General features: G+C 65.3%; 56 protein-coding genes, 2 tRNA genes and 2 pseudogenes (1 of these 60 cut by a window edge). 31 read left to right on the top strand and 29 right to left on the bottom strand.

What is annotated here, in order from left to right; all coding sequences use genetic code 11:
* Positions 1-435, bottom strand: partial view of a TetR family transcriptional regulator gene (locus G3N64_RS12335; protein WP_085041995.1) — the 5' portion only. It extends 198 nt beyond the left edge of the window; only the first 435 of its 633 coding nucleotides appear in the window; the start codon lies at positions 433-435; its stop codon lies off the left edge, out of view.
* A gap of 156 nt (positions 436-591) precedes the next feature.
* On the opposite strand from G3N64_RS12335, the gene rsxB reads away from it, so the two are divergent.
* Positions 592-1596, top strand: coding sequence for an electron transport complex subunit RsxB (gene rsxB / locus G3N64_RS12330; protein WP_205784202.1), 1005 nt, complete (start codon positions 592-594; stop codon positions 1594-1596).
* Positions 1593-2237: an endonuclease III gene (nth, locus tag G3N64_RS12325; RefSeq protein WP_085041993.1), complete on the top strand. Its 645-nt coding sequence runs from the start codon at positions 1593-1595 to the stop codon at positions 2235-2237. The genes rsxB and nth overlap by 4 nt, the downstream gene beginning before the upstream one ends.
* Before the next feature lie 139 nt (positions 2238-2376).
* Here the strand turns inward: nth and G3N64_RS12320 are convergent, their stop codons facing one another.
* Positions 2377-3306 carry a DMT family transporter gene (locus tag G3N64_RS12320; protein ID WP_205784201.1) on the bottom strand — a complete coding sequence of 310 codons (930 nt, stop codon included), beginning with the start codon at positions 3304-3306 and terminating at the stop codon, positions 2377-2379.
* Positions 3307-3602: 296 nt separating this feature from the next.
* Between G3N64_RS12320 and G3N64_RS12315 the strand changes: the two genes are divergently transcribed.
* Positions 3603-4037, top strand: a complete 435-nt coding sequence (locus G3N64_RS12315; RefSeq protein WP_205784200.1) for a DUF1841 family protein — start codon at positions 3603-3605, stop codon at positions 4035-4037.
* 99 nt (positions 4038-4136) lie between these two features.
* Here the strand turns inward: G3N64_RS12315 and G3N64_RS12310 are convergent, their stop codons facing one another.
* Positions 4137-4496: a cytochrome c gene (locus tag G3N64_RS12310; RefSeq protein ID WP_027786804.1), complete on the bottom strand. Its 360-nt coding sequence runs from the start codon at positions 4494-4496 to the stop codon at positions 4137-4139.
* A 40-nt stretch (positions 4497-4536) separates the two neighbouring features.
* Positions 4537-4896 (bottom strand): c-type cytochrome, encoded by a 360-nt coding sequence (locus G3N64_RS12305; RefSeq protein ID WP_011352793.1) that lies wholly within the window; start codon positions 4894-4896, stop codon positions 4537-4539.
* Between the two features lie 245 nt (positions 4897-5141).
* Between G3N64_RS12305 and G3N64_RS12300 the strand changes: the two genes are divergently transcribed.
* The 5 genes from G3N64_RS12300 (at position 5142) to G3N64_RS12280 (ending at position 10272) form a co-directional block, all read left to right on the top strand.
* A complete protein-coding gene (locus G3N64_RS12300; RefSeq protein ID WP_205784199.1) occupies positions 5142-5984 on the top strand; it encodes a MoxR family ATPase in 843 nt (280 codons plus the stop codon).
* Positions 5985-6009: 25 nt separating this feature from the next.
* On the top strand, positions 6010-7185 hold the full coding sequence (locus G3N64_RS12295) for a VWA domain-containing protein (protein ID WP_205784198.1): 1176 nt from the start codon (positions 6010-6012) through the stop codon (positions 7183-7185).
* 54 nt (positions 7186-7239) lie between these two features.
* On the top strand, positions 7240-8451 hold the full coding sequence (locus G3N64_RS12290) for a benzoate/H(+) symporter BenE family transporter (RefSeq protein ID WP_205784197.1): 1212 nt from the start codon (positions 7240-7242) through the stop codon (positions 8449-8451).
* 169 nt (positions 8452-8620) lie between these two features.
* Complete coding sequence (gene tal, locus G3N64_RS12285) at positions 8621-9574, top strand: transaldolase (RefSeq protein WP_205784196.1); 954 nt, start codon at positions 8621-8623, stop codon at positions 9572-9574.
* Positions 9575-9816: 242 nt separating this feature from the next.
* A complete protein-coding gene (locus tag G3N64_RS12280; RefSeq protein ID WP_205784195.1) occupies positions 9817-10272 on the top strand; it encodes a VOC family protein in 456 nt (151 codons plus the stop codon).
* 67 nt (positions 10273-10339) lie between these two features.
* On the opposite strand, the gene G3N64_RS12275 is transcribed toward G3N64_RS12280, so the two are convergent.
* The 4 genes and pseudogenes from G3N64_RS12275 to G3N64_RS39705 form a co-directional block, all read right to left on the bottom strand.
* Positions 10340-11890 (bottom strand): sodium:solute symporter family protein, encoded by a 1551-nt coding sequence (locus tag G3N64_RS12275; RefSeq protein WP_205784194.1) that lies wholly within the window; start codon positions 11888-11890, stop codon positions 10340-10342.
* On the bottom strand, positions 11887-12129 hold the full coding sequence (locus tag G3N64_RS12270) for a DUF3311 domain-containing protein (protein ID WP_128842774.1): 243 nt from the start codon (positions 12127-12129) through the stop codon (positions 11887-11889). Before G3N64_RS12270 ends, G3N64_RS12275 begins: the two co-directional genes overlap by 4 nt.
* Before the next feature lie 198 nt (positions 12130-12327).
* Positions 12328-13245: a spermidine synthase gene (locus G3N64_RS12265; RefSeq protein WP_205784193.1), complete on the bottom strand. Its 918-nt coding sequence runs from the start codon at positions 13243-13245 to the stop codon at positions 12328-12330.
* Between the two features lie 244 nt (positions 13246-13489).
* Positions 13490-13823: pseudogene (locus G3N64_RS39705) on the bottom strand (DNA-deoxyinosine glycosylase); the annotation flags it as partial.
* 155 nt (positions 13824-13978) lie between these two features.
* Between G3N64_RS39705 and G3N64_RS12255 the strand changes: the two are divergent.
* Positions 13979-14674, top strand: a complete 696-nt coding sequence (locus G3N64_RS12255; RefSeq protein ID WP_205784191.1) for a mobilization protein — start codon at positions 13979-13981, stop codon at positions 14672-14674.
* An 86-nt stretch (positions 14675-14760) separates the two neighbouring features.
* Here G3N64_RS12255 and G3N64_RS12250 read toward each other — a convergent pair whose 3' ends face one another.
* The 4 genes from G3N64_RS12250 to G3N64_RS12235 form a co-directional block, all read right to left on the bottom strand.
* Entirely contained in the window at positions 14761-15237 is a 477-nt protein-coding gene (locus G3N64_RS12250) for a DNA-deoxyinosine glycosylase (RefSeq protein ID WP_205784190.1), read from the bottom strand.
* The gene (locus G3N64_RS12245; protein WP_205784189.1) at positions 15237-15833 is read right to left on the bottom strand and encodes a chorismate lyase; all 597 of its coding nucleotides are present in this window, start codon (positions 15831-15833) and stop codon (positions 15237-15239) included. Before G3N64_RS12245 ends, G3N64_RS12250 begins: the two co-directional genes overlap by 1 nt.
* An 8-nt stretch (positions 15834-15841) precedes the next feature.
* Positions 15842-17740: a molecular chaperone HtpG gene (gene htpG / locus G3N64_RS12240; protein ID WP_205784188.1), complete on the bottom strand. Its 1899-nt coding sequence runs from the start codon at positions 17738-17740 to the stop codon at positions 15842-15844.
* Between the two features lie 158 nt (positions 17741-17898).
* Positions 17899-19359 (bottom strand): PLP-dependent aminotransferase family protein, encoded by a 1461-nt coding sequence (locus G3N64_RS12235; protein ID WP_205784187.1) that lies wholly within the window; start codon positions 19357-19359, stop codon positions 17899-17901.
* 229 nt (positions 19360-19588) lie between these two features.
* Here G3N64_RS12235 and G3N64_RS12230 point away from each other — a divergent pair, with 229 nt between their 5' ends.
* The 7 genes from G3N64_RS12230 (at position 19589) to G3N64_RS12200 (ending at position 27936) form a co-directional block, all read left to right on the top strand.
* Entirely contained in the window at positions 19589-20281 is a 693-nt protein-coding gene (locus G3N64_RS12230) for a VOC family protein (protein WP_205784186.1), read from the top strand.
* 47 nt (positions 20282-20328) lie between these two features.
* Entirely contained in the window at positions 20329-21237 is a 909-nt protein-coding gene (locus tag G3N64_RS12225; protein ID WP_205784185.1) for a DMT family transporter, read from the top strand.
* A 151-nt stretch (positions 21238-21388) separates the two neighbouring features.
* Positions 21389-22570 carry a PLP-dependent aminotransferase family protein gene (locus G3N64_RS12220; RefSeq protein ID WP_205784184.1) on the top strand — a complete coding sequence of 394 codons (1182 nt, stop codon included), beginning with the start codon at positions 21389-21391 and terminating at the stop codon, positions 22568-22570.
* 45 nt (positions 22571-22615) lie between these two features.
* A complete protein-coding gene (locus tag G3N64_RS12215) occupies positions 22616-23074 on the top strand; it encodes a RidA family protein (RefSeq protein ID WP_034190720.1) in 459 nt (152 codons plus the stop codon).
* 13 nt (positions 23075-23087) lie between these two features.
* Positions 23088-23969: a PhzF family phenazine biosynthesis protein gene (locus tag G3N64_RS12210; protein WP_205784183.1), complete on the top strand. Its 882-nt coding sequence runs from the start codon at positions 23088-23090 to the stop codon at positions 23967-23969.
* Positions 23970-24191: 222 nt separating this feature from the next.
* Complete coding sequence (locus G3N64_RS12205; protein WP_205784182.1) at positions 24192-26531, top strand: EAL domain-containing protein; 2340 nt, start codon at positions 24192-24194, stop codon at positions 26529-26531.
* Positions 26532-26727: 196 nt separating this feature from the next.
* Positions 26728-27936 (top strand): chromate transporter, encoded by a 1209-nt coding sequence (locus tag G3N64_RS12200; protein WP_205784181.1) that lies wholly within the window; start codon positions 26728-26730, stop codon positions 27934-27936.
* Positions 27937-27993: 57 nt separating this feature from the next.
* Here the strand turns inward: G3N64_RS12200 and G3N64_RS12195 are convergent, their stop codons facing one another.
* Positions 27994-28440 (bottom strand): multidrug/biocide efflux PACE transporter, encoded by a 447-nt coding sequence (locus G3N64_RS12195; RefSeq protein ID WP_205784180.1) that lies wholly within the window; start codon positions 28438-28440, stop codon positions 27994-27996.
* A gap of 113 nt (positions 28441-28553) precedes the next feature.
* Here G3N64_RS12195 and G3N64_RS12190 point away from each other — a divergent pair, with 113 nt between their 5' ends.
* Positions 28554-29438 (top strand): LysR family transcriptional regulator, encoded by an 885-nt coding sequence (locus G3N64_RS12190; protein ID WP_205784179.1) that lies wholly within the window; start codon positions 28554-28556, stop codon positions 29436-29438.
* Between the two features lie 56 nt (positions 29439-29494).
* Here the strand turns inward: G3N64_RS12190 and G3N64_RS12185 are convergent, their stop codons facing one another.
* The 5 genes from G3N64_RS12185 to G3N64_RS12165 all read right to left on the bottom strand — a co-directional run bounded on the left by G3N64_RS12185 (position 29495) and on the right by G3N64_RS12165 (position 37498).
* The gene (locus tag G3N64_RS12185; RefSeq protein WP_085041971.1) at positions 29495-29953 is read right to left on the bottom strand and encodes a CopD family protein; all 459 of its coding nucleotides are present in this window, start codon (positions 29951-29953) and stop codon (positions 29495-29497) included.
* 250 nt (positions 29954-30203) lie between these two features.
* Entirely contained in the window at positions 30204-32525 is a 2322-nt protein-coding gene (gene parC, locus G3N64_RS12180; RefSeq protein WP_205784178.1) for a DNA topoisomerase IV subunit A, read from the bottom strand.
* Between the two features lie 69 nt (positions 32526-32594).
* The gene (parE, locus tag G3N64_RS12175; RefSeq protein WP_205784177.1) at positions 32595-34577 is read right to left on the bottom strand and encodes a DNA topoisomerase IV subunit B; all 1983 of its coding nucleotides are present in this window, start codon (positions 34575-34577) and stop codon (positions 32595-32597) included.
* 242 nt (positions 34578-34819) lie between these two features.
* Positions 34820-36805 carry an ATP-binding cassette domain-containing protein gene (locus G3N64_RS12170; RefSeq protein WP_205784176.1) on the bottom strand — a complete coding sequence of 662 codons (1986 nt, stop codon included), beginning with the start codon at positions 36803-36805 and terminating at the stop codon, positions 34820-34822.
* Positions 36806-37093: 288 nt separating this feature from the next.
* Entirely contained in the window at positions 37094-37498 is a 405-nt protein-coding gene (locus G3N64_RS12165; protein ID WP_205784175.1) for a DUF4399 domain-containing protein, read from the bottom strand.
* 200 nt (positions 37499-37698) lie between these two features.
* Here G3N64_RS12165 and G3N64_RS12160 point away from each other — a divergent pair, with 200 nt between their 5' ends.
* The 3 genes and pseudogenes from G3N64_RS12160 to G3N64_RS39700 form a co-directional block, all read left to right on the top strand.
* A complete protein-coding gene (locus tag G3N64_RS12160; protein ID WP_006398668.1) occupies positions 37699-37881 on the top strand; it encodes a rubredoxin in 183 nt (60 codons plus the stop codon).
* A gap of 158 nt (positions 37882-38039) precedes the next feature.
* A tRNA-Arg gene (locus G3N64_RS12155) sits at positions 38040-38114 on the top strand.
* 156 nt (positions 38115-38270) lie between these two features.
* Positions 38271-38405, top strand: a pseudogene (locus tag G3N64_RS39700) (Arm DNA-binding domain-containing protein); the annotation flags it as partial.
* Positions 38406-38538: 133 nt separating this feature from the next.
* Here the strand turns inward: G3N64_RS39700 and G3N64_RS12150 are convergent.
* Entirely contained in the window at positions 38539-39717 is a 1179-nt protein-coding gene (locus tag G3N64_RS12150) for a hypothetical protein (protein ID WP_205784174.1), read from the bottom strand.
* A gap of 343 nt (positions 39718-40060) precedes the next feature.
* Here G3N64_RS12150 and G3N64_RS12145 point away from each other — a divergent pair, with 343 nt between their 5' ends.
* Positions 40061-40636, top strand: coding sequence for a recombinase family protein (locus G3N64_RS12145; protein WP_205784173.1), 576 nt, complete (start codon positions 40061-40063; stop codon positions 40634-40636).
* Between the two features lie 81 nt (positions 40637-40717).
* Here G3N64_RS12145 and G3N64_RS12140 read toward each other — a convergent pair whose 3' ends face one another.
* Positions 40718-42514 (bottom strand): AAA family ATPase, encoded by a 1797-nt coding sequence (locus G3N64_RS12140; RefSeq protein ID WP_205784172.1) that lies wholly within the window; start codon positions 42512-42514, stop codon positions 40718-40720.
* 1008 nt (positions 42515-43522) lie between these two features.
* Between G3N64_RS12140 and G3N64_RS12135 the strand changes: the two genes are divergently transcribed.
* A complete protein-coding gene (locus tag G3N64_RS12135; RefSeq protein WP_205784171.1) occupies positions 43523-43921 on the top strand; it encodes a hypothetical protein in 399 nt (132 codons plus the stop codon).
* Between the two features lie 9 nt (positions 43922-43930).
* Complete coding sequence (locus G3N64_RS12130; RefSeq protein ID WP_069248565.1) at positions 43931-44167, top strand: hypothetical protein; 237 nt, start codon at positions 43931-43933, stop codon at positions 44165-44167.
* Between the two features lie 77 nt (positions 44168-44244).
* On the opposite strand, the gene G3N64_RS12125 is transcribed toward G3N64_RS12130, so the two are convergent.
* Together G3N64_RS12125 and G3N64_RS12120 are read right to left on the bottom strand one after the other, a co-directional pair.
* Positions 44245-44415, bottom strand: a complete 171-nt coding sequence (locus G3N64_RS12125; RefSeq protein WP_205784208.1) for a hypothetical protein — start codon at positions 44413-44415, stop codon at positions 44245-44247.
* 125 nt (positions 44416-44540) lie between these two features.
* Positions 44541-44876 carry a hypothetical protein gene (locus G3N64_RS12120; protein ID WP_241020910.1) on the bottom strand — a complete coding sequence of 112 codons (336 nt, stop codon included), beginning with the start codon at positions 44874-44876 and terminating at the stop codon, positions 44541-44543.
* A gap of 229 nt (positions 44877-45105) precedes the next feature.
* Between G3N64_RS12120 and G3N64_RS12115 the strand changes: the two genes are divergently transcribed.
* Both G3N64_RS12115 and G3N64_RS12110 read left to right on the top strand, forming a co-directional pair.
* Positions 45106-45182: transfer RNA gene (locus tag G3N64_RS12115), tRNA-Met, on the top strand.
* A 212-nt stretch (positions 45183-45394) separates the two neighbouring features.
* Positions 45395-45727, top strand: a complete 333-nt coding sequence (locus G3N64_RS12110; protein WP_205784170.1) for a hypothetical protein — start codon at positions 45395-45397, stop codon at positions 45725-45727.
* A 54-nt stretch (positions 45728-45781) separates the two neighbouring features.
* Here G3N64_RS12110 and G3N64_RS12105 read toward each other — a convergent pair whose 3' ends face one another.
* A complete protein-coding gene (locus tag G3N64_RS12105) occupies positions 45782-46522 on the bottom strand; it encodes an SDR family NAD(P)-dependent oxidoreductase (RefSeq protein WP_205784169.1) in 741 nt (246 codons plus the stop codon).
* 115 nt (positions 46523-46637) lie between these two features.
* On the opposite strand from G3N64_RS12105, the gene G3N64_RS12100 reads away from it, so the two are divergent.
* On the top strand, positions 46638-47261 hold the full coding sequence (locus G3N64_RS12100) for a TetR/AcrR family transcriptional regulator (RefSeq protein WP_205784168.1): 624 nt from the start codon (positions 46638-46640) through the stop codon (positions 47259-47261).
* Between the two features lie 29 nt (positions 47262-47290).
* Here G3N64_RS12100 and eco read toward each other — a convergent pair whose 3' ends face one another.
* Positions 47291-47791, bottom strand: a complete 501-nt coding sequence (eco, locus tag G3N64_RS12095; RefSeq protein WP_205784167.1) for a serine protease inhibitor ecotin — start codon at positions 47789-47791, stop codon at positions 47291-47293.
* A 143-nt stretch (positions 47792-47934) separates the two neighbouring features.
* On the opposite strand from eco, the gene G3N64_RS12090 reads away from it, so the two are divergent.
* Positions 47935-48252 (top strand): hypothetical protein, encoded by a 318-nt coding sequence (locus G3N64_RS12090; protein ID WP_085041200.1) that lies wholly within the window; start codon positions 47935-47937, stop codon positions 48250-48252.
* 166 nt (positions 48253-48418) lie between these two features.
* Here G3N64_RS12090 and G3N64_RS12085 read toward each other — a convergent pair whose 3' ends face one another.
* Entirely contained in the window at positions 48419-48820 is a 402-nt protein-coding gene (locus tag G3N64_RS12085) for a hypothetical protein (RefSeq protein ID WP_205784166.1), read from the bottom strand.
* Between the two features lie 117 nt (positions 48821-48937).
* Here G3N64_RS12085 and G3N64_RS12080 point away from each other — a divergent pair, with 117 nt between their 5' ends.
* On the top strand, positions 48938-49318 hold the full coding sequence (locus G3N64_RS12080) for a DUF5594 family protein (RefSeq protein WP_205784165.1): 381 nt from the start codon (positions 48938-48940) through the stop codon (positions 49316-49318).
* 159 nt (positions 49319-49477) lie between these two features.
* Complete coding sequence (locus tag G3N64_RS12075; protein WP_205784164.1) at positions 49478-50845, top strand: MFS transporter; 1368 nt, start codon at positions 49478-49480, stop codon at positions 50843-50845.
* 31 nt (positions 50846-50876) lie between these two features.
* On the opposite strand, the gene G3N64_RS12070 is transcribed toward G3N64_RS12075, so the two are convergent.
* The 3 genes from G3N64_RS12070 to G3N64_RS12060 all read right to left on the bottom strand — a co-directional run bounded on the left by G3N64_RS12070 (position 50877) and on the right by G3N64_RS12060 (position 53208).
* Entirely contained in the window at positions 50877-51455 is a 579-nt protein-coding gene (locus G3N64_RS12070) for an AAA family ATPase (protein WP_205784163.1), read from the bottom strand.
* The gene (gene otsA / locus G3N64_RS12065; RefSeq protein ID WP_205784162.1) at positions 51448-52869 is read right to left on the bottom strand and encodes an alpha,alpha-trehalose-phosphate synthase (UDP-forming); all 1422 of its coding nucleotides are present in this window, start codon (positions 52867-52869) and stop codon (positions 51448-51450) included. Before otsA ends, G3N64_RS12070 begins: the two co-directional genes overlap by 8 nt.
* Positions 52870-53010: 141 nt before the next feature.
* Complete coding sequence (locus G3N64_RS12060; protein ID WP_205784161.1) at positions 53011-53208, bottom strand: hypothetical protein; 198 nt, start codon at positions 53206-53208, stop codon at positions 53011-53013.
* 288 nt (positions 53209-53496) lie between these two features.
* Here G3N64_RS12060 and G3N64_RS12055 point away from each other — a divergent pair, with 288 nt between their 5' ends.
* Positions 53497-54048: a hypothetical protein gene (locus G3N64_RS12055; protein ID WP_205784160.1), complete on the top strand. Its 552-nt coding sequence runs from the start codon at positions 53497-53499 to the stop codon at positions 54046-54048.
* Positions 54045-54539 carry a hypothetical protein gene (locus G3N64_RS12050; protein WP_205784159.1) on the top strand — a complete coding sequence of 165 codons (495 nt, stop codon included), beginning with the start codon at positions 54045-54047 and terminating at the stop codon, positions 54537-54539. Before G3N64_RS12055 ends, G3N64_RS12050 begins: the two co-directional genes overlap by 4 nt.
* A 65-nt stretch (positions 54540-54604) precedes the next feature.
* Here G3N64_RS12050 and G3N64_RS12045 read toward each other — a convergent pair.
* Positions 54605-54841 (bottom strand): AAA-associated domain-containing protein (locus G3N64_RS12045; protein ID WP_082409335.1); only part of this gene is annotated, 237 nt, incomplete at its 5' end.

Raw genomic sequence — 54841 nt, 5'->3', positions numbered from 1 at the left:
GCCGCGCGACAGCACGTTGCCGAGCTTCGCGACGATCGGCGACATCATCTCGCGGATCCGCGTCGACTTGTGCAGGTAGCGCGCTTCGTGCAGGTTCTCGTTGTTGATGAGCCTGAGCAGCTCCGGATGGTCGCGGTAGTAGTCCCAAACGAAATGCGCGAGCCGCGTGACGGCTTCGACCGGCGCGACGCCGTCGAGATCGAGCACGCGCTCGGCCTCGGTCAGCGCGGAGAACGCGTGTTCGAGCACGGCCGTAAACAGCTGCTCCTTGCTGCCGAAGTAGTAATAGAGCATGCGCTCGTTGGTTTCGGCCCGGCGCGCGATCTGGTCGACGCGTGCGCCGAACAGCCCTCCACTCGCAAACTCTTCGGCTGCCGCCATCAGGATGCGGCGGCGCGTACCTTCAGGATCTCTTTTGATTTTTGGCTGATTCATGGTGGCGTTTTGCTATGTGAGCCGCTTGATCCGGACCGGCACCCCCACCGCCTCGGCGCCGGCCGCCCTGGAACGGGCGCGCCGCGGGCGGCCGCCCTCCTGCTGAGCCCCTGCAAAAAAGCGGTTCGATTATGCGCACAGACGGCGTCCAGCGCAATGCGGGAAATCGGCGATAATCAAGCTTTGGCAAACCTTTCCGGCCGCGCCCGACGCGGCCGAGAGCCATTCGGCGCCGCTGCGCCCGTTGTCACCGTGACCGACTCCAAAACACTCGCAGATCGCATCGAAGATCTGCTTCCCCAGACGCAATGCACGAAGTGCGGCTATAACGGCTGCCGCCCGTACGCCGAGGCAATCGCCGCCGGCGACGCGAACTACAACCAGTGCCCGCCCGGCGGCGCCGAAGGCATCGCGCGCCTCTCGAGCCTGCTCGGCAAGCCGGTGATTCCGCTGAACCCCGTCAACGGCAGCGAGCATCCGCGCGCGGTCGCCTTCATCGACGAAAGCCTCTGCATCGGCTGCACGCTGTGCATGCAGGCGTGCCCGGTCGACGCGATCGTCGGCGCGCCGAAGCAGATGCACACGATCATCGAGTCGCTGTGCACCGGCTGCGACCTGTGCGTGCCGCCCTGCCCGGTCGACTGCATCGCAATGCTGCCGGTGACCGGCGATCGCACCGGCTGGGACGCGTGGTCGCAGGCACAGGCCGATGCCGCGCGTGAACGCCACGACCTGCGGCTCGCGCGCCAGCGCCGCGAACGCGAGGCCGCCGAAGCGCGCGCGGCAGCACGCCGCGCGGCCAGTGCCGCGAAGCCGGCTGCGGCACAAGCGGAAGCGCAATCCACCGCGCCGGCTGCCGCACCGGCCGCCGACGACGCCGAAGCGAAGAAGCGCGCGATCATCGCCGCCGCGCTCGAACGTGCGCGCAAGAAGAAGGAAGAACTGTCCGGGCAAGGCGCCGGGCCGAAGAACACCGAAGGCGTGAGCGCAGCCGTCCAGGCGCAGATCGATGCGGCCGAGGCGCGCCGCAAACGGCTCGCCGAACAGCAGGCCCAACGCGACGCCGAAGCGGCGGCTGCGAGCGGCAACGATGAAGAGAACGACGCAGGCAACGACGGCCCGGGCGGGCCGTCCGCACCGCCCGACCAGAACGCTCCATGAACGCCAGCAAACGACACGCGATCTACGAAACGCTGCAGAGCCTCAATCCGCATCCGACCACCGAGCTCGAATACTCGACGCCGTTCGAGCTGCTGATCGCCGTGATGCTGTCCGCGCAGGCGACCGACGTATCGGTCAACAAGGCGATGCGGAAGATGTTTCCGGTCGCAAACACTCCGCGACAAATCGTCGCACTTGGCGAAGAAGGCGTCACCGAGTACATCAAGACGATCGGCCTGTACCGGACCAAGGCGAAGAACGTGGTCGCGACGTGCCGGATCCTGCTCGAGCGCTACGACGGCGAGGTGCCGGCCGATCGCGAAGCGCTCGAAGGCCTGCCGGGCGTCGGCCGCAAGACTGCGAACGTCGTGCTGAACACCGCGTTCGGCCAGCCGACGATCGCGGTCGACACGCATATCTTCCGCGTCGCGAACCGCACGGGGCTCGCGCCGGGCAAGGACGTGCGGGCCGTCGAGGCCGCGCTCGAGAAGTTCACGCCGAAGGAATTCCTGCAGGACGCGCATCACTGGCTGATCCTGCACGGGCGCTACGTGTGCAAGGCCCGCAAGCCCGAATGCTGGCACTGCGCGATCGAGCCGCTGTGCGAATTCAGGCCGAAAACGCCGCCGCCGAACGAGTGACGCGCAACCGCGGCCGACGTGCCGCAGACCGCCCGGCGCCATGCGGCAGGGCGCTCGATGCACGCGCCATCGGCCGATGTGCCGCCGGCACACCACGGCCGCGACAGCACGGCAGCCGCCCCCGCTTTCCCTTTCCCGACTACGCGTTGGACGTCGCCGTCGCGTCGTCAGCCGCCGCACCGCCCGCGCGCACCAGCGCCAGCACCGCAGCCAGGATCGCCACGCCGCCCGCCCACTGCAGCGGCGACAACCCTTCGCCGAACAGCAGCGCCGCAAGCGCGACCGTCACGACCGGTTCGAGCGTCGACAGCATCGACGTGCGCGCAGCCCCGAGCCGCTCGAGCCCGGCAAAGAACGCAAGCATCGCCGCGACCGTCGACACGAGTGCGATCGCGAGCATCGACGCCCAGCCGCCAGCCGTCGCGGGCCAGCGCGGCGGCGCGCCGAACGCCGCGGTCCGCACGACGGCGATCGCCACGAGCGTCGCGGTTGCCGACAGGCAGATGATCGCGGTGGTCGCGAGCGGATCGACGCCGCGCGTCGCCTTCGTGCCGCCGACGATGTACAGCGAATAAATCACCGCGGCGGCCAGCGCGAGTGCGATCCCGAGCGGCTCGCCATGCCCGCCGCCGACCATCAGCGCCGAACCCGCGACGCACAGCACGAGCGCGACGGCCTTCGCGCGCGTGAGGCGCTCGCCGAGCCACCATGCGGCCAGCAGCGTGACGAAGGCCGGATACAGGTACAGCAGCAGCGCGACGAGGCTCGCCTGCGCGTGTTGCAGCGCGCTGAAATAGCAGAACGACTGCCCGACGTAGCCGAGCGCCCCCATCGCCACGAGGGGGCCGAGCGCGCGCCCGCGCGGCCACACGACACGGCGATGCCGTGCAATCGCCGCGAGCACCGCGCCGCCGATCGCGAAGCGCACGATCAGCAGCCCGAGCACGTCGACGCCGGCCGCATACGCGTAGCGGCCGAAAATCGCCATCGCACCGAACGCGGCGGCGGACAGCGCGACGTAGAGCGTGCCCTGCAGGGCGGCGGACGATGGGCGGGCGGTGGCGGTCATGATCGAACGGGCGCGAATGGCGTGGCGACGGAAATCGTCGGAGTGTAACGGCGCGGCGGCGGCGAGCCTAGCCCACGCTTACCCGTTCCGCCGACCCGGCAGGGAGGCTGGGCGACCGGCCGGCGCCTGCACTGCGGACAATGCCGGTGCCACGGGCGCTACCAGCGCCACCTGCCGCGCCTGCCGGCCACCGCCGCGGCGCAACCCGCTCCCGCCCGCCGCCAGCGCCGTCCGCCGACCCGGCGTACAATGCGCGACGCGGCATCACGCCGTCCGAATCACGACGTTTCCCCACCATGTTCAATCCAAGCCGCGACGAAGTGCGTCGCTTTTTCACCGAGACCTGGCGCAAGCAGCGCGCCGGCGAGATCCTGACACCGCTGGAAGCGATGGCAGCCGACTGGATCGTCGAGCATCCCGAATATCACGACGAACTTGCCGACGCCGATGGCGCCGGTGCGCGCGAGTACACGCCCGAGGAAGGCCGCACGAACCCGTTCCTGCACCTGTCAATGCACCTCGCGATCAGCGAGCAGCTGTCGATCGACCAGCCGCCCGGCATCCGCGCCGCGCACGACAAGCTCGCGGCAAAGCTCGACTCGACCCACGACGCGCAGCACGTGATCATGGAGTGTCTCGGCGAGACGATCTGGGAAGCCCAGCGCACGAACACGCCGCCCGATACCGACGCATACCTGCAGCGCATCCTGCGCCGCGCATCGCGCGACTGAGCGCCGCGGCACCGGCCCACGGGCGCCGGGTCGCGGACAAAAAAATACCCCGCCGAGGCGGGGTATTTTTGCTGCGCGGGCCCGTCGGGCCCGTCGCGCTTACTTCTTGAACACGAGATCGGTCTCTTTCAGCGACTCGATGTAGGCGGCGATGTCCTTCATGTCGCTGACCGACAGGCTCTGCACCTGTGCCTGCATGATCGCGTTGTTGCGACCGAGCAGCGGATTCGTCAGGCCCATCTGGTACTGGCGCATCGCCCACACGAGGTAGTCGGCATGCTGGCCGGCGAGGCGCGGATATTCGGCGTTGATCGGCTTGTTCATCTGCGCGCCGTGGCAGGCGGCACAGTTGTGCGATTCGACCAGTTCCTTGCCCTTCGTGATGTCCGCCGCGTGCGCGGTACCGATCGCGAGGCCGGCCGCCAGTGCAACCGCCGCCGTCTTGAATGCGTTGTTCATGAATGCTCCTGTCCCGCCGGTCAGATCGGCGGCGCGCGCTTTACTTGTAGGGATTGTCCTTCGTGTCGGCCTTCTGGACGGCGTAGTACGCCGCCAGATCCGCGATATCCTGGTCCGTCAGCGAACCGGCGATCGCATTCATCGACGGGAAGTGACGATCCTTCTTGCGGTAGGCCTTCAGCGCGTTCTCGAGATATTGCTGGTTCTGGCCGCCGAGGACAGGCACCCGGTAGACCTCCGGGTACGCCGCGCGGTAGTCCTGGATGCCGTGGCAACCGATGCACATGGCGGCCTTGCTCGCCCCGTCCTTCGGGTTGCCGACCACACCGGCCGCCTGCGCGCTGCCCGCGAGCGCCACGAGCGCTGCGACAACGACGTGTTTGCCGACAAATTTGTTCATAGCTCTTGTAACCTAGCTTGAGGGGAAACTGGCGCCAAAGCGGCAACGGCCCGCGCCGTTATGCTTGTCAGGTCGCCACGCAGGCCAAAAAAAACGGCCAGATTGTACCGCGTCGGCGGGGAACGCGTCCACAAGGCACCCCGGTTCGCCCCGCCACAGCCCCGCAACGATACGCGGGCGCAGCCTAACCGGACAGCCCTTCTGACTTATACTGGGTTTTTTCCCCGTTTGAGAAGAGCGCCGCCATGCGTTTCGAAGGGTCCTCGCACTACGTCGCCACCGACGATCTGAAGCTCGCGGTCAATGCCGCGCTGACGCTGCAACGCCCGCTCCTGATCAAGGGCGAGCCCGGCACCGGCAAGACCATGCTCGCCGAGGAAGTGGCCGCCGCGCTCGACATGCCGCTGCTGCAGTGGCACATCAAGTCGACCACCAAGGCGCAGCAGGGCCTGTACGAATACGACGCCGTGTCGCGGCTGCGCGATTCGCAGCTCGGCGACGAGCGCGTGAAGGACATCTCGAACTACATCGTCAAGGGTGTGCTGTGGCAGGCATTCGATGCCGAGCACCCGAGCGTGCTGCTGATCGACGAGATCGACAAGGCCGACATCGAATTCCCGAACGACCTGCTGCGCGAGCTCGACCGGATGGAATTCCACGTGTACGAAACACGTGAAACGGTCCGCGCGAAGCACCGCCCGCTCGTCATCATCACGTCGAACAACGAGAAGGAGCTGCCCGACGCGTTCCTGCGCCGCTGCTTCTTCCACTACATCCAGTTTCCCGACCCGGCGACGATGCAGAAGATCGTCGCGGTTCATTTCCCGGACATCCGCGAGGCGCTGCTGCGTGCGGCGCTCGAGAGCTTCTTCGAATTGCGCGGCGTATCGGGCCTGAAGAAGAAACCGTCGACGTCCGAACTGCTCGACTGGCTGAAGCTGCTGCTCGCCGAGAACATCCCGGCCGACGCGCTGCGCGGCGTGGACGCGAAGCAGATCGTGCCGCCGCTCGCGGGCGCGCTGCTGAAGAACGAGCAGGACCTGAGCCTGCTCGAACGGCTCGTCTACATGAACCGGCACAACCGGTAATCCCCCCATCCGCGAAGGCCCGGCCATGCTGCTCAATTTCTTCTACGCGCTGCGCGCAGCCAAGCTGCCCGTCTCGGTGAAGGAATACCTGACGCTGCTCGAATCGCTGAAGGCCGGGCTGATCTCGCCGTCGATCGATGCGTTCTACTTCCTCGCGCGGATGACGCTCGTCAAGGACGAGCAGTACTTCGACAAGTTCGACCAGGCGTTCGGCGCGTATTTCCACGGCGTGTCCGCACTGCCGTCCGAAGCGTTCGACATTCCGCTCGACTGGCTCGAAAAGCGTCTCGAGCGCGAGCTGTCGCCGGAAGAAAAGGCGCAGATCGCGGCGATGGGCGGGCTCGACAAGCTGATGGAGCGCCTGAAGGCACTGCTCGACGAGCAGAAAGAACGCCACGAAGGCGGCAACAAGTGGATCGGCACCGGCGGCACGTCGCCGTTCGGGCACGGCGGCTACAACCCGGAAGGCGTGCGCATCGGCGGCCCGTCGAACGGCAACCGCACCGCGGTGAAGGTGTGGGAAGCGCGCGCATATCGCGACTACGACGATTCCGTCGAGATCGGCACGCGCAACATCAAGGTCGCGCTGCGGCGGCTGCGCCGCTTCGCGCGCGAAGGCGCCGCCGAGGAGCTCGACCTGCCCGGCACGATCCGCAGCACCGCCGCGAACGCCGGCTGGCTCGACCTGCGGATGGTGCCCGAGCGCCACAACAACGTGAAGGTGCTGATGCTGCTCGACGTCGGCGGCTCGATGGACGATCACATCAAGCGCACCGAAGAGCTGTTCTCGGCCGCGAAGGCCGAATTCAAGCACCTCGAATTCTTCTACTTCCACAACTGCGTGTACGACCACCTGTGGAAGAACAACCGCCGCCGCCACTCGGAACGCACCGCGACGTGGGACGTGCTGCACAAGTTCACGCCCGACTACAAGCTGATCTTCGTCGGCGATGCAACGATGAGCCCGTACGAAGTGCTGCAGCCCGGCGGCTCGGTCGAATACAACAACCCGGAAGCCGGCGCCGTATGGCTGCGCCGCCTCGCCGACCAGTTCCCCCATCATGCATGGCTGAACCCGGAGCCCGAGCGGCTATGGGAATACCGGCAGTCGGTCGCGATCATTCGCGACGTGCTCGGCCAGCGCATGTATCCGCTCACGCTTGCCGGCCTCGAAACCGCGATGCGCGCACTTAGCAAGTAACGACCCCCACCCAGCACGAAGGCCGCGCCCGCGCGGCCTCCCCCCGGAGATAGCATGAACCCCTCGCCCACCGCGAGCGCCAGCCGCGCCGGCGGCCGCCGCTTTTTCGCCGATACCTCGGTCTCGGCACTCGTCGCCGGCTTCGTCGCGATGATGACGGGCTACACGAGCTCGCTCGTGCTGATGTTCCAGGCCGGGCGCGCCGCCCACCTCACCGATGCGCAGATCTCGTCGTGGATCTGGGCGCTGTCGATCGGCATGGCGCTGACGACGATCGGCCTGTCGCTGCGCTTTCGCGCGCCCGTCGTCGTCGCGTGGTCGACGCCCGGCGCCGCGCTGCTGATCGCGTCGCTGCCCGGCGTACCCTACCCCGAGGCGATCGGCGCGTTCGTCGTCTGCGCGGTACTGCTCACGGCCATCGGCGTGAGCGGGCTGTTCGACACGCTGATGCGCAAGATTCCGGCCGGCATCGCCGCCGCCCTGCTCGCGGGCATCCTGTTCGAGATCGGCATCGAAATCTTCCGCGCCGCGCAGTTCCAGACCGCGCTCGTGCTCGCGATGTTCTTCACGTACCTGATCGTCAAGCGGCTCGCGCCGCGCTATGCGATCGTCACGACGCTGATCGTCGGCACGGCAGTCGCCGGCGGCCTCGGCCTGCTCGACTTCAGCGGCTTTCACATCGCGTTCGCGAAGCCCGTGTTCACGATGCCCGCGTTCTCGATCGCATCGATTGTCAGCATCGGCATTCCGCTGTTCGTCGTCGCGATGGCGTCGCAGAACGTGCCGGGCATCGCGGTGCTGCGCGCGGACGGCTATCCGACCCCGTCGTCGCCGCTGATCGCGACCACCGGCCTCGCATCGCTGCTGCTCGCACCGTTCGGCTCGCACGGCGTCAACCTCGCGGCGATCACGGCCGCGATCTGCACGGGCCCGGAAGCGCACGAGGATCGCGCGAAGCGCTACACGGCCGCCGTGTGGTGCGGCACGTTCTACCTGATCGCGGGGATCTTCGGCGCGACGATCGCCGCGCTGTTCGCAGCGCTGCCGAAGGCGCTCGTCGTGTCGGTCGCCGCGCTCGCGCTGTTCGGCTCGATCATGAGCGGGCTCGCGAACGCGATGCAGGACGTGAAGCAGCGCGAAGCCGCGCTCGTCACGTTCATGGTCACCGCGTCGGGCCTCACGCTGCTGTCGATCGGCTCGGCATTCTGGGGGCTCGTCGCGGGAATCGTCACGCAGGTGATCCTGAACGCGCGACGCCCCGCGTGACGCGGCGCAGCGCCCGCCGCCGCAGCCATCCGGACACGCCAGAACGTGCCCGACACGAATCGGGCCTAGAATAGCGGATCGGAGGCGGCGCCCGGCGCCGCTTCGCTTCGCCGCCGCGCTCGCGCGGCCCGTGAGAACCCGGCGCATTGCGCCCTTCTTCCGAATCGCCATGACTACCGCACTCGACCAGCTGAAGCAGTACACGACCGTCGTCGCCGACACGGGCGATTTCCAGCAGCTTGCGCAATACCAGCCGCAGGACGCGACCACGAACCCGTCGCTGATCCTGAAGGCCGTCCAGAAGGATGCGTACAAGCCGATCCTCGAGAAAACCGTCCGCGATCATCGCAACGAAAGCACCGATTTCATCATCGACCGCCTGCTGATCGCATTCGGCACCGAGATCCTGAAGCTGATCCCGGGCCGCGTGTCGACCGAGGTCGACGCACGCCTGTCGTTCGACACGCAGCGCTCGATCGACAAGGGCCGCGAGCTCATCAAGCTGTACGAGGCAGCCGGCATCGGCCGCGAGCGCATCCTGATCAAGCTCGCATCGACGTGGGAAGGCATCCGCGCGGCCGAAGTGCTGCAGAAGGAAGGGATCAAGTGCAACATGACCCTGCTTTTCTCGCTCGTGCAGGCCGCTGCATGCGCGGAAGCCGGCGCGCAGCTGATCTCGCCGTTCGTCGGCCGCATCTACGACTGGTACAAGAAGCAGGCCGGCGCGGAGTGGAATGAAGAGAAGGACGGCGGTGCGAACGATCCGGGCGTGCAGTCGGTGCGCCGCATCTATACGTACTACAAGACGTTCGGCTACAACACCGAAGTGATGGGCGCGAGCTTCCGCACCACCAGCCAGATCACCGAACTCGCCGGCTGCGACCTGCTGACGATCAGTCCCGATTTGCTGCAGAAGCTGCAGGACAGCAACGAGACCGTCACGCGCAAGCTGTCGCCGGAAGCGCTGCAGGACAAGCCGTCCGAGCGTGTCGCGATCGACGAGGCCGCGTTCCGCTTCCAGCTGAACGACGACGCGATGGCAACCGAAAAGCTCGCCGAAGGCATCCGCGTATTCGCCGCCGATGCGGTGAAGCTCGAGAAGCTGATCGACTCGCTGCGATAAGCCGCGACACGCGTCTGCGGCTGTCGGCAACACTGACAACAGCCGTCAGCAAGCACGCCGCACACGGCCGCGAACGTCATGTTCGCGGCCGTTTTATTTTTCATTCCATCGTCGAGCACGCGCACTACAATCCACGTCACGGGTGCGTCGGCCGCCTCCCGAGGCCCCCTTTCCCAGTCAGTCTTGCACGACGCCGAACCCGCACTGATGCGCAGGCCGGCCCCCCACTACAGGAGACAGCGATGCAAGTTCAACCGTACCTGACGTTCTACGGTCGTGCCGACGAAGCCCTTCAGTTCTACGAAAAGGCACTCGGTGCGAAGACGATGTTCAAGATGCACTTCAAGGATGCGCCGCCGAATCCCGACTACCCGATGACGCCCGAGATGGGCGACAAGGTGATGCACGCGAGCTTCACGATCGGCGACTCGATGATCATGTGCTCGGACGGCGACTGCAGCCAGCCCGGCGGTGGCATGCATGCCGGCTATTCGCTGTCGCTGAACCCGGCGACGGTCGAGGAAGGCCAGAAGCTGTTCAATGCAATCGCCGACGGCGGCGAAGTGACGATGCCGTTCGGCAAGACGTTCTGGGCGCTCGGCTTCGGGATGGCGAAGGATCGTTTCGGCGTGCACTGGATGGTCAACGTCGAGGACCTGTCGCAGCGCGAGGATCTCGCGAAACGCGCGCAGGGATAACACGAAAGACGAAGCCCGCCACCTTGCCGGTGGCGGGCTTTTTCATTGCGTGGCCGTGCAGGCAGCGTCAGCCTTCCACCACGTCGAGATAGTCCTCCGGCCGCGTGCGATCCTCTGCATGCGCCATGCCCATCACGCGCACCAGCACGCTCACCACCACCGCCACCACCAGGTTCACGACCAGCGACCACACGGCCGCGTAGCCGGGAATCGCGAGGCCGAACAGGTGGATCGTGAAGATCGAGCTCGCCAGCTTCAGCGAGACCGCCATCCACGTGCCGCACACGATGCCGGCCGCCCAGCCGATCAGCAGGCCGCGATGGTCGAGCAGCCGCGTGTACAGGCCGAGCACGATCGCGGGCAGCGTCTGGATGATCCAGATCCCGCCGAGCAGCTGCAGCTGGATCGCATAGGTCAGCGGCAGCCCGAGGATGAACGCGACCGCGCCGACCTTCACGATCAGCGATACGAGCTTCGCGACGTGCGTTTCCTGGTCGTGCGACATGTTGCGGTTCACGAACTCGCGGTGAATATTGCGCGTGTACAGGTTCGCGGCCGCGATCGACATGATCGCCGCCGGCACCAGCGCGCCGATGCCGATCGCCGCAAACGCGACACCGACGAACCACGACGGGAAATACTCGAGGAACAGCGCGGGCACCGCGAAGTTCGGGCCGAACGCCTTGAAGTACGGCGCGTACTGCGGCATGTCCTTCACGCCCGATGCGAGCGCCATGTAGCCGAGCAGCGCGAGCAGGCCGAGCACGAACGAATACGCGGGCAGCATCGCCATGTTGCGGCGGATCGAGTTGCCGGACGACGACGACAGGATCGCCGTCACCGAGTGCGGATACAGGAACAGCGCGAGCGCCGAGCCGATCGCGAGCGTCGCGTACGCGCTGTAGCCGTTCAGGCTCATCGCGTCGGGCGCCTTCAGCAGCATCTTCGCGGGCGGCACGCTCGCGAAGATGTGCCCGAAGCCGCCGAGCTTCGCCGGGATCACGACGACCGCCGCGGCGATCGTGATGTAGATCAGGATGTCCTTGACGATCGCGATCATCGCGGGCGCGCGCAGCCCCGACGTGTACGTGTACGCGGCGAGGATCGCGAACGCGATGATCAGCGGCAGGTCGCCGACGAAGCCGGTCGTGTCGAAGCCGAGCGCGCCGATTACCACTTCGATGCCGACGAGCTGGAGCGCGATGTACGGCATCGTCGCGAGGATGCCCGTCACCGCGATCGCAAGCGCGAGCATCCGGCTGCCGTAGCGTGCGTTGACGAAGTCGGCGGCGGTCACATAGCCGTGCCGCTTCGCGATGCTCCACAGCTTCGGGAACACGACGAACGCGAACGGATAGATCAGGATCGTATAAGGCAGCGCGAAGAAGCCCATCGCGCCGGCGCCGAACACGAGCGCAGGCACCGCGACGAACGTGTAGGCCGTGTAGAGATCGCCGCCGAGCAGGAACCACGTGACGATCGTGCCGAAGCGGCGTCCGCCGAGGCCCCATTCGTCGAGATGGGCGAGATCGCCGCGTCGCCAGTTCGCGGCCAGGAAACCGATGATCGTGACACCGATGAACAGCAGGACGAAGACGAAGGTTGCACCGAGATTCATCGTGCACCTCCCTGCGGACCGCTCGCCTTCCACGCGTTCTTGGTCTTGAAATAGACGAACGCGGTGATCACCGCGCTAATGAAGACCCACAGCAGCTGGTACCAGTAGAAAAACGGAAAGCCGAACCATTGCGGTTCGATCTTGTTGTACGACGGTACCCAGACCATCGCGATCAGCGGCAGTACCAGCAGCCAGAGCCAGCGCTTGGCGGCCCGGTTGGCGTCGGCATCGTGAGCCATGACGTCTCCTCATCTTTCCCGGTTATCGATCTTGTTGAGCGGGTACGGCGCCGAGAGGAGCACAAAACGGGTAGGCTGCGGCTCCCCTAGCTTCGCGCCAGTATAGGAGCCGCGAGCACGCGGTCAAGCAGGGGCGAACCCGAGGTGATCCGCCCCTTGTCGCGTGGTTGCACCGGCATGCCGCCGGTGCATGAAACGTCAGATCGCGAACGAGGTGTCGCGTGCGCCGGTCGTTTCTTTCAAAGCTTTCACCCACTTGCGTGCGGGCAGCTTGAGCGTGTCCTCGATCAGCTTCGCACGCGCGTCGAGCTGGGCGAACGGCACGTCGAGCGCGGGGCCCGAGAACGCGATCGCGATCCGGTTGCCGTCGTGCACTTCCGGCAGCGCGATCACGCGATGATCGAATGCCGCGTTCAGGTGCTTCATGTTGCGCACGAAGCTCGGATGATCGCCGAACAGGTTGATCGTCGCGATGCCCGCGTCGGCGAGGCAGCCGCGCACTGCACGGTAGAACGCGACGCTGTCGAGCACGGGGCCGCGCGCGGTCGCATCGTACAGGTCGATCTGGATCGCGCCCGCCGAGCCGCGGTTGGCCGGGTCGTTGACGAAATCCCATGCGTCGGCTTCATGCACGGCGAGGCGTGCATCGTCCGGCGGCAGCGCGAACATCGTGCGCGCGGCGACGATCACGGCCGGGTTCAGTTCGACGGCCTCGACTTTCGCGTGCGGCAGGAAGCGGTGCGAGAACTTGGTCAGCGCGCCGGTGCCGAGTCCGAGCTGGACGATCCGCTCAGGGGTTTCGAGGAACAGCAGCCACGCCATCATCTGCTGCGCGTATTCGAGCTCGATATGCAGCGGCTTCGAGATCCGCATCGCACCCTGCACCCACTCGGTACCGAAGTGCAGGAAGCGCACGCCGCCTTCTTCCGAGAACGTGACGGGCGCGAAGCGCGGCTTGCGCGGCGCTTCGAGCACGGGCACGTCGTCGTGTTCGTCGATGTCCGGGCGGCGCTTCACGCGCGGCGGCTGGAGTTTTTCGGAGCCGTTGTAGGCGGACGGTTTGCTGCGCTTGGACGCACGCGCCTCGGCGGACGCGCGCTTGATCAGTCGGGTCATGATTGAATCTCGCTGGGTGATGCTGGTTTTAGCGGACGAGAGGATAGCATTGGCGGGGAGATGGTCGCTGCCGGAGACAGATCCGACACGACGCATCGTTGATCCGTCACGTGCAGATTGCCGTCGGGCCTGACCGTCAGTCGGAAGTCGAAGGGCATATCGAAGTCGTATTCGCCGCCTGACATCAAGGCCCTGCCGATCGCTTAGGATCATCGGCCGAGCGAGACGTCGGCAGCGCTGTCGGTCAAAGGACAATTCGGCGCCACTGTTCCAGCTCCTGCTCGAACGACAGCATCGCATTCGCCGGGCGCGACGAAGGCAGCACGAGCGTGTCGCCCCCCCGCCGTGCCGTTGAAGCAAGCCCTCCTCAGCAACGGCGCATGGGCTTTCAACGCATCGATATCGTTCGGCCTCGCGTGACGGATCGCCGAATCGCGGCTGCCTTCGCGATGGCACGCGGCCAGCACGTCCCAGATCCCGATCCCGTGCGACGGCACACGCTCGAGCCGCGCGTCGTACGCGAGCTCGTGCAGCCCGTGCTCGCCGAGCACCGTGCCGGGCAGCCGCCGGAACGGGTTGATATTTTGTCCGGTTTGACACCTCTGTCGATCACACAGCATGCTGCTGCCACGCACGCATTTCGTTTCGACGTGAGCTGTTTCGTCGTTACGTCACCGAAACCGGCTAACGTCGGTTTCAGCCATACCTGCTCCACCACACGGGATCCGTAAGCATGAGTCACATCCACTTCATTGGCGGGGAAAAAGGCGGCGTGGGCAAATCGCTCGCCGCTCGCGTGCTAGCCCAGTATTTCATCGATCGGAGCGTGCCCTTCCTGGGCTTCGATACCGACCGATCGCATGGCGCACTGCTGCGGTTCTATTCCGACTTCGCCGCGCCTGCCGTTCTCGACCAGCATGACAGCCTCGATCCCGTCCTGGAATCGGCCGTCGAAGATCCGCAGCGACGCATCCTGGTCGATCTCGCCGCGCAGACGCAGCAGGCGCTCGCCGAATGGCTCGACGATTCGGACGTGTTCGGTTTTGCCGAAGAACACAACCTCACGCTCACGTGGTGGCACGTCATGGACACCGGACGCGATTCGGTCGACCTGTTACGGCGGTGGCTCGACGCGTTCGGCGGACGAATCAAGCTGATGCTCGTGCTGAACGAAGTGCGCGGCGATCGTTTCGAGATTCTGGAGGCATCCGGCGAGCGCGAGCGGGCCGAAGGGCTTGGCGCCAGCGTGATCACGCTGCGCCGCCTGCCCGATACGACCATGCAGAAGATCGATCGACAGAGCGCCAGCTTCTGGGCGGCAGTCAATCATCCGGACCGTGCCGCCACCGGGCTCGGCTTGCTGGAGCGGCAGCGCGTCAAGGTATGGCTGCATCGCACATATGCGGAACTGGACGGGGTCGCGTTGTAGGCTGATCCCACTCTGCGCGCGATGCATGGGGCGTGATCCGGTCCCACGGCAAGCAGCGAGCGAGGAAGCCCGCTGCCTGTGACACGCTACAGGTCAATCGCGCGCCAGAGATGCAATTTCTGCTCGAACGAAAGCATCGCATTCGCCGGGCTCGACGACGGCAGCACGAGCGTCTCGTACCCGGCCTCGCCGATCACGCCGGCAAACCGCCCTGCCGTCTTGCCGTTGAAACAGACCTTCTTCAGCAACGGCGCGTGTTCGCGCAGCGCGTCGAAGTCGTTCGGCTTCGCGTTCCGAATCGCCGAATCGAGACTGCCTTCGCGATGACACGCGGCCAGCACGTCCCAGATCCCGATCCCGTGCAACAGCACACGCTCGAGCCGCATGTCGTACGCAAGTTCGTGCAGCCCATGCTCGCCGAGCACCGTGCCGAGCAGCCGCCAGAACTGGTTGCGCGGATGCGCGTAGTACTGCGCGGCATCGAGCGACGCCTCGCCCGGAAAACTGCCGAGGATCATCGTGTGCGTATGCGCCGCGACGACCGGCGGGAAACCCCGCAACATCACGCGCCTCCGCCGGGCCCGCCCGAGCGCGGCCCGTCGCCGTGCGCATCGAGATGACGCCACAGCGCCGGCAGCATGCACTCGGTGACCATCAACGGCTTGCCATGACGCTGGAACACCGAGCGCCGCGCGGCGAACGAATGCGGCGCTCGCGCCCCGTCAAGCGCATGGGTCGCCAGCGCATACAGCGGATGGCCCGCGATCACGCGCCGGCTGACGAGCGCCGAACGCTCGACCTGCGAATCGCCGTACAGCAGCTCCGCCAGCGGCCGCGTGCGCAGCCGCCGCATCGCCTGCCACACGCCCTTGCTGGCGGAAAGCGGCGCGATGCTGTGCGCGGCGACGTACGGTATGCCGTCGACCGACAGGATCACCTCGCGCACCCACATCGGTGCGCGCGGCAAACTGGCGACCGCGTCCGGCTCGTCGAACCACGGGCAGTCGACCGCCTCGCGCGTCACGCGCACGTTCACGCGGCCGAGCCGCGCGAGGTGCGCGGTCAGCGATCCGCCGCGCGTCAGCCAGTCGCGCTGGTCGAGCGTGCAGCCAGGCCGCGGCGTCTCGCGCCAGCCGGCCTGCCCGCCGTCGAATCGCATGCGCGTGTTCACGCGGCGCGCGACAGCAGCAGCGCGTTGGTCCGCTTCACGAAGCTTGCCGGATCGTCGAGCATGCCGCCTTCGGCCAGCAGCGCCTGATCGAACAGCAGATGGCACCAGTCGCCGAAATCGGCGCTGTCGGCCTTCAACTGCTTCACGAGCGCGTGCTCCGGATTGATCTCGAGGATCGGCTGCATCGCCGGCGCGTTCTGCCCGGCCGCCTTCAGCATCCGCTGCAGGTAGCCGCTCATGTCGTTGTCGTCCGCGACGAGGCACGACGGCGAATCGGTCAGGCGGAACGTGACGCGCACTTCCTTCACCTTCTCGCCGAGCGCTTCCTTCATCTTCTCGACGACCGGCTTGATCGCTTCGCCCGCCTGCTCTTGCGCCTTCTTCTCTTCGTCGTTCAGCTCGCCGAGATCGAGGTCGCCACGTGCCACGCTCGCGAGCGGCTTGCCGTCGAATTCCTGCAGGAACGACAGCATCCATTCGTCGACGCGATCGGTCAGCAGCAGCACCTCGACGCCCTTCTTGCGGAACACTTCGAGATGCGGGCTGTTCTTCGCGGCCTGCCATGCGTCGGCCGTCACGTAGTAGATCTTGCTCTGCTCGGGCTTCATGCGCGACACGTAGTCGGCGAGCGACACGTCCTGCGCGTCGGTATCGCCATGCGTCGACGCGAAGCGCAGCAGCTTCGCGATGCGCTCGCGGTTCGCGTGATCCTCGCCGAGACCTTCCTTCAGCACCTGGCCGAACGCGCCCCAGAACGTCTTGTACTTCTCCTTGCCGGCATCGTCTTCCGCGTTCGCGAGCTCTTCGAGCATCGACAGCGTGCGCTTCGTCACGCCTTCGCGGATCGCCTTCACGTCGCGGCTTTCCTGCAGGATCTCGCGCGACACGTTCAGCGGCAGGTCGGCCGAATCGACGACGCCCTTCACGAAGCGCAGGTATTGCGGCAGCAGTTGCTCCGCGTCGTCCATGATGAACACGCGCTTCACGTACAGCTTCAGGCCGCCGCGATAGTCGCGGTTCCACAGGTCGAACGGCGCGTGCGACGGCACGAACAGCAGTTGCGTGTATTCGCTGCGGCCCTCGACACGGTTATGCGTCCACGTGAGCGGATCCTGGTGGTCGTGCGCGATGTGCTGGTAGAACTGCGTGTACTGCTCGTCGGTGACGTCGCTCTTCGAACGCGTCCACAGCGCGCTCGCCTGGTTGACGGTCTCGTCCTCGTCCTTCAGGACCATCTCGCCCTTTTCCTGATCCCATTCTTCCTTCTGCATCAGGATCGGCAGCGCGATGTGGTCGGAATACTTCTGGATGATCGACTTCAGGCGGTGCGACGACAGCAGCTCGTCCTCGCCTTCGCGCAGGTGCAGCGTGATCGTCGTGCCGCGCTGCGCGCGCTCGATCGCGTCGATCGTGAAATCGCCCTCGCCCGCGCTTTCCCAGCGCACGGCTTCGCTCGCCGGCAGGCCGGCGCGACGCGTCTCGACGGTGATCTTGTCGGCGACGATGAAGCCCGAGTAGAAACCGACGCCAAACTGGCCGATCAGCGCCGCATCCTTCTGCTGGTCGCCCGACAGCTTCGTGAAGAATTCCTTGGTGCCCGAACGCGCGATCGTGCCGAGGTTCGCGATCGCCTCGTCGCGGCTCATGCCGATGCCGTTGTCGTCGATCGTGATCGTGCGCGCGGCCTTGTCGTAGCCAATGCGGATGCGCAGGTTCGGATCGTTCTCGTACAGCGCGTTGTCCGCGAGCCCTTCGAAACGCAGCTTGTCAGCCGCGTCGGACGCGTTCGACACCAGTTCGCGCAGGAAGATTTCCTTGTTGCTGTAGAGCGAATGGATCATCAGATGGAGGAGTTGCTTGACCTCTGCCTGAAAGCTCATCGTTTCGTGTGCCATGGATGCTGTTTCCTCTTGCTTGAACTTGAATGATGTGGCGCAGGCGACCGGCGCGCGATGCCGGCCGACCCGTGAAAGAACGACCGCCTGCACGGGCGGTTTGCGCGCCTATCTGGGGACGGCGTGCGCAATTTCAAGTGACGGCGGCCCGCGCCGCGTCACGATGCGCGCCGCACGGCCGAGTCGACATAGCGCGCGAGAAACCCCGGCAGCGCCGGATCGCCGCAGTTCGCGACGTTGAAGCGCGTCCACGTCGACGGCGACTGCTGCGGCGAGAACAGGCTGCCCGGCGTCAGCAGGAAGCCCTCCTCGTGCGCGGCAGCCGCGAGCGCGTCCGAGTCGACACCGGTGTCGGCCCACAGGAACATCCCCGCCGCCGGCATCGTGAACGGCTTCAGCCCGGTGCGCTCGAGCATCCGCGCGGTCTTGTCGCGCACGCCGTCGAGCCGCGCACGCAGCCGTTCGACGTGGCGCCGGTAATGCCCTTCGGTCAGGATCTTGTACAGCACGCGCTCGTTGAGCTCGGGCGTCGTCATCCCGACCAGCATCTTCTGGTCGGTGATCGCCTTCGCGATTTCCGGCGCGCATGCGACGTAGCCGACCCGCAGGTTCGCCGCGAGCGTCTTCGAATAGCTGCCGAGGTAGATCACGCGCTTCAGCTGGTCGAGGCTCGCGAGGCGCGTGGCCGGATAGCTCGGCGGACACAGGTCGCCGTACACGTCGTCCTCGACGACGAGGAAGTCGTACGCCTCCGCGAGCTTCAGGATCCGGAACGCCTGCGCGGCCGACAGCGACGTGCCGGTCGGGTTCTGCAGCACCGAATTGATCACCAGCATCTTCGGCCGCCACATCTGCACGAGCGTCTCGAGCGCGTCGAGATCGGGGCCGTCGGGCGTGTACGGCATCCCGACAAGCTGCGCGCCCTGCGACGCGAAGCGGCCGAACATCTGGAACCAGGCCGGATCGCCGACGATCACCGCATCGCCGGGCTGCACGTAGATCCGCGAAATCAGGTCGATCGCCTGCGTGATGCCGGACACCATCACCAACTGGTCGGGCGTCACGCCGATCTCGACTTCTGCGAGCCGCGTCTGCAATTGCTGGCGCAGCGGCAGGAAACCCTGCGGCGTACCGAAGCCGAGCATCTGCGCGCCGGCCTGGCGCCCGAGCGCGCGCAGCGCGCCGGTGATCAGTTCGCCGTCGAGCCAGCGCCCCGGCAGGTAGCCGAGACCCGGCCCCTTTTCCGGGCTGGCGGTGTGCAGCATGTTGCGCAGCAGCCAGACGACGTCGATCGTGTTGTGCACCGGCGCGGCCTCGGCCACGCGCGCGACGCCGTCGACCGGCTGCGGGCCGGCGGCCGTGCGTTCGCGCACGTAGAAGCCCGAACCGCGCCGCGAATCGAGGTAGCCCTGCGCGACGAGGCGCTCGTAGGCTTCGACGACGGTAAAGCGCGACACGCTCTTGTCGAGCGCGAGCTTGCGGATCGACGGCATCCGCATGCCGGGCCGGAACACGCGTTCGTCGATGCGCCGTCGCGCCCACTGGACCAATTGGTCGACGAGCGTGAGCGTGGCCGTATCGTGCGGTGCGGGAATCTGGGCGAGTGGGACGGTGGACATGGGCGGCAGCTCCAACTGTACCGAAGGCTATCGCACCGATTGTACCGTTACTGTGCCGGTAGCGACGATTACAGTTGACCGGAATGGCGACCATGCGGCCGCCGTTCCGGCCCGCCGCACCTGACGCCGCGCCCACCGGCCTGCATCGCGGCCGGTACGCCGGCCGGTCCGGCCACCGCCCCGCGCATCGCCTGCCCACCATGACACTTTCGCTTCCCGACCGACGTTCATGCCAGCCCGTTCCCTGACACTCGACCATCTCGTGATCGCCGCGCGCACGCTCGACGAAGGCGTCCGCCACGTCGCCGGCGCGCTCGGCATCGAACCGGCCGGCGGCGGCCGTCACCCGCTGATGCGGACCCACAATGCACTGTTCGGCGCGTGGGGCGGGCTCTATCTCGAGGTGATCGCGATCGACCCCGACGCACCGGCGCCGAGCAACGGTGCCGAGCCGCCGCGCGCGCGACTGTTCGGGCTCGACGATCCGACCATGCATGCACGGCTCGCGCAAGGCCCGTTTCTCGCGCACTGGGTCGCGCGCGTCGACCGTCCGCGCCAGCTCGCACTGTGGCAGAGCCAGTACCCGGCGCGCATCCCGCCGGTCGTCGCGATGCGGCGCGGCGATCTGGGCTGGGGCCTCACGGTCCCCGACGACGGCACGTTTCCCGCATGGCAAGGCGCGGGCGACGGCCTCCTGCCGTCGCTGATCCAATGGGACAGCGCACGCCATCCGGCCGAATCGCTGCCGGGCGACGGCGTCGCGCTGAAGGCGCTCAAGGGCACCCACCCGCGTGCAGACGCGCTCCGCGAGCAGCTCGACTGGCTCGGCGCCGCCCACCTGCTCGACCTCGAAGCCGCCGACGGCCCGCCCGCGCTGGTCGCCGAATTCGACACGCCGCAGGGCACGCGCACGCTGCGCTGAACACCCCTCCAATTACAACGACCCCGCAATACGGAGACACCCCTGACATGAATTCGCGCGAAACCCGGGGCATGCTGCTCGGCCTGATCGGCGTGATGATTTTCAGCCTGACGCTGCCGATGACGCGCATCGTCGTGTCCGAACTCCATCCGCTGCTCAACGGGCTCGGCCGCGCGCTCGCCGCTGCCGTGCCGGCCGGCCTGCTGCTGTGGTGGCGCCGCGAGCCGCTGCCGACCCGCGCGCAACTGAAAAGCCTCGCGATCACGTCGGCCGGCGTGATCATCGCGTACCCGGTGTTCTCCGCATGGGCGATGAAATCGGTACCGGCTTCGCACGGCGCGGTGGTCAACGGCCTCCAGCCGCTGTTCGTCGCGCTGTACGCGGCATGGCTGTCGCACGAGCGGCCGTCGAGGGCGTTCTGGGCCAGCGCGGTGGCCGGCAGCGCGCTCGTGATCGCGTTCGCGCTGCGCGACGGCGGCGGCACCGTGCAGGCCGGCGACGCGCTGATGCTCGTCGCGGTCGGCATCGGCGCGCTCGGCTATGCGGAAGGCGCGCGCCTCGCCCGCCAGATCGGCGGCTGGCAGGTGATCTGCTGGGCGCTCGTCGTGTCCGCGCCGTTCCTCGTGCTGCCGGTCGGCTGGCTCGCGTGGATGCAGCATGCCGCGCATCCGGGCCCGCTCGGGCTGCGCACGTGGCTCGCCTTCGGCTACGTGACCCTCTTTTCGCAATTCATCGGCTTTTTCGCGTGGTATGCGGGGCTCGCGATGGGCGGCATCGCGCGCGTCGGCCAGGTGCAATTGCTGCAGATTTTCTTCACGATCGCCTTTTCCGCGCTGCTGTTCGGCGAAACGGTCACGTCGTCGACGTGGCTGTTCGCAGCCGCGGTGATCGCCACCGTGGTGCTTGGGCGCCGCTCGGCAGTCGCCACCGCCGCGCAACCGGCTCGCGCCGGCTGAATAGCTGCGCCATAATGGACGTTTTGCCTGATCGGTTTGCCCACCCGGCCGCGAAGGCTCGATCGCGCTCGTGCCTGCCCACCCGGCGGCGTCGAAGCGATTTGCCCGAACGACCTTTCTTGACTGACCACGATATCCGAACGAGGAGACTATGAATCCGAGCGACCTGCATCCGCCGCACTGGCAGCTTTCCGAACGCGCCCGCAAGCTGACGAGCTCTGCGATCCGCGAGATCCTGAAGGTCACGGAACGCCCCGAGGTCATCTCGTTCGCCGGCGGCCTGCCCGCCCCCGCGACGTTCCCGGCCGAACGCATGCGCGCCGCCGCCGATCGCGTGCTGCGCGACGCGCCGGCCGCCGCGCTCCAGTACAGCGCGACCGAAGGCTACCTGCCGCTGCGCGAATGGATCGCCGAGCGCTACAGCGTGCGCGTGTCGCAGGTGCTGATCACGACCGGCTCGCAACAGGCGCTCGACCTGCTCGGCAAGGCGCTCGTCGATCCGGGCAGCCCGATCCTCGTCGAAACCCCGACCTACCTCGGCGCGCTGCAGTCGTTCTCGCTGTACGAGCCGCGCTACGTGCAGGTGCCGACCGACGAGCAGGGCCTGCTGCCGGAAGGCCTCACCCCCGAACTCACGCAAGGCGCGCGCCTGCTGTACGCGCAGCCGAACTTCCAGAACCCGACCGGCCGCCGCCTGCCCGTCGAGCGCCGCCGCGCGCTCGCCGCGTTCGCGCAGTCGAGCCCGTTCCCGGTGCTGGAAGACGATCCGTACGGCGCGCTGAACTACCGCGGCGAGCCGCTGCCGACGATGCTGTCGATGGCGCCCGATCACGTCGTGCACCTCGGCACGTTCTCGAAGGTGCTCGCGCCGGGCCTGCGGATCGGCTACATCATTGCCCCCGAGGAACTCCACTTCAAGCTCGTGCAGGCCAAGCAGGCCACCGACCTGCACACGCCGACGCTCACGCAGCGCATCGCGCACGAAGTGATCAAGGACGGCTTCCTCGACGAGCACATCCCGACGATCCGCGAGCTGTACAGCGCGCAGTGCGACGCGATGCTCGGCGCGCTCGAGCGCCACATGCCGGAAGGCGTCACGTGGAACCGCCCGGAAGGCGGGATGTTCATCTGGGTGAACCTGCCCGCGCAGATCGACAGCATGAAGCTGCTCGCCGCGGCCGTCGACAACCACGTCGCCTTCGTGCCGGGCGCGCCGTTCTTCGCGGACAATGCGCAGCAGAACACGCTGCGCCTGTCCTTCGTGACGGTGCCGCCCGAGAAGATCGAGGAAGGCGTCGCGCGCCTCGGCAAGCTGCTGCGCGAGCGCCTCTGATCGCCCCCTTTTTCCTGTCACGACTCTCTACGAGGAATCGAATACATGGCTAACGTCTACGACAAACTGAAGTCGCTCGGCATCGAGCTCCCGACCGCCGGCGCACCGGCAGCCGCCTACGTGATGAGCGCGCAAAGCGGCAATACGGTCTACCTGTCGGGCCACATCGCGAAGAAGGACGGCAAGGTCTGGGCCGGCAAGCTCGGCGCGGATCTGCAGACGGAAGACGGCAAGGCCGCCGCCCGCGCGATCGCGATCGACCTGCTCGCGACGCTGCACGCGCATACCGGCGACCTGAACAAGGTCACGCGCATCGTCAAGCTGATGAGCCTCGTCAACTCAACGCTTGACTTCACCGAACAGCACGTCGTGACGAACGGCGCGTCGGAACTGATCGCGGAAGTGTTCGGCGACGCGGGCAAGCATGCGCGTTCGGCATTCGGCGTCGCGCAGATCCCGCTCGGCGCGTGCGTCGAGATCGAGCTGATCGCCGAAGTGGCGTAACGGGCGCGCCGCGATGTCCGGTCGTCTCGTCCGCTTCAAGCAGATCGACGTGTTCACGTCGGTGCCGTTCAAGGGCAACGCGCTCGCCGTGGTGTTCGACGCCGATTCGCTCGGCGACGACGACATGCTCGCGATCGCCCGCTGGACGAACCTGTCGGAAACGACATTCGTCTGCACGCCGACCGATCCGGAAGCCGACTACCGCGTCCGGATCTTCACGACGGAGGGCGAACTGCCGTTCGCCGGCCACCCGACGCTCGGCACCGCCCATGCGTTCCTGGAAAGCGGCGCGCAGCCGCGCACGCCGGGCCGGCTGATCCAGCAGTGCGGGGTTGGCTTGGTCGCGCTGCGCGAGCAGGCCGACGGCTGGGCCTTCGCCGCGCCGCCGGCACGCGTCACGCCGCTCGACCGTTCGGACTACGCGGCGCTGGCTGCCGCGCTGCGCAGCGACGCGTTCGACCTGGAGGCCGAGCCGTGCGCGGTCGACAACGGCGCGCCGTGGCTGGTCGTGCGGCTGCAGTCGGCCGACGCGTGCGTCGGCCTGTCGCCCGATCCGGCCGCGCTGGCAGCGCTCACGCACCGCTACCGTACGGACGGCCTCGCGGTCTACGCGCCGCACGCCGAAGGCGGCCCCGCGACGTTCGAAATCCGCTGCCTGATGACGGGCGGGAACTTCGGCTTCGGCGAGGATCCGGTCACGGGCAGCGCAAACGCGGCGCTGGCCGGGCTGCTGACGCGGCAGGAACGCCGCCCCGGCCAGTCGTATACGGCCCGCCAGGGCACGGCGATCGGCCGCGACGGCCGCATCTTCGTCAGCTATGCCGAAGACGGCACCCCATGGATCGGCGGCCATGCCGTCACGGTCGTCGACGGCACCTTCCTGTCACCCGCCTGACATTTCGCGATGTGCGATGGCGCCGGCCCGTCCGGCGCCCCCCCCCGACGATTCGCCCAGCTATCGCAAAAACGTTCCAGCCAGTAATATCGGGCCTAATCCGTTGTTTCGGAGGTCTGTCCATGGTTGCGTGTCCCGCGAACGAACAGACGCCGGGACAACCCCAACCATAGCCGGCCATCCACACGGATGGCACACGCGAGCAGGACGCCACCCTCTTCGATGAGCTCCGCCCGGTCCAACCACACGCCGCCGACCCGGCCGCTACGCGCGCCGCGCAAATCGCGCCGGCGCGCGCTATTTGCGATCCCGCTGCTCGGGATGCTGGCGCTCGCGCTGCTGTGGGCCGTGATCATCGCGCGCCTGTCCGTGGAAAAGGACAGCGCGTACAAGGAAGCAGCGGCTTCCGCGGCGATCCTGTCCTCCGCGCTCGAGCAGCATACGGTCAAGGCGATCCACCAGGTCGACCAGATCACCCGCTTCGTCAAGTTCGAATTCGAGAAGTCGCCCGCACGCTTCAACCTCGCGAGCACCGTCGAGAAAGGTGTCGTGCCGAGCGACACGCTGATCCAGGTGTCGCTCGTCAACGCGAAGGGCATCCTGTTCGCGAACACGGCCGAGCTTCATCCGCAGCCGATCAACCTGTCCGATCGCGAGCACTTCAAGATCCACCTCGCGCACAACGACGACCGCCTGTTCATCAGCAAGCCCGTCCTCGGCCGCGTGTCGAGCCACTGGACACTGCAGATGACGCGGCGCCTGAACAACCCGGACGGCAGCTTCGCGGGCATCGTCGTCGTGTCGGAAGACCCGAGCTATTTCACGAACGACTTCTACAACAACGCGGCGATCGGCAAGGAGGGCGTGATCGCGGTCGTGTCCGATACGGGCGGCGTGCTTGCGCGGCGCACGGGCTCGGTCAGCAACGCGCCCGGCGCGTTTTCGGCGTCGGGCGTCTACCCGATCGCCGAGCGCGTGACGGGCACGATCATCGACCCGATCGACGGCGTGACGCGCATCGTGTCGTACCGCCACCTCGACGGCTACCCGCTCGCGGTGATGGTCGGGCTGTCGCAAACCGAGGAATTCGCGGACTACTACCACACGCGCAACGTCTACCTGCTGATGACGAGCTTCATCACGCTCGCGATGCTCGCGTTCTTCGGCGTTGCGACGGGCCTGATCGGCAAGCTGCTCGGCCGTGAGCGGGAAATGACGCAGCTCGCCGAATACGACCTGCTCACCGGCCTCGCTAACCGCTATGCGACGCTGCGCGGGCTGCGCAACGACGTGTCGGTGCCGACGAGCCTGTCGCGGCTCGGGCTGCTGTTCATCGATCTGGACAACTTCAAGACCGTCAACGACACGCTCGGCCACAACGCCGGCGACATCGTGCTGCAGATGACCGCATCGCGCCTGTCCGATGCGGTGGGCGACGAAGGCTCGCTCGCGCGCATCGGCGGCGACGAGTTCGTCGTGGTGATGAAGGGCGACGACGTCGAGCGGCGCGCGGTGCGGCTCGCGGAAGCGATCATCCGGATGTTCGGCGAACCGTTCGACGTGCGCGGCAGCTCGTTCGTGCTGCATGCCAGCATCGGCATCGCGCTGCACTCCGTCGCGAACGAAAGCGAGATCGACCTGCTGAAGAAGGCCGATCTCGCGATGTACAGCGCGAAAGATGCCGGCAAGAACTGCTACCAGTTCTATGCGCCGCACCTGTCGCACCGTGCCGATCACCTGATGCGCTGGGAACAGCAATTGCGCGTCGCGCTCGCCGAGGGGCAGCTGTTCCTCGCGTACCAGCCGAAGATCGACCTCACGCACCGCCATATCACCGGCTTCGAGGCGCTCGCGCGCTGGGACCACCCCGAGCACGGGATCATCTCCGCGAACGAATTCATTTCGATCGCCGAATCGACCGGCCTGATCGTGCCGATCGGCGACTTCGTGATCCGTACCGCGTGCGAGCAGATCGCGCGCTGGCGCGACGAGGGCCACGACACGCTGACGCTCGCAGTCAACATCTCGCCGGTGCAGTTCTGGCGCGGCGACCTGATCGAGACAATCTCGCGCACGCTGCAGGAAACCGGCATCGACGCGAACCGGCTCGAGATCGAGATCACCGAAACCGCGATGATGGAGTATCCGGAACTCGTGTCCGAGAAGATCGTCGCGCTGAAGAAGCTCGGCATCCGGATCGCACTCGACGATTTCGGCACCGGCTATTCGTCGCTGTCGTACCTGCACCGCTTCTCCGTCGATACGCTGAAGGTCGACCGCTCGTTCGTGCAGGCGATCCCGAACGATCGCAGCGTGTGCGTGATGGTGTCGTCGATCGTGCATCTCGCGCGCTCGCTCGGCCTGACCGTCGTCGTCGAAGGCACGGAAACCGAGGAGCAGATCACGTGGCTGTCCGCGCTCGGCGAGATCGAGGCGCAGGGCTTCCTGTTCTCGCGACCGGTGCCGGCCGACGCGATTCCCCCGCTGATCGCGCGCTTCGGCGTGCGCGGCGACCCGCCGAAACTGATCGCGCACCGCGCGACGGGCAGCACGGGCGTGTGAGCGCACCGAGGCCGTGGCGCACGTTGCGTGCGCCGTCATTGTTTCGTTTTCCGATCTGATTGTTTAGTTCATCAACTAGCGTTTTTGCGCATGGCAGTGTCATAGGGTGCGGCGGACAATCAGGAGGGGCGACGTGTCGGCGGGCCGTCGGCATGGCCATACGCGAGAGATCGGGCCCCGTGCCCGCACCACCAACATGACCACCGTTGAAATCGAAGCGACCGCTGATGTCGAACAGGCACAGGCTTCCCTGTGGGACCTGTTCAAGGTCGTCGCCAGCATTTCGGCGGTCTCGTGGGGCGGGCTTTCCATGATGGCGCAGCTCGAACGCCACTACGTGGAACGGCTGCAACGCATCGAGCCCCACGTCTTCGGCGATCTCGTCGCGCTTGCCTGGCTCGTGCCGGGCCCCGTCGGCTGCAACGTGGCGGTACAGGTCGGCCAGATCCTGCACGGCCGCATCGGCGCATGGGTCGCCGGCATCGCAAGCGTGCTGCCGTTCTCCATCCTGATGACGCTGTTCGCAATCTTCTATCGCACGCCGCTCGTGCGCTCGCTGGCCGCGCCGATGCTGATCAATCACTTCGGGATGGTGCTCGCCGCGCTGATCGGCGTCACGTGGGTGAAGCAGGTGCGCTCGCTCGCGCGCACGCGGCGCGAACAGCTGATCGCCGCGCTGTCGACGATTCTGCTCGGTTTCGCGCATAATCCGGCCGCCTTCGTCGGGATTCTTTTCGCCGCATTCGCAGCAGGCTGGCTGACGGGGCCGCCGCAACGCGACGCGATCGATGTCACGCTGTCGACCCGCGACCGCAACCTCCTCGTGCTGCTCGGCGTGCTCGTCACGCTGTTCGCGGTGCCGCTGCCCGGCGATTACCAGGCGACGCTGCTGTGGCCGCGCCTCGCCGGCGCCGGCATGACACTGTTCGGCGGCGGCTTTTCCGCGCTGCCCGTGCTCAAGACGCTGTTCGTCACGCCCGCAACGGGCATCTCCGATCACGACTTCACGCTTGCGTTCGCGCTGTCGCCCGTCGCGCCGGGGCCGCTGCTGAACGTCGTGCCGTTTCTCGGCTACCTGACCGACGGCTGGGTCGGCGCGCTGCTCGCGACGGCCGCGCTGTTCATTCCGTCGGGGTGCCTCGTCGTGTTTGCGCAGAATCACCTGTCCCGTCTCAAGCGCCATTCGCGCTTCGAGCACGGGATGCGCCTGCTGCGCGCGGCGACCACGGGTTTTCTCGTCGTCGCCGTCGTGAGGATCCTGCACCGCGAGCCGGCCGACCCCGTTTACTGGCTGACGGGCATCTTCGCGACGCTGTGTTTCGCGCGCTTCAAGGTGCCCGTCTATGCCGTGTACGGCACGGTCGCGGTTGCGTGCGGCGTGTGGCTGTGGGCCGCCGCACACTGACCGAAGACGGCCGCCGCCTCGCCGGGCTCTGCCGGCATTCGCCCGTCTCGCCTGCCCTCAACCTGCCTGCACCGCGACCCGGCGTGCCATCCAGCGGGCGCGCAGCGCGTCGTATGCGAGGTTGAAGCAGAACGTGTAAGGCAGGAAGAACAGCACGATGCCGAGGTCGAGCAGCAACGCCTCGACAAGGCTCACGTTCAGCCACCACGCGGCAACCGGCACCACCATCGCAACGAGGCCGAGCTCGAACGTGACCGCATGCGCGATCCGCATGCCGAGCGTGCGCGACAACCCCGCGCGCCGCTCGATGCGGTCGAACAGCGTGTTGAACGCCATGTTCCACGCCATCGCGATCAGCGACACCATCACCGTCAGCACGCCGACGTGCGACACCGGCATGTCGAGCAGCCACGCGCCGATCGGCGCGCACAGCGCAATCGCGACCAGCTCGAACGTCAATGCATGCAGCAGCCGTTCCGTCACCGTTTTGTTGACCTGTTTCATGATTCCCTCCGATTCATCTACTTCGTTCATCGCAGCCATTTTGATCGGCAAAACCGTATGAATCCAGTTTGATATCATCGGTTTTGCCGATATAACACCACCAGGAGCGCCGTATGCGCCACGCCCCCGAAGCCCTGCTCGCATTCGCCGAAGCCGCGCTGCTCGGCTCGTTCACGGCCGCCGCGCGCAAGCTCGGCAAGCGCCAGTCGACCGTGTCGGAGGCGATCGCGAACCTCGAGATCGATCTCGGCGTGCAGTTGTTCGACCGCTCGACGCGCGCGCCGACGCTGACCGACGCCGGGCGCGCACTGCTGCCGCAGGTGCAGCGCGCGCTCGAGGCCGGCGCGGCGATCGACCGCACGGCCGCTAGGCTCGCGCGTGGCGAGGAAGCGCGGCTGACACTCGTCGTGTCCGATACCTACCAGTCGAAGCGCTACGAGGAAACGCTGATGGCGCTCGAACGACGCTTTCCGGCGCTCGAGCTCGAATGCCAGATCGCCGAGCACGAGGACGTGCTCGACCTGATCCAGCAGGGGCGCGCACAGCTCGGGCTGATGGCCGCGCGCGCGGCCTACCCGGCCGATATCGGCGCGGCGACGATCGCGGAGGAATCGGAGATCGGGCTGTTCGTCGGCCGCACGCACGCGCTCTCCGAATACGGCGACGCCGACGTGCCGCACGCCGCGCTGCGCGACGTGCGCGAACTGCGCCTCAATACCTATGTGAAAACGGAAGGCCGCAGCGCCGACGACCGGATCGTCGTCGGTACGCAGCACTGGCTGGCGCCGAGCTACCTGATGCTGCTGGAGATGGCCGTGCTGGGGTTCGGCTGGGCCGAACTGCCGCGCTGGATGGTCGACCACTTTGCGCGCGATCGGCTGTGCGAACTGCGCGCGCGCGGCTGGCCGCGCCGCGTGCGGGTCGATGCGGTCTGGTCGCGCAACCGGCCGCTCGGCCCGGTCGGCTCATGGCTGCTCGATGCGATGCTGGCCGCTTAACGAAGCAGGCCGATGCGCCGGCGGCTGCGCGCCGGCCGGCGCCGACAGCCGACAGGTCAGAAACCGCGCGACAACACCGCCGCGCCGATCGTGACGACGCCGAGCACGAGGTTCACGAGGACGAGCAGGCGCACCGTATTCACCGCGCGTGCGCCGTCCGGCCACTTCTGCGCCTGCACCGCACGGCGGATACGCGGGAACAGCGCGAACCGGATATGCCCGAAGATCAGCATCATCACGACGCCGAGCCCGGCCATCGCGTGCAGCGACCACGTCGCGTGCGCGCCGCCGAATTCCACGAGCAGGAAGCCGCCGGACAGCAGGATCACGATCACGGAACCCGATACCCAGTTGAAGAAGCGGCCGAACACGCCCTCGATCAGCGGCAACCGAAGCTGCGGCGACAGGTCGGACAGCGCCGGACGCAGGCAGAAGTTGGCAAAGACCATCCCGCCCACCCACACGGCGACGGCCAGCAGATGAAGAAACAGCGCGACGGAGACAGCATGGGACATGACGGCAATCCTGTGAGGAGTGGGGTGCGGCGAACGGCCGCGTCGCACGCGGCATCGAGCGACGTTCGACCGGATTGTCGCTGCGCGGTTCAGACCCCAGGCGCGATTTCACACTATTTTGCAAGTTCCGCGTGACAGCGCCACGCTTGCTTACCCGAATCCCCACGCCAAAAGAAAAGGCCGCACGTCCGCCGAAGCGGAGGTGCGGCCTTCGATCGCGGCCGAACCGGACGATCGAACGCGCGTCGCGTCAGCCGAGCAGCGGACGTAGCTCGTTGACGACCTTGAGCTTCGTCTCCGGCGCGCGGCCCTTGCGAGCGCGCTTGCCAACGTGCGGCGCAAGCCCCGCATACGACAGCATCTCGTCCTGCGCCTTGCCGCCGCGGCCGGTGCCGATCAGCACCACGCCCGCCGGATCGATCGCGAGCGCCTGGACGAGCGTTTCCTTGTCGTCGAGCGCCATCAGGATCACGCCGCGGCCGCCACCCGACAGCGTCTTCATCTCGTCCATCCCGAACACGAGCAGGCGGCCGCCGCTCGACAGGCACGCGACCTGCGTCGCGTTCGGCAGCACGGGCATCGGCGCGAGCGGCACCGCGCCTGCATCGATCGTCATGAACGCCTTGCCGGCCTTCACGCGGCTCACCATGTCGCCGACCTTCGCGAGGAAGCCGAAGCCGTTGCTCGACGCGAGCAGCAGTTGCTGGTCGGCCGGCGCCGCGTAGTAGTGCATCAGGTGCGAGCCCGATTCGAGCTCGATCAGCGACGTGACCGGCACGCCGTCGCCGCGCCCGCCCGGCAGCACCGACACGTCGACCGAGTACACGCGGCCGCTGCTGCCCCATGCGATCAGGCGATCCGGCGTGCGGCACTGGAACGCCGCGTACAGGTGGTCGCCGGCCTTGAACGTGAAGCCGGCCGGATCGAGCCCGTGCCCCTTCAGCGCGCGCACCCAGCCCTTCTGCGACACGACGACCGTCACCGGCTCGTCGACGACCTTCGCCTCGAACGTCGCGCGCTTTTCCTGCTGGATCAGCGTGCGGCGATCGTCGCCGTACTGCTTCGCGTCGGCCTCGATCTCCTTGATCATCAGCCGCTTCATCGCGCTTTCGTTCGCGAGCAGTTCCTCGAGCTTCGCCTTCTCGTCGCGCAGCGCGTCGAGTTCCTTCTCGATCTTGATCTTCTCGAGCCGCGCGAGCTGGCGCAGGCGGATTTCAAGGATGTCCTCGGCCTGCCGGTCGGAGAGCCCGAACGCGCTCATCAGCGCGGCCTTCGGCTCGTCCGACTCGCGAATGATGCGGATCACCTCGTCGATGTTCAGGAAGACGATCATCCGCCCTTCGAGGATATGGATACGGTCGTCGACCTTAGCGAGACGATGGCGGCACCGACGCGTCATCGTCAGCTGGCGGAACTTCACCCATTCGTCGAGGATCGTCAGCAGGCCCTTCTGGCCCGGCCGGCCGTCGGCGCCGATCATCACGAGGTTCAGCGTCGCGTTCGATTCGAGGCTCGTGTATGCGAGCAGCGTGTTCACGAATTCCGTCTGGTCGATCGTGCGCGACTTCGGCTCGAACACGAGCCGCACCGCCGCTTCCTTGCCCGACTCGTCGCGCACCGCGTCGAGCAGGTCGAGCATCGCCTTCTTCGTGTTCAGTTGCTCGGGCGTCAGCGTCTTCTTGCCGAGCTTGAGCTTCGGGTTCGTCAGTTCCTCGATTTCCTCGAGCACCTTCTGGCCCGACGTGCTCGGCGGCAGCTCGGTGACGACGAGCTGCCACTGGCCGCGCGCGAGATCCTCGATCTTCCATTTCGCGCGCACCTTCAGGCTGCCGCGGCCGGTTTCATAGGCCGCCGCGATTTCGGTGTCGCTCGAGATGATCTGGCCGCCGCCCGGAAAATCCGGGCCGGGGATCAGGTTCATCAGCTCCGCGTGCGTGAGCTTCGGATTGCGGATCAGCGCGACCGCCGCCGCCGCGACTTCGCGCAGGTTGTGCGACGGGATTTCGGTGGCGAGACCGACCGCGATGCCCGACGCGCCGTTCAGCAGCACGAACGGCATGCGGCTCGGCAGCGTCTTCGGTTCCTCGAACGAGCCGTCGTAGTTCGGCATGAAGTCGACCGTGCCCTGGTCGATCTCGTCGAGCAGCAGCTTCGCGATCGGCGTGAGGCGCGCTTCCGTGTAACGCATGGCCGCCGCGCCGTCGCCGTCGCGCGAGCCGAAGTTGCCCTGCCCGTCGATCAGCGGGTAGCGCAGCGAGAAATCCTGCGCGAGACGCACCAGTGCGTCGTACGCCGACTGGTCGCCGTGCGGATGGTATTTACCGAGCACGTCGCCCACGACGCGCGCCGACTTCACCGGCTTCGCGTCCGGGCCGAGGCCCATTTCGTTCATCGCGTAGAGGATCCGGCGCTGCACCGGCTTCTGGCCGTCGCAGACGTCGGGCAGCGCGCGGCTCTTCACGACGCTGACCGCGTAGCTGAGATACGCCTGCTCCGCGTAGTTGCCGAGCGTCAGCGCTTCGGCATCCGGTGCGTCGGACGCGGCGAAGAGATCGGAAGTATTGTCGTCCATCTGAATTCCGTATTCGTAAGTGGCGTGGGGCCGGGCCGGGCGTCAGGCCCGGCCGCGCAGGTGCTCGGCTTAGATGTCCGCTTCGACGTCGTTGCCCTTTTCCTCGAGCCAGCCGCGCCGTGCAGCTGCCTCGCCCTTGCCCATCAGCATCGTCATGCGCGCGACGGTCGCCTCGTAGTCGAGATCGCCGAGCTTCACCGGCATCAGGCGGCGCGTGTCGGGGTTCATCGTGGTATCCCACAGCTGCTCGGCGCTCATTTCGCCGAGACCCTTGAAGCGGCTGATGCTCCACTGGGTCTCGCGCACACCGTCCTTGCGCAGCTTGTCGAGGATCGCTTCGAGTTCGCCGTCGTCGAGCGCATAGAGCTTCTGCGCGGCCTTCTTGCCGCGCGCGGGCGCGTCGACGCGGAACAGCGGCGGCCGCGCGACGCACACATGGCCGCGCTCGATCAGTTGCGGGAAATGCTTGAAGAACAGCGTGAGCAGCAGCACCTGGATGTGCGAACCGTCGACGTCCGCGTCCGACAGGATGCAGATCTTGCCGTAGCGCAGGTTCGACAGGTCGACGCTTTCATCCGGGCTGTGCGGATCGACGCCGATCGCGACCGAGATGTCGTGCACCTCGTTGTTCGCGAACAGGCGGTCGCGCTCGGTTTCCCACGTGTTCAGCACCTTGCCGCGCAGCGGCAGGATCGCCTGGTATTCCTTGTCGCGCCCCATCTTCGCGGAGCCGCCTGCCGAGTCGCCCTCGACGAGGAACAGTTCGTTGCGCGTAATATCCTCGGTCTCGCAATCGGTCAGCTTGCCGGGCAGCACCGCGACGCCCGAACTCTTGCGCTTCTCGACCTTCTGGCCCGCGCGCGTGCGCGCCTGCGCCTGCTTGATCACGAGTTCGGCGAGCTTCTTGCCGTGCTCGACGTGCTGGTTCAGCCACAGCTCCAGCGCCGGGCGCGAGAACGACGACACGAGCTTCACCGCGTCGCGGCTGTTCAGGCGTTCCTTGATCTGCCCCTGGAACTGCGGATCGAGCACCTTCGCGGACAGCACGAACGACACGCGCGCGAACACGTCTTCCGCGAGCAGCTTCACGCCCTTCGGCTGCAGGTTGTGCAGTTCGACGAAGCTTTTCACCGCCTGGTAGAGACCGTCGCGCAGGCCGGATTCGTGCGTGCCGCCCGCCGGTGTCGGGATCAGGTTCACGTACGACTCGCGCACGAGCGAGCCTTCCTCGCTCCATGCGACGACCCACGACGCGCCCTCGCCTTCGGCGAAGGTGTCGTCGCCCGAACGCGAATCGGCAAAGCGTTCGCCTTCGAACAGCGGAATCAGCAGCTCGCTGCCGTTCATTTCGTCGAGCAGGTAGCCGCGCAGGCCGTCTTCATATTTCCACGTCTGGCGCTCGCCCGTCTTCTCGTTGACGAGCACGACCTCGACGCCCGGCAGCAGCACGGCTTTCGAACGCAGCAGGCGCTGCAGTTCGCCGAGCGGCAGGTTCGGCGAATCGAAGTACTTCGGATTCGGCCACACCTGCACGCGCGTGCCGGATTTCTTCTCGCCGCGGCCCGCGCCTTGCGTTGCAAGCGGCTTCACGACATCGCCTTCGGCGAAGCCGAGCTCCGCGATCTTGCCGTCGCGCCAGACCGTCACGTCGAGGCGCGTCGCCAGCGCGTTCGTCACCGACACGCCGACGCCGTGCAGGCCGCCCGAGAACGTGTAGGCGCCGCCCGCGGCCTTGTCGAACTTGCCGCCCGCGTGCAGGCGCGTGAATACGATCTCGACGACCGGCACACCCTCTTCCGGGTGCACGCCGAACGGGATGCCGCGGCCGTCGTCCTCGACCGATACCGACTGGTCGGCGTGCAGCGTGACCGTGATCTGCTTGCCGTAGCCGCCGAGCGCCTCGTCGGACGCGTTGTCGATGACTTCCTGGATGATGTGCAGCGGATTCTCGGTACGGGTGTACATGCCGGGACGCTGCTTGACCGGCTCGAGACCCTTGAGCACCTTGATCGATGCTTCGCTATAGGCCGCGCTGGGTTTCTTCGTTGACATAGGCGCTGAATTTCGTCATTCATCGGGACGTTGTCCACACCTCGTGTGGATAACGTCGTGGACAAAACGTTGAGTTCCGTAAAAAAGCGAATCGAAACAACGGTGTGCTTGGACTGCTCCGAAAGCGGGCGCGCGGCGTACGCTGCGCTGCCCGGGACGCGCGGTATTTTACTGGTTCCGCGTGGCACGCCAATCGCGGAATCGCGCGCAGCGGCCGCCGGCCGTGCGACGCGTAGTGCGAATTACGCCGGCTTGCGCTTCGCCTCGAGCGTTTCCCACCGTTCGAGCGCGGCGAGCAATTCGTCGTCGATCGCCGCGAACCGCTCGGTCAGGCGCGTGCCTTCCTGCGGATCCTTCGCGAAAATCGAGCCGTCTTCGAGCTTGGCATTGATCGTCTTCTGCTCCTCTTCGAGCGAGGCGATCTTCTCCGGCAGCGAATCGAGCTCGCGCTGCTCGTTGAACGACAGCTTCACCGTGCGTTGCGCGTTGCGGCCCGCGGCACTTTTCGCCGGCTCTTCCTTGACGGGCGCTGCATCCTTGACCGCGCGCTTCGCGGCTTCCTGCTGCGCAAGCTGATCCGCACGCGCACTCTGGATCTGCCAGTCGGTAAAGCCGCCGACATATTCGCGCCACTTGCCGTCGCCCTCGGCCGCGATCACCGACGTCACGACGTTGTCGAGGAACGCGCGATCGTGGCTGACGAGCAGCACCGTGCCGTCGTAGTCGGCCAGCAGCTCTTCGAGCAGTTCGAGCGTCGGGATGTCGAGGTCGTTGGTCGGTTCGTCGAGCACCAGCACGTTGGCCGGACGCGCGAACAGGCGCGCGAGCAGCAGCCGGTTGCGCTCGCCGCCCGACAGCGACTTCACCGGCGAACGCGCGCGTTCCGGCGCGAACAGGAAATCGCCGAGATAGCTCATCACGTGCTTGCGCACGCCGCCGATCTCGACCCATTCGCTGCCGGGGCTGATGGTATCCGCGAGGCTCTTTTCCTGGTCGAGCTGCGCACGCATCTGGTCGAAATACGCGACCTGCAGGTTCGTGCCGGTGCGCACCGTGCCTTCGTCGGGCTTCAGTTCGCCGAGAATCAGCTTGAGCAGCGTCGTCTTGCCGGCGCCGTTCGGGCCGATGAAGCCGATCTTGTCGCCGCGCATCACCGTCGTCGAGAAGCGATCGACGACCGTGCGGCCACCATAGCGCTTCGTCACGTCGGTCAGCTCCGCGACGATCTTGCCGGACTTCTCGCCCTGCGCGACGTCGAGCTTCACGTTGCCCTGCGCGTTACGGCGCTCCGCCCGCTCGTTGCGCATCTGCACGAGCCGCGCGATACGGCCGACGCTGCGCGTGCGGCGCGCTTCGACGCCCTTGCGGATCCACACCTCTTCCTGCGCGAGCAGCTTGTCGAACTTCTCGTTTTCTACCCGCTCGATTTCGAGCTGCTGTGCCTTGCGCGTCTGGTACGCGGAGAAATTGCCCGGGTACGACAGCAGCCGGCCGCGATCGAGGTCGACGATGCGCGTCGCGACGCGGTCGAGGAATGCGCGATCGTGCGTGATGAACAGCAAGCCCGCGCGCTGCGCGACGAGCAGTTCTTCCAGCCAGCGGATGCCGTCGAAGTCGAGGTGGTTGGTCGGTTCGTCGAGCAGCAGCACATCGGGCTGCAGCACCAGCCCGCGCGCCAGCGCGACGCGCTTCTGCATCCCGCCCGACAGCGCGTCGACGGGCGCGTCGACGTCCGCCAGGCCGATCTGCGCGAGCGTCATCGACACGCGCGTGCGCCAGCTCCACGCGTCGTGCGCATCGAGCGACGACTGCAGCGCGTTCATCCGCGCGAGCAGCGCATCGTGCTCGGCGCCTTCGGGTATATCCGCGAGGCGGTGCGCGATCGAGTCGTATTCCTCGAGCAGTTCGCGCGTGTGTGCGAGCCCCGACGCGACTGCATCGAACACCGTCGCGCCCGGCTCGAATTCAGGCTCCTGCGGCACATAGACGGTCACGAGCTCCTGCTGGCGCGTGACCAGCCCGTCGTCGGGCTTCGCGAGCCCTGCGACGATCTTCAGCAGCGACGACTTGCCCGCGCCGTTGCGGCCGATCAGGCCGACGCGCTCGTCGGCTTCCAGCGAGAAATCCGCGTGATCGAGCAACGCGACGTGGCCGAACGCGAGCTGCGCGCCGGAAATGGAATAGAGCGACATGGGGAGACGGCGAAGAGAGAAATCGGAAGCGCCCATTGTACCGGTCGCGGGCGCCGCCACCGGCATGGCCGGACGGATAAGGCCGGCAAACGGGTTGAGATGCGGGTTGAGATGCGGGTTGGAAGGCGCTTTTGACGGCAGGCAGGCAGCGTTCATCGATGTGCATCGACGCGATGCAATGGCGCATCGGGCGCGCCCGGCTTCCGGTAGCGGACGCCGGGCGCGGGTTCTGAGCGAAGGGGCTTGTGCCGGCCGGATGCCTGCGGCCGGCCGATCGACCATTCCGCGCCGGACGCCTCGGGCGCCCGTACGCGGCACGTGCGATTACTTCACGTTGACCGAGATCGTCGAACTCAGTTCGGGGCCGTACGACCGGTGCGCGCCGTCGCCGAACTGCAGCGTCAGCGTGTGCTGGCCCGGCGGCAGCTTGATTTCGGTTTCGGTTTGCGCCCTGCCGAAGTGCAGCGAACGTTCGCCGGCCGGAATCACGTCGCCCTTCGGAATCGGCCGGCCGTCGATCAGCAGGTGATGATGGCCGGTATTCGGCGTCATGTCGCCGGCGGGCCGGAGCTCCATCCCTTCGAGCCCGAACTTGACGTGCACCGGGTTCGACACCGTCGCGCCCTCGCTCGGCGCTTCGAAATACACGCGCGCCTCGGCCCGCGCCATCGTCGACACGGCCATCGCCGCCACGCACACCGCACCTGCGATCCACTTTTTGTTCAGCATCGCATTCTCCTTATGATTGGACAGCCCGGGAAGCATACACCGCACACACAGCATATGTGTTTCGGTTGCATTGTTCGCGATGCGTACGTTTAAAACGACGTTGCGGCGCTGTTCGGCGAAATTCCGGTACCATTGCGCCTTTCGTCCGCCGGCCAGGCCGCGAACGGCATCACCGAATTTCCATTTTTCCCGAGCGCCACATGAGCGAAGTAACCGAATACCAGAGCTGGGTCTGCCTGATTTGCGGGTGGGTCTACAACGAAGCGGAAGGGCTGCCCGACGAAGGCATCGCGCCCGGCACCCGTTTCGCCGACATTCCCGCCGACTGGCGCTGCCCGCTGTGCGATGTGGGCAAGGAAGATTTCGTCGTCGTCGATTTCTGATTCGCTGATTTCCTGGTTTTCCGATCGCGGCTGATTTCGCGATCGCGCGCGTCGGCGTGCATTCCGCCCCGCCGACGCGCCGTGCGTTTGCTATACTCTGCGCGCTGTCCACACCGCCGTCCGGTTCGCGTTTTTTGCGCGAGCACCCGGACATGGCTCTCCCCGTAGTTCAATGGATAGAACAAGCGCCTCCTAAGCGCTAGATACAGGTTCGATTCCTGTCGGGGGGACCAGTCAAGCATCGAACCATCCCCAAGATTCACAAGAAGCGCCCTGCTCACTACCGTCTGGCGGATCTCTAGCTCACATCGTCATACAAGGTTGCTCAGTGGCAGCCGGAGAAAGTGTTGGATTTTTTTGTATCAGCCGATACCAAAAAAATTCCAACAATTCCTCTCGCTGACGTGCAGGTACGGAACGCGAAGGCCAGCACTGCGCCGTACAAACTCACGGACGGCAACGGAATGTTCTTGCTCGTCCAACCGAATGACGCGAAGTACTGGCGCTTCTCATACCGCTTAGTGGCAAGCAAAGGATGCGCGTCCTCCCATCTCTCATACTCCGCAATAACTGCCCGTACCGCAGGACTATTCCACTGCCAACCCAATTTGCGCGTCGGCGAACAATCTGAACGCACACATAAATCGGGAGCAACGCCTAGTTCCCGTGGATCGTACTTTCCGCTTGCGTCTTTCCGAATCGATCGGCAGATGTCGGTTGCATGCTCCTGGGAGCAAGCCCCCCTTCGGCTACAGTACTCGGCAATTGTGCTGTGTTCGCGGGGAATACCGCATACCACGCGCTTATGGCGGCGAACACCAAACCAACGAGTCCAATAACAACACTGGCCATCAGGGCGTACTTCGCCCAAGTCAAAGACTGCGCGCCAATTGCCACGGACGCAGCGGCCTGATCCAATGATTGCTTCGTCGCCGCGCTGCTTTCTTGAGCGTTTCTTGCCATATCCAACGTTGTATCGCGGATCATGTCGTGTATACCCGTGATGAGAAGCGCAGAATCGTTTGCGCGTTGCTCTAGTCTCTCCAACGCTTGTTCCATCTTTGCTGCGCTTTCAGCGGTAGCCTTGGCAGACGCAACGGCGGGATTGACCATCGGCGGTAGGCTTTGAATTCTTGACGACACATCCGACGTCGCTGCCGATGGAAGCGTGTCTTTCAGTCGGAGCACGTGCTCTCGAACCACCTCGCTCCCCGCAATCGACCCTTGCATCGCCGCGAGCCTGGCGATTGATTCTTGCCTTTGCAGTGCCTCAATAGCTTTGAACGAAGGCGAGCTTGTGACGATGTCCATCCGAAGTTTGTCCGCCAATCGGGTTGCATTCGAGATGGACGCGCGAGTGGCCGCGGAAATGCTCGGGCCCAGAGAATCAAGTATTTTTCGGTAGGATGCGCCGGCAGCCTCAAACTCTCGTTGAAGCGCTTCGATAACACGCCTCTTCGGATCGGGCTCAAGTGCGGCCTCATCCTCGCTAGCCCATTCTTCTGATACAAGAAGCTTACGTGCGAAGTCCGCTAGTTCGACGGTCGTCACTCGGCCAACGAGGGAGTCGGAAACAGGAATCGATTGCCCTTCCTCGCCGTTCGTTCGACCGAGTTCGCGGAGCAGGCAACGCAACTTGGTGTCGTCATCGGAATTGTCGCGCTCAAACTCGACGGCAATTCTTTCCAATGTGTGTACCCGCATCGACGTGACAGTGATTGTGCCTGCATCATGAGTAACGACTTCGAAGACAGGTTTCACATCGACGGCTGCGAGAATTTCCTCGCGCGAAAGCGGCTTATTGGGCTTTTCTTGCCCCGGATTTCTGCTGTTCATCCATTACTCTGCCAAATTTGTGGAGCGAGCCGATTATACGAGCGACTAAGAACTGACCGGCACCGCGTGATCAGAATTGCACGGCGGGCTCAGTTCCAAAGCCAGCCGTTCAGTATCTGCAGTCAATATTGCAACGGCTCGGAAACATGCATTTCGACATGGCAAATCCGAACAATCCCGTCGTCGGCCGTTGCGATTCGGCGTTCGAGTCTCAATCTCTTGCCCGCGTCCGAAACCGTTCCCTTTCGGACAAGGGCGTTAGGCCGTGTCAGAAAAATAAACTTTGCCACATTCGGACATATAGCATGATTCGGACATCCCTTTCGAACACCTCACGGAGAATATGTCCGGAACCTTCGCATATGCCCGGGTCAGCACAATGGACCAGACCGCAACGAACCAGCTCCGGGAAATCGAGGCGGCAGGTTTCGCTGTCGACAAACGCCGTGTGGTAACGGAGAGCATCTCAGGAAGTGTTTGCGCCGAGCAGAGGCCGGGTTTCGCACAGTTGCTCCTCAAGATGGAAGAAGGCGCCGTGTTGATCGTGACCAAGCTCGACCGGCTCGGTCGAAATGCGATGGACGTCCGTTCGACGGTTGAGGCTCTGGCACATCGCGGCATTCGGATTCATTGCCTCGCTCTGGGGGGCGTGGGCCTTACCAGTCCGGCCGGCCGAATGACAATGCAGGTGTTAAACGCAGTCGCCGAGTTTGAACGAGACCTGTTGATTGAGAGAACACAGGCCGGTATCGCGAGGGCCAAAGCGGAGGGAAAAGCGATGGGCCGGCCGTCTGCCCTTACCCAGCAGCAACAAATGGCGGTGCGAAGGCTCTTGGCAGAAGGAGCTACCGTCGCGGGATTGGCAAAACAATACAGCACCAGCCGCCAAACGATCATGCGCGTGCGTGACGTGAGCTGACCATCGCCCGCTCTCAATCACACGCCGGACATTTCGGCGCATTGCGAATTTCTGCAATGCGCCGCCATTTTTTCGAGTCGATTACAAGCCGATCGCTTGAACCTCCCGCGTCAATGCATCGATATCCGACCACACCATAACACCCGGCGGCACCGTATCCTCAACGCGGGCCAAGTAAGCCAATAACGACGTCACGCGATTTCTTGCTGTTTGGTCGTTTCTAACCTTCTCCCACGCAGCATACGGTTTTTCGCCGTCAGCAGCCTCCCCGAATAATCCAACTTCGAAGTTCGGCATCGAAGCAACCAACCTAACATCGCCGCTCGGTGACTTCGATACCACATCTAAAATCTGCTGATTAGCAGCCCATGCCGGATTGGCTCGCTCCCCCTTCTTCGTCGTGATCTTCGGCAAGTCCGCGTCATGAAGCACCGAATATGCCGCCCCGAATTGATTAAGTATTTTGCAAAGTGCGATGATTGTGAATTTTCCTCGCGCCCGGACCACATGAACATCGCGAAAGCGCTCATCCGACCCGGCAATTTCCTTGAACGCCGAATGCTCAGTATCACCCTCGACAACGATCGTTTTGCCACCGAAGAAAAATTCGGCAACGTGCGGGTCGTACACATTCAAGAGTTTAAGCTCCTCCTTCTCGTCCTCACTTAACTCCGATCGCTCTGACCGGTAAATTGTTGTCCCTGATATTTCCCCATTCGCTTCACGCTGAACTCGAACAATCGACGTATTGTCTCTGGAGAGATCGATAAACACAGGTGAATGTGTCGTAACCATTACCTGCCATTTCTTTGACTGAGGCAGTGAATACAGCACCCTACATGCATCCCGGATAGCGCTCGGATGCAAGCACATCTCTGGTTCGTCGATTAAAAGGACATGGGGCCTTTCGCTGGCATCACCCTTCTCCTTCTTCGCTCGCGCATGCTCGGCCAAGATTCGAAGCGCTGTCCAAAGCAGCGTACGCCTTGCACCGCTGCCTTGCCTTTCCAAAGTCGACTGATGACCTCCCGTTGGCCCCATTTTAAGAACTGGCGAAGATTTGAAGAACGATATGACCTTCTCCAAATCCTCTTCGGGCCTAGCATCTAGAGTGATCGAATAATCTGGGAAAACATCAGATATAGATTTACTAAGATCCTCGTTTACATCTTTAATGGCCTCCATCGCATCTTCCGCAACACGCTTTTGCAATTCTGCGACAGAGTCGAGGAGCACTTCATATTGACTCTTCTCGCCTCCGACATCCTGAGTCTTTTTGCTGACGTCCTTTAATTTCTCTTTTATCGCCTCAGAAAGGAGTTGAATTATTTTTCCAGCCTGATCTTCGGGGTTCGCGAACGCCTCGATTCGATGAGGCTCAGGGCGATTAATCTGAGCGATTCCCGCCGCCCCCCACGGCCCATGATCCTTATCCCAATCCCCCAACTCGACGTTGAATCCCCTTTTTTCAGGTTTTCCAACATTCTTCCAGACCCATCGCTCACGCACGTGACGATCACCATTCTCCTTTACGTCAATCCAATGCTTGGCAGGTGGTGTACTGTCTGCGTATAGAACAGTTTCCAGCTCAATATTCGGGAACCCGTTATTCTCTCCATCCTTTGGCAAGCAGGCACCCGGAAAATCCTCAATCGCCAGCTCGTTAGCCTTCCCCGATTCCATAACCACTTCGTACGCTCGGAGTATGGAGCTTTTCCCAGCATTGTTTGGCCCCACAAGAACAACAATATCATCAAGCTCGATCGTTACAGGATTTGGTCCTATCGCCCTAAAATTCGATATCGTTAGCTGATGAAGTCGCGCGCGCGGTGCGACACTCTCTTCTGGTTGCGCATTTTTAGCCACTGCTTTTGCCATTGGTTTCCCCGTTTTAGTGGTTTTCGGCGAGTTGCCGCATCACATCTTATGCCACTTTTCAGTGATGTTTTTGAGTAACCAAGTCCGGAAGAATACCTAGCCGTACGCCCCCCCGCAGGGAGGAAGGGCTGCGCGGAGATATTCTTTGCGCGCAACGATCCAGACGGGATGATAGTTTTCTAACAGCCCTGCGAAAACGTCCTGTAAAGCCATCTGTCTCCAAGGTTATCTCTAAGAAAATCAGTGTTCTGGAGATACGTTTGGAGATAGAGATCTCCTTACCAGACAAGGCTGTCAAGCCGAAAGGAACGCTTATCTCCAAATCTCCAAAGATATTTGCGCTCGGCGGCACGGCAACCGTCACTTGCACCGCCTGCAATCGTCAATACCCCCTATGCCGAGATACATGTTGGTATTTTTGTTGGTATCTCCGTGACATCCTCGCCTGAACGCCATATACCTACAGGAGATATGAATCCTGTCGGGCCAGCAATACCCCATCCCAGCCTTACGCGACAAGCCTCTTCGCCGGATTTGGCGTCAATTTGGCGCCATAGCGAATTACTTCGGCTCATCTCCTGTTCCACAAGCCAAAAGGGCCGCCCCTCCCGGTATCGTATGATGTATGCCGATCGGAATCGGGGAGCGAGCCGTATGGCGTCAGTGACTATCGATATGGGGTCTGGGAAGCAAGCCAAGTTGTCTAACAACGGTGGAGTAAGTCGATCTGCGGAGCAGCGGGCGGCCGTCTCAGAATTGATGCTCCATTGGCCGAAGTATTCGGGGCTGATGACAGGGGCCGTTGGCTATCTCCGAGAATTGGGACTAGCGGGGTCACTCTCCGGCGATCCCGTAGCCGCGCTAAGGTCCGCTATAGAGGACGGGAGAGTGTTCGTATCAATTGACCGTCCAACGGCCCGTGGCGGAGCGGCTGGAGGCACGCCCTCAACTCCGCCTTTCCCAAAGGCTAATAGGTTAGCCAGTGCGCCGGCGTCGGCCGGGCTACCGATGGATAAGCCGCTGCCGTCTTGGGCCACGCCTAGCGACGTGTCGGCTGGCGAACTGATGAGCTACCTGCAAAGCGTTGTCGGAATTGGCGGCGCTGGTGGCGCCGCTGAATTCTCAGGAGGCGCGGATTTCACTGACGCAACCTCACTCAGTGATGCGTCGCCGTTCAATTATTCAGCGGACACGTTGGGCGACGCAGCTCAAGTTGCAGGGATCGACCGAGGCGATATGATGGCCTGCGACATCATCAGAGCCGAGTGCAAGGGCTCGGTGCTGCGTGAGTTTCCGGGGCAGTATTTGAATTCGACGCTCAACGAGATTCAAGGCGACGCGAGCGACGGTATCAAAGAGGCGCGTAAGGCGCTCAAGCTGCTCAACGATAATCGATTCAAGAAATAGGCGCCCGATATGACCACCAATACACTGTTTGATCTGCTCGACCGACTTGACTCCGCCAAAATTCATTACACCCTAAGCCGCAATCGACCCGATACGGTGTTGGTCTCGGTTACTGTAGTTGGGATGCGGGTCGAAGTAGACGTTTTCCGAGACGGGCACACCGAGGTTTGTGTTTTTCGAGGCACCGAAGAACCAACCGACGATGCCAATGCACTCGAACAGATCATCGAGGCGAATCGGGACTGAAACGGAATGCCCGCATGGCGCCTGCCACACGCGGCAAGCGCCATGCAATCAGTCTTGCATATTGAGTCGATCGAAATTCAGTTCTTCACTAGCTCAATACCCCAACACTGCGCCGACCGCCCATTTTCTGGAATGGCCTCCGGGCTGTACTTGCGATTGTTGATCGTATCCAGTGCAGCCATATAGCGATCAACAAGCGGATCGACAATACGCGCGAGATATGCGTCCTTATCGGCAGATGCCAGCAATGCCTCTCACAGACGTGCAGATATCGCATCAGCTCGATAACGCATCAACAGGCCGCGCCAACTCGCCGTTTCCGCCACATCGCCGGCAACGGGCGGGGCGCGAAGATCCTGGATCTGCCGCCAACTTACTCGTCGAACGGCCCGGCTTCGAAGGTGGCCACTCCGTCGGCATACTCTCGCACCCATATATCGCGATGATCCTCGCCAGAGCCCTTTACTGCGAACGACGCATTCGGTAGGCATGAAGCCAATTTGTCGAACAGCATGACGATCGCCATGCTGTTCAGATAGAACAGAGTTGAAGTTGGGAGAGCCGAAACACATGCTTCGGTGAGGTTGGTCAATACGTCGTGGCTTAGCGAATATTCGTCAAGAAACTTCAAGAGTTCCTCGCGGACACTGGCAACATTCAACGGCTCGCCGTCGAACGGATGAACCCAAACCTGGGTGTGAAAACTCATTCGAACTTACTCCGTTATTTTTCTCATTCAAACACTGGCTCTTCACGGCGTGGTGAGCGATTCGTGATTGTTGACGATCTACCGACCGTTGTCGATCGGCCAAGTTTCGGCTTTCGTGGACAGTTCGCCCTTCTCGAGGCGTGCCGAGCCTGCCGGTGAACCGCCGCTTCCGTTCAACGTAAATCACCAATCGATTGACTCTCCACATCAGCCCTAGTACACTTCGCGCCGCGGGGTGGAGCAGTCTGGCAGCTCGTCGGGCTCATAACCCGAAGGTCGTAGGTTCAAATCCTACCCCCGCAACCAATACCGAAGCCCGCTCTGCGAAAGCAAGCGGGCTTCTTGCTTTGCGCATGCACTACTGCGTGCTCGAAGCCTGCCAGCATCACATCCGGATCGACGAACATTCAGCCTCCGACGTACCCTGCGACACACGATCGCATCCCGCCCAATCGCCACGGCCCTGCGCCCCATATTGCGTAGAATTCCGAACCTTCTTCAGCACCCGGACTCCCGCAATGATTCGAGCGATCGCGGCACTCGCCGCGCTTTCAGCGATGACCGGCACGGCAAACGCCGCCGACACCCTCACAGCACCCGCGAAGCCGCGCTATGTCAGCCCCGGCATCGCCAACATCACGAACGCAGCAGCACCGCACGCGGAAACCCCCTCGCCCGACTCACGCTGCCGTGAACTGGCCGCCGGCATCGACGCCGTCACGCACGCCCCCGACCGCGGCCAGAAGGTCGTGCGCGGGATGGCTCCGGACGGCAAGCCACGCAACGAACTGCGCGCTTACGACAAGCGCGCCGATCTCGAAACCGAGCATCACCGACTCGGCTGCCGATAACGAACGCAACGCCGCCCGGTCGAAAACTCGCGCCGGGCGTCGGCCTTCACGCACTCACGCGTTCGCACCACCATCGATCGTCAACCCGGTCCCGTTGATCGACCGCCCTTCCGGCCCGACCACGAACGCGACGAGCGCCGCCACGTCGTCGGCCTTGCCGTACTGCGGGATCGCCATTCGCGAACGCTGCGCACTCGCATGTTCGCCGTCGGCCGGATTCATGTCGGTATCCGTCGACCCCGGATGCACGATATTGACCGTGATGCCGCGCGGGCCCAGATCGCGCGCGAGCCCCTGCGTCCAGCCGATCAGCGCGGCCTTGCTCGCCGCATAGAGGCTCATCCCCGCATCCGGCACGCGCGTGGCGAGGCAACTGCCGGTCGACACGATGCGCCCGCCCTCCCCAAGATGCCGCGCCGCCGCCTGCGACGCGACGATCACCGCGCGCACGTTCACATTCAGCGTCGCGTCGATGTCGTCGAGCGTGAGGTCGTCCAGCACGCCGGCCCGGAAAATCCCCGCGTTGTTGACGAGGATGTCGAGACCACTGAACGCCTCCGCGGCACGATCGACCGCGTCGCGCACGGCAACCGGATCGGCGCTGTCGGCCTGGATCGCGACGGCACGGCGGCCCAGTGCCTCGATGCCGGCAACGACGGCCTGCGCCCGCTCGGCCGATTTCTCGTAGGTAATTGCGACGTCCGCGCCATCGGCTGCCAGCCGTTTCGCGATCGCCGCACCGATGCCGCGGCTGCCGCCCGTGACGAGTGCACGCTTGCCCTGAAGTCGGTTCATGTCGGTTCCTTTCCTCATTTATGTAACGACCGACACAGAATGTGGCAAGTTGCGCGACACAGTCAATTGATTTAATTTATCGATCGATACAGATATCGACGAAGGAACGGAAGCAATGGCTGAACGAGGCCGACCGAGAAGCTTCGACAAGGAAGCGGCGCTGGATCGTGCGATGGAGGTGTTCTGGCGCCTCGGCTACGAAGGCGCATCGATGACCGACCTGACGGCCGCGATGGGCATCGCGTCGCCGAGCCTGTATGCGGCGTTCGGCAGCAAGGAAGCGTTGTTCCGGCAGGCGCTCGAGCACTACGGCGCAACGGAAGGACGGGAAATCTGGGGGAGTGTCGAACGGGCCGGCAGCGCGCACGACGCCGTGCGGAACTACCTGATGGACACCGCGCGCGTGTTCACGCGGCGGTCGAAGCCGGCCGGCTGCCTGATCGTGCTGTCGGCGCTGCACCCGGCCGAGCGTTCCGATACGGTTCGGCAAACGCTGATCGCGATGCGCGAGCGCACGGTCGAGAATCTGCGCGAGCGCCTCAGGCAAGGTGTCGCGACCGGCGAGATCGCGGCACAGGCGAACCTCGACGCGATCGCGCGGTATTACGTGACGGTCCAGCAGGGGATGTCGATCCAGGCGCGCGACGGTGCGAGCCGTCGCGATCTGGAGGCCGTCGCGCAAGCCGCACTGGCCGCGTGGCCGGCACTCGTCAGTAAGGGTGGCGCGAGCAGCGCGTAGCGGCAGGACGCCGCCGCCACGCCGTAACGTTACTGCTTCGCCGCGTGCTGCACGTCCTTCGACGCATGCCACACGCGATAGCGCACCTCGAAGCCGTCCGGCACATAGACGACGAGCGGCAGGCGGCTGTTGTAGCGCAGCAGCTGGCCATCGCCGCGCACCTGCACGAACCGTTGCTGCGGCGCCTGGCCCGGGCACGCCATCAGCGTCGAGGCCGGCCCCTTCACGTCGGTGAGCTGGTAGTACGTATAGCCCCAGCCCTTCACGTCTTCGGCGGTCAGCTCGCCGCCGAACCACTGCTGGTTGCAGTCGGTCTGCAGCGTCTTGCCGATCATCAGCTCGACGCGCGCATCGCCTTCGTTCTCGAGCGCGGGCAGCGCGATCGCGACGCGCTGCTGGCCGGCCGCTGCCTGCGGAAACATCTTGATCGACTCGGCCGTCACGGCGGGCGCCGACGCAGGCCCGGCCACGCAAGCGGCAGCAGTCGTCACGCAGAAGGCGGCCAGCGCGGCCCGGATCGCGAATTTCATCGATGTGCTCCTGAAAAACAAATGAGCCCCGGATGCTAACACTTTCGTCGCATGACCTTACGGCGCTGTAATTTGACGACACAATTGCAAACAGCTGGCAATCCCCTTGCGCGGTACTTATAGAGGAACCAACGGAGATCATCATGCTGAAGCTCATTGCTGCCGCCGGCGTCGCCACCTTGCTGGCCGGCTGCGTCGTCGCCCCGGACGCCGGATACGGCTACGGCCAGCCCTACTATTCCGATCCTGGCTACGCGTACGCCCCGTCGCCCGTGTACGGCACGGTCAATATCTGGGGCGGTGGCGGCGGACGCGACTGGGATCGCGGCCGGCGCGACTACCATCGCTGGGACGGCGACCGTGGCGATCGAGGCAACCGCGGCAACGGCTGGGGTCGCGGTGGCGGACACCGCGGCGACTGGAACGATGGCGGCGGAAACGGCGGAGGCCATCGCCACTGACGCATATTTGCAACCGTTTGTATCCGCGCACGGCCCGCCGACGGCCGCACAAATGACAAAGGCCCTCGCATAAAGCGAGGGCCTTTTGTCGTCCGGTGCAGCGAAGCGGACGTCGGCGGCGCCGGCCGTCCGGCACCGACCGTTCACGCGTCGCGCGGCCGCCTGCTTACCAGCCGGCCGGCTGCGTGTAGCCGCCCGATACGGGCGCGCCGCATACATACGCACGCTGGTAGCGGTCGTAGCAATAGTTCGGGCCATCGTCCTGGTACTGCGCCTGCTGGTAGGTCTGATACGCAGGCTGCTGGTACGCGGGCGCCTGGTAGTACGTCGGCGGCTGATAGGCCGGGGCCTGGTACACGGGCGCCTGATACGCGACGGGCGGATTCATCGCGGACGTCACGATCGCGCCCAGCACCGCGCCGCCGATCAACGCGCCGATGACGGCGCCACCGTCGCGGCCATGCGCGGACGCCGGGCCTGCCACGGCAAGCGAACCGGCGAGGACACACACTGCGGCAATTTTTTTCATGATGGACTCCCACGCGAAGTGGAACTGGATGCGATGCATTGTGGCGGCTTGCGGCCGTAATAGATGCAGCAAGTGGTAACGCGCGATTACCGCCATCACGCACATCGAAATGCGCCGTCGCCGTGCTACGATTTTCGGCATACAGGAGACGCCGTCATGCAGCCCGAAACCGCCCGCCGTTTCGATACCGAATTCGCCCCGCGCATCGCGCAGGCGATCGCCGCCTTCTTCGCCGAACACGTGCTGACCGACGTCGTCCCGTATGGCGGCCACGGGCACCCGACGCGCGTACAGATCCGCAGCGCGCCGCACGAGCATGTCAGCGGCTTCGAACACCCGCTGAACCTCGAGCTGACCTGGGACACCGACGAAATCGAGCGGCTGATGGCGCCGGACGGCCCGCAGCGCTTCGAGCACTACCTGGCCGCGCTGCCGAAAAAACTGGGCGCATGGGAGGGCGCGCGCGACATCGATCTCCTGTCGCGCACGCAGGCCGACCCGCTCGTGCGGCTCGGCGGCCTCGACTTCGAAGGCTGAGTGCCGGCGTCGCGCCATGCGGCCCGGTGATACACTCGACCGGCCCCGCCCCGGTGCAGTTGCGCCGGCCGGGCCGCTCATCGCCGCCTCCGCCCTTCCGCATGGTTGCGCACGCAACCGGCAACCGGGCGCGCGGACAACCACGCATCTGCTCCCGCCATGAACGCCGATACCGGCCTGCCGCTTCCGCAACGCTACTGGGCGATCGTCTGCGTCGCACTGGGCATCACGCTCGCCGTGCTCGACGGCGCCATCGCGAACGTCGCGCTGCCGACGATCGCGCGCGACCTGCACGCGTCCGACGCCGCATCGATCTGGATCGTCAACGCGTACCAGCTCGCGGTCACGATCACGCTGCTGCCGCTCGCGTCGCTCGGCGAGCGCATCGGCTATCGCCGCATCTACATCGCGGGGCTCGCGCTGTTCACCGCAGCGTCGCTCGGCTGCGCGCTCGCCGGCTCGCTGCCGATGCTGGCCGTGATGCGCGTGATCCAGGGGTTCGGCGCGGCCGGCATCATGAGCGTCAACGCGGCGCTCGTGCGGATGATCTATCCGTCGTCGATGCTCGGGCGCGGGCTGTCGATCAACGCGATGGTGGTGGCGCTGTCGTCGGCGATCGGGCCGACGGTCGCGTCCGCGATCCTATCGTTCGCATCGTGGCCGTGGCTGTTCGCGGTCAACGTGCCGATCGGCATCGCCGCGGTATTCGGCAGCCTGCGCGCGCTGCCGTCCAACCCGCTGCACGATGCGCCGTACGATTTCCCGAGCGCGCTGATGAACGCGTGCGTGTTCGGGCTGCTGATCACGGCCGTGGACGGGCTCGGCCACGGCGAAAGGCATGCGTACGTCGCGGCCGAGCTGGCCGTCGCGCTCGTCGTCGGCTACTTCTTCGTGAAGCGCCAGCTGTCGCAGCCGGCGCCGCTCTTGCCCGTCGACCTGATGCGCATTCCGATGTTTGCGCTGTCGGTCTATACGTCGACGGCGTCGTTCACGTCGCAGATGCTCGCGTTCGTCGCGCTGCCGTTCTGGCTGCAGAACTCGCTCGGCTTCTCGCAGGTCGAGACGGGCCTCTACATGACGCCGTGGCCGCTCGTGATCGTGTTTGCCGCGCCGCTCGCGGGCGTGCTGTCGGATCGCTATTCGGCCGGCATCCTCGGCGGAATCGGGCTCGCGCTGTTCGCAGCCGGGCTGCTGTCGCTCGCGACGATCGGCGCGCACCCGGGCACCGTCGACATCGTGTGGCGGATGGCGCTGTGCGGTGCGGGCTTCGGGCTGTTCCAGTCGCCGAACAACCGCGCGATGCTGTCGTCGGCGCCGCGCGAACGCAGTGGCGGTGCGGGCGGCATGCTGAGCACCGCGCGGCTGACCGGGCAGACGCTTGGCGCCGCGCTCGTCGCATTGATTTTCGGGCTCGCGCCCGATCGCGGGCCGACGATTGCGCTCTATGTCGCCGCGGCATTCGCGGCGGTGGCCGCGGTCGTCAGCATGCTGCGCATCGCATCGCCGCGGCCGGACGCGGCGACCTGACACGGCCGCGCGCCACATGCGCGGCCGAGCATCATGCCGCGTCGAGCGCGTCCATCACGAAGCGCACGCGCGCCTTCACGCTCTCGCGCGGCAGTTCGATCAGCCGGTAGCCATACGATGTGTAGCACTCGACCATCGCGTCGTAGGTGCGCACGGCTTCCGCGAAATCCTGCCGCCGCTCGGTGTCCTGCGCATAGATGTCGGGCCACGGCGGCGCGATGAACACGCGCCGGTGATAGCGGAAACGGCGGGCCGCGGCTTCCGCATGCGCGGGCACCGCCAGCCCCATCAGCTGCAGGTAGCCGATCACGTCGGGCACGCCGCGATCGAAGAACACGGGCCCGCGCGCGTGGCGCGCGAGATCGTACGAGCGCATCTCCCAGCTCAGCATCAGCTCGGCGAACGCGGCCGGGTCGCGCCACGGCAGCGCCTGACCGTCGACCGCCATCTGGTCGCGGATCACGCCGCGCCCGGCTTCCTGCGAGCGCGCGAAACCGGCGCGCTCGAGCGCATCGAGCAACGTGCTCTTGCCCGAACCCGGGCCACCGGTCACGACGAAGAAGCGGCGTGCGGCTTCTTCGGCGCCGGGCCCCTGCATGACCTCACGCATGCGCAACCCGCCGGCCTGCGCGCCGCGTGACCGACGCGGCAGCCGCGACACTGCGCAAGTCGGCGACGAACGTATCGCGCCAGACCGACAGGTCGTTCCCGCGCAGCCGCGCGAGGTTCTCCTCGTGGCGCGCCTGCCGCTCCGCGAGCGGCATCGACAGCGCGCGCTCGAGCGCCTCGGCCATCTGCGACGTGTCGTACGGATTGACGAGGAGCGCGCCGGTCAGCTCGGCCGCCGCGCCCGCGAACTCGGACAGCACGAGCACGCCCGGATCGGCCGGATCCTGCGACGCGACGTACTCCTTCGCGACGAGATTCATTCCGTCGCGCAGCGGCGTCACGTAGCCGACCTGCGACATCCGGAAGAACGCCATCAGCAGGTTGCGCTCGTACTTGCGATTCAGGTACTGGATCGGCGTCCAGTCGAGCCGCGAGAAGCGGCCGTTGATACGGCCGGCCTCGCCTTCGAGCGTTTCGCGAATGTCCTGATAGGTCTGCACGTCGGAGCGCGTCGGCGGCGCGATCTGCAGGAGCGACACGCGCCCCTGCCAGCCCGGCGCGTTCGCGAGCATCCGCTCGAATGCCTGGAAGCGCTCGACGAGCCCCTTCGAATAATCGAGGCGGTCGACACTCATCACCAGCTTGCGGCCGTCGAGCGCCTCGCGCAGCATCTTCACCGGCTTGCGCGTGCCGTACTGGACGGCTGCCTGCGCGATCGCGTCGGGATGCACGCCGATCGGATAGGCGGCGACCTTCACGACGCGGCCGTGCGCGTGCAGCATCCCGTCGTCGCTCGCCGCGCCGATCCCGCGCCGCTCGATGTAGTCGGTAAACGCCTGCTTGTCGGCCTCGGTCTGAAAGCCCGCGACGTCGTACGCGCACATGAACTTCACGAGTTCCTCGTGCGGCGGCACGAGACGCAGCATGTCGGGCGACGGAAACGGAATGTGCAGGAAGAAGCCGATCGGATTCTTTACGCCGAGCTCGCGCAGGTAATGCGCGAACGGCAACAGGTGATAGTCGTGCACCCAGATCAGGTCGTCGGGGCGCAGCAACGCAGCAAGCTGCTTCGCGAGCATCGCGTTCACGCGCAGATAGCCCGCGTACTCCTGGCGGTCGAAGCGCGCGAGATCGCCGCGGTAATGGAACACCGGCCACAGCGTCGCGTTCGAGAAGCCGCGGTAGTACTGGTCGTAGTCGCGCCGGGTCAGCCCGACCGTCGCATAGGTGACGTTGCCGTCCCGCTGGATCGCGGGCTCGGTGTCGGTTGCGCCGACGATCTCGCCGTTCCAGCCGAACCAGACGCCGCCCGTTTCCTTCAGCGCGTCCATCACGCCGACCGCCAGGCCACCCGCGCTCGGGCGCGTGTCCTCGCCGGCGGCGACACGGTTCGATACCACGATCAATCTGCTCATGCGGCTTCCCCTCCTCGATTCGATTGGCTGGCGCGCGGCGCGCGCCAAGGCGGACACGGCTGCCCGAAGGCGGCCGTGCGGCGATTCAGACGTGAGCAATGCAGGTGTGAAAGGCAGTGGCGGAATACGGCGGCAACGACATCAGGCGTCCTGCTCCTGGCCGAGATCCCGCTGATAGTCGAGCCCTTCCGGGCGGGCGCCGCCCTGGTTGTGATCGCCGTCGGACGGCGTCTCGCCGGGCGCGCCGGCAGGCGGTGCCGATGGCGCGTCGGTCTGCGGACGCGTGCGCTCTGCCCCCGCGTCGGGCGGCCGGGGCGAAGACCGTTTCGAACGGCGCATGGCTGGGTGTCTCATGTGCGGCGCGGCCCGAGGCCGTCGAAGAAACATTCCATAACTAAACAGTCTAGGTCGCTTCCTTGCACGTCAGAGTAACAATTACCTTCAATTTGTAACGTTTCGACCCCTCGTAATCCATCTATCCGACAATAGCGCCGCGCGCACGCGCGCGGCCTGCCGTCCGGCGATTTGTCAAAGCTTTGCATTTTTCCTATGACAATTGCGAAACAATGACGCGGCATGAGGGCGCGCACGCGTTGCCGCTCACCCAGACAGGACTTGCACTCAGGGATGAACATTCGTTTCGAATCGCCGCGCCGGACCATGCCGGCGCGCGTCGTGCTGGCCGCGATCGCCACGGCCGCACTGCTGTCCGGCTGCAACTCGCTGTACAGCGAGGGCGCGACAGCCGGCGCCGGTATCGCGGGCGCCGCGATCGCCTCCAAGGTCACCAACAACGCCGCCGTCGCGACGGGTATCGGCCTCGGCGCCGTCGCCGGCGCGCGGGCGGGCGTCCAATACTCGCAACGCGTCGCCCACCGTTACACACAGGAACAGATCGCGAAGGCCGCCGGCCCGCTCGACGTGGGCGGTGTCGCGCCATGGTCGACGCACCATTCGTTCCCGATCGAGGACGACGAGCAGGGTCGCGTAACGGTCAGCCGGATGATCAGCATCGGTCCGCTCGACTGCAAGGAAATCGTGTTCGCGGTCGACACGCCCGCGAAACCCGACAAGGCCGCGCAATCGGCGTTCTACGTTGCCACCATATGCCGCGACGGCCCCGCGTGGAAATGGGCGTCGGCCGAACCGGCAACCGAACGCTGGGGCGCGCTGCAATGAGCGTCGCGCTCCGTATCGCGGCCATCGGCGCGCTGTGCGCGGCGGCGGCCACGCTGTCCGGCTGTGGATCGGTCGGCGCGGCGAGCGGCGCACTCGCCGGCGCCGCGACGGGCCTCGTCACCGCGAACCCGGCGGTCGGCGTCGGCGTCGGGATTGCCGTGCAGGCCGCGACCGACGAAGCCGTCAACCGCACGATGAAGCAGCTCCATCAGAACCAGCAGGACGCGATCGCGAAGACGGCCGGCAGCCTGGCCGTCGGCGAAGTGAAGCCGTGGAAGGTGAAGAACACGCTGCCGCTGGAAAACGGCGAAGGCGAAGTGCGCGTCACGCGCGCGTATTCGTCGGCGCTCGCGATGTGCAAGGAATTCGCGTTCTCGGTGAAGGACGGCGACAAGGCCGACTGGTATTTCGCGAATGCGTGCCAGCAAGGCACGCACTGGAAGTGGGCGTCGGCGGAACCGGCGGTCGACCGTTGGGGGAATCTGCAGTAAGCGATGCGCCGCACATCGCGTGCGGCACAACCTGATACCGGGCCGCACCGGGCCCGGCGCGTCGATCAGGACTCGACGTCCTCGAGACTGAAAATCTCGGTCTGGTCGTTGTACGAGAAGATCTCGCCGTAACGGCCCCAGTCGATCACCGCGTCGAGCGTCTCCTCGGCGGCACCGTCGGACAGGAAATCCTCCAGCTCCTGCTCGAAGCGCACCCGCGGCGCACGATGGCCCGGGCGCTCGTTCAGCACCTTCTTGATCCGCGCGGCGAGCGGCACGTGCTTCAGCAGATGATCCGCGAA

This window comes from Burkholderia sp. Ac-20344, assembly GCF_017104975.1.
In the GTDB taxonomy this organism is placed as follows: domain Bacteria; phylum Pseudomonadota; class Gammaproteobacteria; order Burkholderiales; family Burkholderiaceae; genus Burkholderia.
Note: the sequence above shows the minus strand (reverse complement) of the source record. Positions and strands in the feature narration are given on the sequence as shown.

Coding starts and splice junctions, on each gene's coding strand:
- rsxB (WP_205784202.1), top strand. CDS start 592: ATGCGGGAAATCGGCGATAATCAAGCTTTGGCAAACCTTTCCGGCCGC.
- nth (WP_085041993.1), top strand. CDS start 1,593: ATGAACGCCAGCAAACGACACGCGATCTACGAAACGCTGCAGAGCCTC.
- G3N64_RS12320 (WP_205784201.1), bottom strand. CDS start 3,306: ATGACCGCCACCGCCCGCCCATCGTCCGCCGCCCTGCAGGGCACGCTC.
- G3N64_RS12315 (WP_205784200.1), top strand. CDS start 3,603: ATGTTCAATCCAAGCCGCGACGAAGTGCGTCGCTTTTTCACCGAGACC.
- G3N64_RS12310 (WP_027786804.1), bottom strand. CDS start 4,496: ATGAACAACGCATTCAAGACGGCGGCGGTTGCACTGGCGGCCGGCCTC.
- G3N64_RS12305 (WP_011352793.1), bottom strand. CDS start 4,896: ATGAACAAATTTGTCGGCAAACACGTCGTTGTCGCAGCGCTCGTGGCG.
- G3N64_RS12300 (WP_205784199.1), top strand. CDS start 5,142: ATGCGTTTCGAAGGGTCCTCGCACTACGTCGCCACCGACGATCTGAAG.
- G3N64_RS12295 (WP_205784198.1), top strand. CDS start 6,010: ATGCTGCTCAATTTCTTCTACGCGCTGCGCGCAGCCAAGCTGCCCGTC.
- G3N64_RS12290 (WP_205784197.1), top strand. CDS start 7,240: ATGAACCCCTCGCCCACCGCGAGCGCCAGCCGCGCCGGCGGCCGCCGC.
- tal (WP_205784196.1), top strand. CDS start 8,621: ATGACTACCGCACTCGACCAGCTGAAGCAGTACACGACCGTCGTCGCC.
- G3N64_RS12280 (WP_205784195.1), top strand. CDS start 9,817: ATGCAAGTTCAACCGTACCTGACGTTCTACGGTCGTGCCGACGAAGCC.
- G3N64_RS12275 (WP_205784194.1), bottom strand. CDS start 11,890: ATGAATCTCGGTGCAACCTTCGTCTTCGTCCTGCTGTTCATCGGTGTC.
- G3N64_RS12270 (WP_128842774.1), bottom strand. CDS start 12,129: ATGGCTCACGATGCCGACGCCAACCGGGCCGCCAAGCGCTGGCTCTGG.
- G3N64_RS12265 (WP_205784193.1), bottom strand. CDS start 13,245: ATGACCCGACTGATCAAGCGCGCGTCCGCCGAGGCGCGTGCGTCCAAG.
- G3N64_RS12255 (WP_205784191.1), top strand. CDS start 13,979: ATGAGTCACATCCACTTCATTGGCGGGGAAAAAGGCGGCGTGGGCAAA.
- G3N64_RS12250 (WP_205784190.1), bottom strand. CDS start 15,237: ATGTTGCGGGGTTTCCCGCCGGTCGTCGCGGCGCATACGCACACGATG.
- G3N64_RS12245 (WP_205784189.1), bottom strand. CDS start 15,833: ATGCGATTCGACGGCGGGCAGGCCGGCTGGCGCGAGACGCCGCGGCCT.
- htpG (WP_205784188.1), bottom strand. CDS start 17,740: ATGGCACACGAAACGATGAGCTTTCAGGCAGAGGTCAAGCAACTCCTC.
- G3N64_RS12235 (WP_205784187.1), bottom strand. CDS start 19,359: ATGTCCACCGTCCCACTCGCCCAGATTCCCGCACCGCACGATACGGCC.
- G3N64_RS12230 (WP_205784186.1), top strand. CDS start 19,589: ATGCCAGCCCGTTCCCTGACACTCGACCATCTCGTGATCGCCGCGCGC.
- G3N64_RS12225 (WP_205784185.1), top strand. CDS start 20,329: ATGAATTCGCGCGAAACCCGGGGCATGCTGCTCGGCCTGATCGGCGTG.
- G3N64_RS12220 (WP_205784184.1), top strand. CDS start 21,389: ATGAATCCGAGCGACCTGCATCCGCCGCACTGGCAGCTTTCCGAACGC.
- G3N64_RS12215 (WP_034190720.1), top strand. CDS start 22,616: ATGGCTAACGTCTACGACAAACTGAAGTCGCTCGGCATCGAGCTCCCG.
- G3N64_RS12210 (WP_205784183.1), top strand. CDS start 23,088: ATGTCCGGTCGTCTCGTCCGCTTCAAGCAGATCGACGTGTTCACGTCG.
- G3N64_RS12205 (WP_205784182.1), top strand. CDS start 24,192: ATGAGCTCCGCCCGGTCCAACCACACGCCGCCGACCCGGCCGCTACGC.
- G3N64_RS12200 (WP_205784181.1), top strand. CDS start 26,728: ATGACCACCGTTGAAATCGAAGCGACCGCTGATGTCGAACAGGCACAG.
- G3N64_RS12195 (WP_205784180.1), bottom strand. CDS start 28,440: ATGAAACAGGTCAACAAAACGGTGACGGAACGGCTGCTGCATGCATTG.
- G3N64_RS12190 (WP_205784179.1), top strand. CDS start 28,554: ATGCGCCACGCCCCCGAAGCCCTGCTCGCATTCGCCGAAGCCGCGCTG.
- G3N64_RS12185 (WP_085041971.1), bottom strand. CDS start 29,953: ATGTCCCATGCTGTCTCCGTCGCGCTGTTTCTTCATCTGCTGGCCGTC.
- parC (WP_205784178.1), bottom strand. CDS start 32,525: ATGGACGACAATACTTCCGATCTCTTCGCCGCGTCCGACGCACCGGAT.
- parE (WP_205784177.1), bottom strand. CDS start 34,577: ATGTCAACGAAGAAACCCAGCGCGGCCTATAGCGAAGCATCGATCAAG.
- G3N64_RS12170 (WP_205784176.1), bottom strand. CDS start 36,805: ATGGGCGCTTCCGATTTCTCTCTTCGCCGTCTCCCCATGTCGCTCTAT.
- G3N64_RS12165 (WP_205784175.1), bottom strand. CDS start 37,498: ATGCTGAACAAAAAGTGGATCGCAGGTGCGGTGTGCGTGGCGGCGATG.
- G3N64_RS12160 (WP_006398668.1), top strand. CDS start 37,699: ATGAGCGAAGTAACCGAATACCAGAGCTGGGTCTGCCTGATTTGCGGG.
- G3N64_RS12150 (WP_205784174.1), bottom strand. CDS start 39,717: ATGAACAGCAGAAATCCGGGGCAAGAAAAGCCCAATAAGCCGCTTTCG.
- G3N64_RS12145 (WP_205784173.1), top strand. CDS start 40,061: ATGTCCGGAACCTTCGCATATGCCCGGGTCAGCACAATGGACCAGACC.
- G3N64_RS12140 (WP_205784172.1), bottom strand. CDS start 42,514: ATGGCAAAAGCAGTGGCTAAAAATGCGCAACCAGAAGAGAGTGTCGCA.
- G3N64_RS12135 (WP_205784171.1), top strand. CDS start 43,523: ATGGATAAGCCGCTGCCGTCTTGGGCCACGCCTAGCGACGTGTCGGCT.
- G3N64_RS12130 (WP_069248565.1), top strand. CDS start 43,931: ATGACCACCAATACACTGTTTGATCTGCTCGACCGACTTGACTCCGCC.
- G3N64_RS12120 (WP_241020910.1), bottom strand. CDS start 44,876: ATGAGTTTTCACACCCAGGTTTGGGTTCATCCGTTCGACGGCGAGCCG.
- G3N64_RS12110 (WP_205784170.1), top strand. CDS start 45,395: ATGATTCGAGCGATCGCGGCACTCGCCGCGCTTTCAGCGATGACCGGC.
- G3N64_RS12105 (WP_205784169.1), bottom strand. CDS start 46,522: ATGAACCGACTTCAGGGCAAGCGTGCACTCGTCACGGGCGGCAGCCGC.
- G3N64_RS12100 (WP_205784168.1), top strand. CDS start 46,638: ATGGCTGAACGAGGCCGACCGAGAAGCTTCGACAAGGAAGCGGCGCTG.
- eco (WP_205784167.1), bottom strand. CDS start 47,791: ATGAAATTCGCGATCCGGGCCGCGCTGGCCGCCTTCTGCGTGACGACT.
- G3N64_RS12090 (WP_085041200.1), top strand. CDS start 47,935: ATGCTGAAGCTCATTGCTGCCGCCGGCGTCGCCACCTTGCTGGCCGGC.
- G3N64_RS12085 (WP_205784166.1), bottom strand. CDS start 48,820: ATGCATCGCATCCAGTTCCACTTCGCGTGGGAGTCCATCATGAAAAAA.
- G3N64_RS12080 (WP_205784165.1), top strand. CDS start 48,938: ATGCAGCCCGAAACCGCCCGCCGTTTCGATACCGAATTCGCCCCGCGC.
- G3N64_RS12075 (WP_205784164.1), top strand. CDS start 49,478: ATGAACGCCGATACCGGCCTGCCGCTTCCGCAACGCTACTGGGCGATC.
- G3N64_RS12070 (WP_205784163.1), bottom strand. CDS start 51,455: ATGCGTGAGGTCATGCAGGGGCCCGGCGCCGAAGAAGCCGCACGCCGC.
- otsA (WP_205784162.1), bottom strand. CDS start 52,869: ATGAGCAGATTGATCGTGGTATCGAACCGTGTCGCCGCCGGCGAGGAC.
- G3N64_RS12060 (WP_205784161.1), bottom strand. CDS start 53,208: ATGCGCCGTTCGAAACGGTCTTCGCCCCGGCCGCCCGACGCGGGGGCA.
- G3N64_RS12055 (WP_205784160.1), top strand. CDS start 53,497: ATGAACATTCGTTTCGAATCGCCGCGCCGGACCATGCCGGCGCGCGTC.
- G3N64_RS12050 (WP_205784159.1), top strand. CDS start 54,045: ATGAGCGTCGCGCTCCGTATCGCGGCCATCGGCGCGCTGTGCGCGGCG.